General features: G+C 57.4%; 54 protein-coding genes and 1 riboswitch (2 of these 55 only partly in view). Of the genes, 32 read left to right on the plus strand and 22 right to left on the minus strand.

Going from position 1 to position 57,090, the window contains the following annotated elements; all coding sequences use genetic code 11:
• From AADJ11_RS03915 to AADJ11_RS03925, 3 genes are all read right to left on the minus strand, one after another.
• Positions 1–575, minus strand: the 5' end (the start) of a protein-coding gene (locus tag AADJ11_RS03915; RefSeq protein ID WP_341233238.1) for a YifB family Mg chelatase-like AAA ATPase. It extends 940 nt beyond the left edge of the window; 575 of the gene's 1,515 nt are visible here — the first part of the coding sequence; it begins with the start codon at positions 573–575; its stop codon lies beyond the left edge, outside the window.
• 118 nt (positions 576–693) lie between these two features.
• Positions 694–1,377 (minus strand): glutathione S-transferase, encoded by a 684-nt coding sequence (locus AADJ11_RS03920; RefSeq protein ID WP_341233239.1) that lies wholly within the window; start codon positions 1,375–1,377, stop codon positions 694–696.
• A gap of 59 nt (positions 1,378–1,436) precedes the next feature.
• A complete protein-coding gene (locus tag AADJ11_RS03925) occupies positions 1,437–2,018 on the minus strand; it encodes a histidine phosphatase family protein (protein WP_341233240.1) in 582 nt (193 codons plus the stop codon).
• Positions 2,019–2,225: 207 nt separating this feature from the next.
• Here AADJ11_RS03925 and AADJ11_RS03930 point away from each other — a divergent pair, with 207 nt between their 5' ends.
• From AADJ11_RS03930 to AADJ11_RS03960, 7 genes are all read left to right on the plus strand, one after another.
• Positions 2,226–3,059, plus strand: a complete 834-nt coding sequence (locus tag AADJ11_RS03930; protein ID WP_341233661.1) for an RNA polymerase factor sigma-32 — start codon at positions 2,226–2,228, stop codon at positions 3,057–3,059.
• A complete protein-coding gene (locus AADJ11_RS03935) occupies positions 3,056–3,856 on the plus strand; it encodes a ChaN family lipoprotein (RefSeq protein ID WP_341233241.1) in 801 nt (266 codons plus the stop codon). Before AADJ11_RS03930 ends, AADJ11_RS03935 begins: the two co-directional genes overlap by 4 nt.
• 71 nt (positions 3,857–3,927) lie before the next feature.
• The gene (gene coaBC, locus AADJ11_RS03940) at positions 3,928–5,121 is read left to right on the plus strand and encodes a bifunctional phosphopantothenoylcysteine decarboxylase/phosphopantothenate--cysteine ligase CoaBC (RefSeq protein WP_341233242.1); all 1,194 of its coding nucleotides are present in this window, start codon (positions 3,928–3,930) and stop codon (positions 5,119–5,121) included.
• A gap of 74 nt (positions 5,122–5,195) precedes the next feature.
• A complete protein-coding gene (gene dut, locus AADJ11_RS03945) occupies positions 5,196–5,645 on the plus strand; it encodes a dUTP diphosphatase (RefSeq protein ID WP_341233243.1) in 450 nt (149 codons plus the stop codon).
• Positions 5,646–6,689 carry a molybdopterin-synthase adenylyltransferase MoeB gene (moeB, locus tag AADJ11_RS03950; protein WP_341233244.1) on the plus strand — a complete coding sequence of 348 codons (1,044 nt, stop codon included), beginning with the start codon at positions 5,646–5,648 and terminating at the stop codon, positions 6,687–6,689.
• Between the two features lie 59 nt (positions 6,690–6,748).
• Positions 6,749–7,180, plus strand: coding sequence for a DsrE family protein (locus tag AADJ11_RS03955; RefSeq protein WP_341233245.1), 432 nt, complete (start codon positions 6,749–6,751; stop codon positions 7,178–7,180).
• 124 nt (positions 7,181–7,304) lie between these two features.
• Positions 7,305–9,320 (plus strand): M3 family metallopeptidase, encoded by a 2,016-nt coding sequence (locus AADJ11_RS03960; RefSeq protein WP_341233246.1) that lies wholly within the window; start codon positions 7,305–7,307, stop codon positions 9,318–9,320.
• Positions 9,321–9,433: 113 nt separating this feature from the next.
• Here AADJ11_RS03960 and AADJ11_RS03965 read toward each other — a convergent pair whose 3' ends face one another.
• From AADJ11_RS03965 to AADJ11_RS03990, 6 genes are all read right to left on the minus strand, one after another.
• Positions 9,434–10,366 carry a glyoxylate/hydroxypyruvate reductase A gene (locus AADJ11_RS03965; RefSeq protein WP_341233247.1) on the minus strand — a complete coding sequence of 311 codons (933 nt, stop codon included), beginning with the start codon at positions 10,364–10,366 and terminating at the stop codon, positions 9,434–9,436.
• A gap of 6 nt (positions 10,367–10,372) precedes the next feature.
• Complete coding sequence (gene rodA / locus AADJ11_RS03970) at positions 10,373–11,512, minus strand: rod shape-determining protein RodA (protein WP_341233248.1); 1,140 nt, start codon at positions 11,510–11,512, stop codon at positions 10,373–10,375.
• Positions 11,509–13,452, minus strand: coding sequence for a penicillin-binding protein 2 (gene mrdA / locus AADJ11_RS03975; RefSeq protein WP_341233249.1), 1,944 nt, complete (start codon positions 13,450–13,452; stop codon positions 11,509–11,511). The genes rodA and mrdA overlap by 4 nt, the downstream gene beginning before the upstream one ends.
• A 10-nt stretch (positions 13,453–13,462) precedes the next feature.
• Complete coding sequence (locus AADJ11_RS03980; protein WP_341233250.1) at positions 13,463–14,095, minus strand: rod shape-determining protein MreD; 633 nt, start codon at positions 14,093–14,095, stop codon at positions 13,463–13,465.
• Positions 14,095–14,997: a rod shape-determining protein MreC gene (gene mreC, locus AADJ11_RS03985; protein WP_341233251.1), complete on the minus strand. Its 903-nt coding sequence runs from the start codon at positions 14,995–14,997 to the stop codon at positions 14,095–14,097. The genes AADJ11_RS03980 and mreC overlap by 1 nt, the downstream gene beginning before the upstream one ends.
• A gap of 73 nt (positions 14,998–15,070) precedes the next feature.
• The gene (locus AADJ11_RS03990) at positions 15,071–16,117 is read right to left on the minus strand and encodes a rod shape-determining protein (protein WP_257884210.1); all 1,047 of its coding nucleotides are present in this window, start codon (positions 16,115–16,117) and stop codon (positions 15,071–15,073) included.
• Positions 16,118–16,298: 181 nt separating this feature from the next.
• Between AADJ11_RS03990 and AADJ11_RS03995 the strand changes: the two genes are divergently transcribed.
• Entirely contained in the window at positions 16,299–16,880 is a 582-nt protein-coding gene (locus tag AADJ11_RS03995) for a VOC family protein (protein ID WP_341233252.1), read from the plus strand.
• Positions 16,881–17,130: 250 nt separating this feature from the next.
• Positions 17,131–17,664, plus strand: a complete 534-nt coding sequence (locus tag AADJ11_RS04000; protein ID WP_341233253.1) for a glyoxalase superfamily protein — start codon at positions 17,131–17,133, stop codon at positions 17,662–17,664.
• Positions 17,665–17,782: 118 nt separating this feature from the next.
• Here AADJ11_RS04000 and AADJ11_RS04005 read toward each other — a convergent pair whose 3' ends face one another.
• On the minus strand, positions 17,783–19,351 hold the full coding sequence (locus tag AADJ11_RS04005; RefSeq protein WP_341233254.1) for a 2-isopropylmalate synthase: 1,569 nt from the start codon (positions 19,349–19,351) through the stop codon (positions 17,783–17,785).
• A gap of 276 nt (positions 19,352–19,627) precedes the next feature.
• Here AADJ11_RS04005 and AADJ11_RS04010 point away from each other — a divergent pair, with 276 nt between their 5' ends.
• Positions 19,628–20,293 (plus strand): SDR family NAD(P)-dependent oxidoreductase, encoded by a 666-nt coding sequence (locus AADJ11_RS04010; RefSeq protein WP_341233255.1) that lies wholly within the window; start codon positions 19,628–19,630, stop codon positions 20,291–20,293.
• A 143-nt stretch (positions 20,294–20,436) separates the two neighbouring features.
• On the opposite strand, the gene AADJ11_RS04015 is transcribed toward AADJ11_RS04010, so the two are convergent.
• On the minus strand, positions 20,437–21,828 hold the full coding sequence (locus AADJ11_RS04015; protein WP_341233256.1) for a 2-isopropylmalate synthase: 1,392 nt from the start codon (positions 21,826–21,828) through the stop codon (positions 20,437–20,439).
• Positions 21,829–22,003: 175 nt separating this feature from the next.
• On the opposite strand from AADJ11_RS04015, the gene AADJ11_RS04020 reads away from it, so the two are divergent.
• The 3 genes from AADJ11_RS04020 (at position 22,004) to AADJ11_RS04030 (ending at position 26,533) form a co-directional block, all read left to right on the plus strand.
• On the plus strand, positions 22,004–23,662 hold the full coding sequence (locus AADJ11_RS04020; RefSeq protein ID WP_341233257.1) for an NAD+ synthase: 1,659 nt from the start codon (positions 22,004–22,006) through the stop codon (positions 23,660–23,662).
• Between the two features lie 66 nt (positions 23,663–23,728).
• Complete coding sequence (gene gltX / locus AADJ11_RS04025) at positions 23,729–25,054, plus strand: glutamate--tRNA ligase (protein ID WP_341233258.1); 1,326 nt, start codon at positions 23,729–23,731, stop codon at positions 25,052–25,054.
• Between the two features lie 81 nt (positions 25,055–25,135).
• Positions 25,136–26,533 (plus strand): MATE family efflux transporter, encoded by a 1,398-nt coding sequence (locus AADJ11_RS04030; RefSeq protein ID WP_341233259.1) that lies wholly within the window; start codon positions 25,136–25,138, stop codon positions 26,531–26,533.
• On the opposite strand, the gene AADJ11_RS04035 is transcribed toward AADJ11_RS04030, so the two are convergent.
• Positions 26,513–27,067: a gamma-glutamylcyclotransferase family protein gene (locus AADJ11_RS04035; protein ID WP_341233662.1), complete on the minus strand. Its 555-nt coding sequence runs from the start codon at positions 27,065–27,067 to the stop codon at positions 26,513–26,515. The two genes, AADJ11_RS04030 and AADJ11_RS04035, sit on opposite strands and share 21 nt — an antisense overlap.
• 136 nt (positions 27,068–27,203) lie before the next feature.
• A riboswitch (glycine riboswitch) is annotated at positions 27,204–27,290 on the plus strand.
• A gap of 157 nt (positions 27,291–27,447) precedes the next feature.
• Here AADJ11_RS04035 and gcvT point away from each other — a divergent pair.
• From gcvT to gcvP, 3 genes are all read left to right on the plus strand, one after another.
• Positions 27,448–28,572, plus strand: a complete 1,125-nt coding sequence (gcvT, locus tag AADJ11_RS04040) for a glycine cleavage system aminomethyltransferase GcvT (protein WP_341233260.1) — start codon at positions 27,448–27,450, stop codon at positions 28,570–28,572.
• A gap of 18 nt (positions 28,573–28,590) precedes the next feature.
• Positions 28,591–28,950: a glycine cleavage system protein GcvH gene (gene gcvH / locus AADJ11_RS04045; RefSeq protein WP_341233261.1), complete on the plus strand. Its 360-nt coding sequence runs from the start codon at positions 28,591–28,593 to the stop codon at positions 28,948–28,950.
• A gap of 67 nt (positions 28,951–29,017) precedes the next feature.
• A complete protein-coding gene (gene gcvP / locus AADJ11_RS04050) occupies positions 29,018–31,861 on the plus strand; it encodes an aminomethyl-transferring glycine dehydrogenase (protein ID WP_341233262.1) in 2,844 nt (947 codons plus the stop codon).
• 62 nt (positions 31,862–31,923) lie between these two features.
• Here the strand turns inward: gcvP and AADJ11_RS04055 are convergent, their stop codons facing one another.
• Both AADJ11_RS04055 and AADJ11_RS04060 read right to left on the minus strand, forming a co-directional pair.
• A complete protein-coding gene (locus AADJ11_RS04055) occupies positions 31,924–34,452 on the minus strand; it encodes an FtsX-like permease family protein (RefSeq protein ID WP_341233263.1) in 2,529 nt (842 codons plus the stop codon).
• The gene (locus AADJ11_RS04060; RefSeq protein WP_341233264.1) at positions 34,449–35,117 is read right to left on the minus strand and encodes an ABC transporter ATP-binding protein; all 669 of its coding nucleotides are present in this window, start codon (positions 35,115–35,117) and stop codon (positions 34,449–34,451) included. Before AADJ11_RS04060 ends, AADJ11_RS04055 begins: the two co-directional genes overlap by 4 nt.
• A 48-nt stretch (positions 35,118–35,165) precedes the next feature.
• Between AADJ11_RS04060 and AADJ11_RS04065 the strand changes: the two genes are divergently transcribed.
• Positions 35,166–35,813 (plus strand): arylesterase, encoded by a 648-nt coding sequence (locus AADJ11_RS04065; protein WP_341233265.1) that lies wholly within the window; start codon positions 35,166–35,168, stop codon positions 35,811–35,813.
• 48 nt (positions 35,814–35,861) lie between these two features.
• Here AADJ11_RS04065 and AADJ11_RS04070 read toward each other — a convergent pair whose 3' ends face one another.
• Positions 35,862–36,068, minus strand: coding sequence for a cold-shock protein (locus AADJ11_RS04070; RefSeq protein ID WP_093917047.1), 207 nt, complete (start codon positions 36,066–36,068; stop codon positions 35,862–35,864).
• A gap of 71 nt (positions 36,069–36,139) precedes the next feature.
• Here AADJ11_RS04070 and AADJ11_RS04075 point away from each other — a divergent pair, with 71 nt between their 5' ends.
• Genes AADJ11_RS04075 through preA form a run of 3 tightly spaced genes read left to right on the plus strand, consistent with a single transcriptional unit; the run spans position 36,140 to position 38,997 of the window.
• Complete coding sequence (locus AADJ11_RS04075; protein WP_341233266.1) at positions 36,140–36,334, plus strand: hypothetical protein; 195 nt, start codon at positions 36,140–36,142, stop codon at positions 36,332–36,334.
• A 16-nt stretch (positions 36,335–36,350) separates the two neighbouring features.
• Positions 36,351–37,673, plus strand: a complete 1,323-nt coding sequence (locus AADJ11_RS04080) for an NAD(P)-dependent oxidoreductase (RefSeq protein ID WP_341233267.1) — start codon at positions 36,351–36,353, stop codon at positions 37,671–37,673.
• Positions 37,674–37,695: 22 nt separating this feature from the next.
• Positions 37,696–38,997 carry an NAD-dependent dihydropyrimidine dehydrogenase subunit PreA gene (gene preA / locus AADJ11_RS04085; RefSeq protein WP_341233268.1) on the plus strand — a complete coding sequence of 434 codons (1,302 nt, stop codon included), beginning with the start codon at positions 37,696–37,698 and terminating at the stop codon, positions 38,995–38,997.
• A 6-nt stretch (positions 38,998–39,003) separates the two neighbouring features.
• On the opposite strand, the gene AADJ11_RS04090 is transcribed toward preA, so the two are convergent.
• Complete coding sequence (locus AADJ11_RS04090) at positions 39,004–39,474, minus strand: hypothetical protein (RefSeq protein ID WP_341233269.1); 471 nt, start codon at positions 39,472–39,474, stop codon at positions 39,004–39,006.
• 112 nt (positions 39,475–39,586) lie between these two features.
• Entirely contained in the window at positions 39,587–40,171 is a 585-nt protein-coding gene (locus tag AADJ11_RS04095; protein WP_341233663.1) for a TetR family transcriptional regulator C-terminal domain-containing protein, read from the minus strand.
• A gap of 207 nt (positions 40,172–40,378) precedes the next feature.
• On the opposite strand from AADJ11_RS04095, the gene AADJ11_RS04100 reads away from it, so the two are divergent.
• The 7 genes from AADJ11_RS04100 (at position 40,379) to AADJ11_RS04130 (ending at position 47,241) form a co-directional block, all read left to right on the plus strand.
• The gene (locus AADJ11_RS04100; RefSeq protein WP_341233270.1) at positions 40,379–41,629 is read left to right on the plus strand and encodes a Zn-dependent hydrolase; all 1,251 of its coding nucleotides are present in this window, start codon (positions 40,379–40,381) and stop codon (positions 41,627–41,629) included.
• Between the two features lie 64 nt (positions 41,630–41,693).
• A complete protein-coding gene (locus AADJ11_RS04105; protein ID WP_341233271.1) occupies positions 41,694–42,017 on the plus strand; it encodes a hypothetical protein in 324 nt (107 codons plus the stop codon).
• Positions 42,018–42,094: 77 nt separating this feature from the next.
• On the plus strand, positions 42,095–43,555 hold the full coding sequence (gene hydA / locus AADJ11_RS04110; protein WP_341233272.1) for a dihydropyrimidinase: 1,461 nt from the start codon (positions 42,095–42,097) through the stop codon (positions 43,553–43,555).
• Positions 43,556–43,665: 110 nt separating this feature from the next.
• Positions 43,666–44,448 carry an ABC transporter ATP-binding protein gene (locus tag AADJ11_RS04115; protein ID WP_341233273.1) on the plus strand — a complete coding sequence of 261 codons (783 nt, stop codon included), beginning with the start codon at positions 43,666–43,668 and terminating at the stop codon, positions 44,446–44,448.
• Between the two features lie 69 nt (positions 44,449–44,517).
• Positions 44,518–45,384 (plus strand): ABC transporter permease, encoded by an 867-nt coding sequence (locus AADJ11_RS04120; RefSeq protein WP_341233274.1) that lies wholly within the window; start codon positions 44,518–44,520, stop codon positions 45,382–45,384.
• The gene (locus AADJ11_RS04125) at positions 45,381–46,220 is read left to right on the plus strand and encodes an ABC transporter permease (RefSeq protein ID WP_341233275.1); all 840 of its coding nucleotides are present in this window, start codon (positions 45,381–45,383) and stop codon (positions 46,218–46,220) included. Before AADJ11_RS04120 ends, AADJ11_RS04125 begins: the two co-directional genes overlap by 4 nt.
• A gap of 40 nt (positions 46,221–46,260) precedes the next feature.
• Positions 46,261–47,241, plus strand: a complete 981-nt coding sequence (locus AADJ11_RS04130; RefSeq protein ID WP_341233276.1) for an ABC transporter substrate-binding protein — start codon at positions 46,261–46,263, stop codon at positions 47,239–47,241.
• Positions 47,242–47,316: 75 nt separating this feature from the next.
• Here the strand turns inward: AADJ11_RS04130 and AADJ11_RS04135 are convergent, their stop codons facing one another.
• Together AADJ11_RS04135 and AADJ11_RS04140 are read right to left on the minus strand one after the other, a co-directional pair.
• Entirely contained in the window at positions 47,317–47,868 is a 552-nt protein-coding gene (locus tag AADJ11_RS04135) for a L,D-transpeptidase (protein ID WP_341233277.1), read from the minus strand.
• A gap of 137 nt (positions 47,869–48,005) precedes the next feature.
• Positions 48,006–48,212, minus strand: a complete 207-nt coding sequence (locus AADJ11_RS04140) for a cold-shock protein (RefSeq protein ID WP_005851393.1) — start codon at positions 48,210–48,212, stop codon at positions 48,006–48,008.
• Positions 48,213–48,598: 386 nt separating this feature from the next.
• On the opposite strand from AADJ11_RS04140, the gene AADJ11_RS04145 reads away from it, so the two are divergent.
• Positions 48,599–49,552, plus strand: a complete 954-nt coding sequence (locus AADJ11_RS04145; RefSeq protein WP_341233278.1) for a response regulator transcription factor — start codon at positions 48,599–48,601, stop codon at positions 49,550–49,552.
• 64 nt (positions 49,553–49,616) lie between these two features.
• Here AADJ11_RS04145 and ettA read toward each other — a convergent pair whose 3' ends face one another.
• Positions 49,617–51,272 (minus strand): energy-dependent translational throttle protein EttA, encoded by a 1,656-nt coding sequence (ettA, locus tag AADJ11_RS04150; protein WP_341233279.1) that lies wholly within the window; start codon positions 51,270–51,272, stop codon positions 49,617–49,619.
• Between the two features lie 459 nt (positions 51,273–51,731).
• Here ettA and AADJ11_RS04155 point away from each other — a divergent pair, with 459 nt between their 5' ends.
• From AADJ11_RS04155 to AADJ11_RS04165, 3 genes are all read left to right on the plus strand, one after another.
• Entirely contained in the window at positions 51,732–52,172 is a 441-nt protein-coding gene (locus AADJ11_RS04155) for a universal stress protein (RefSeq protein WP_341233280.1), read from the plus strand.
• 11 nt (positions 52,173–52,183) lie between these two features.
• Positions 52,184–53,749, plus strand: a complete 1,566-nt coding sequence (locus tag AADJ11_RS04160) for an alanine/glycine:cation symporter family protein (protein ID WP_341233281.1) — start codon at positions 52,184–52,186, stop codon at positions 53,747–53,749.
• 76 nt (positions 53,750–53,825) lie between these two features.
• Positions 53,826–54,428 (plus strand): nicotinate-nucleotide adenylyltransferase, encoded by a 603-nt coding sequence (locus tag AADJ11_RS04165; RefSeq protein ID WP_341233282.1) that lies wholly within the window; start codon positions 53,826–53,828, stop codon positions 54,426–54,428.
• Here AADJ11_RS04165 and AADJ11_RS04170 read toward each other — a convergent pair.
• Positions 54,420–55,244: a DMT family transporter gene (locus AADJ11_RS04170; protein ID WP_341233283.1), complete on the minus strand. Its 825-nt coding sequence runs from the start codon at positions 55,242–55,244 to the stop codon at positions 54,420–54,422. The genes AADJ11_RS04165 and AADJ11_RS04170 overlap by 9 nt on opposite strands.
• An 89-nt stretch (positions 55,245–55,333) precedes the next feature.
• On the opposite strand from AADJ11_RS04170, the gene dacB reads away from it, so the two are divergent.
• The gene (dacB, locus tag AADJ11_RS04175) at positions 55,334–56,830 is read left to right on the plus strand and encodes a D-alanyl-D-alanine carboxypeptidase/D-alanyl-D-alanine-endopeptidase (protein ID WP_341233284.1); all 1,497 of its coding nucleotides are present in this window, start codon (positions 55,334–55,336) and stop codon (positions 56,828–56,830) included.
• Positions 56,831–56,836: 6 nt separating this feature from the next.
• On the opposite strand, the gene AADJ11_RS04180 is transcribed toward dacB, so the two are convergent.
• Positions 56,837–57,090, minus strand: partial view of a tellurite resistance TerB family protein gene (locus AADJ11_RS04180; protein ID WP_341233285.1) — the 3' portion only. It continues 169 nt past the right edge of the window; 254 of the gene's 423 nt are visible here — the last part of the coding sequence; its start codon lies beyond the right edge, outside the window; the stop codon is at positions 56,837–56,839.

The raw sequence follows: 57,090 nt of genomic DNA on the forward strand, positions 1-57,090 counted from the left end.
ACGTCGCGCAGGTCTTTGGTTTGGTGCGGCGCGGAAACTTCGCCCGGATCGGCGGGGGGGATCGGCACCTGTCCGGTATAATGACGCACGACAGCGCCCAAGGAATCGGCTGCGATCACTTGGGTATTGCCGACCCAAGCCGCTTCTGCGCCAGAGGCTTCGGGACATAGAAGGCTGCGGTTGTGTTCGGCTGCCGTCATTGCAGCGGGCAATGCGCCGATCACCGGTATCAATGTTCCGTCCAACGACAGCTCGCCCAGTGCGACAACCGATTGGGTCACATCCTGAGGTAAAATGTCGATGGCCGACAGCAGCGCAAGGGCAATGGGCAGGTCAAAATGGCTGCCTTCTTTCGGCAGATCGGCAGGGCTTAGGTTAATGGTGATGCGTTTGCTGGGCAGCGCAATCGCCATCGACGAAAGTGCGGCACGCACCCGGTCGCGGGCCTCTGACACCGCTTTGTCGGGCAGACCCACAATCGAGAATGCGGGCAAACCGGCAGAGACGGCGCATTGCACTTCGACAATGCGCGCCTCGACGCCCTGAAACGCAACCGTATATGCACGCGAAACCATAGGGGCCCTTTCGGTGGCCAAGTTGGTTAATGCGTAGGTCTCGGGAGTTTAAGAAGCGTTAACTCCGGTGGATGCGTCGGAATTTGAGTTTATTTTGCAAAATGAAATAGGCGCTGGATCAAGCCACGGGCCAAGGAGACGTGTCGCAATCGATGTCGTATGGGACGGGGTCATAGCTTACCTTGAGGCTTTCTGCGCGCCATGTTTTGAAAGCAGGATCGTTCAGAGTGACAAGGCAGTAGTCCCGCGCTGACTGAGACACTGGCAAGTCATACCCGATGATGCGTGCGCAGACGGGGGCGTAAAACACATCGGCCAAGCTGTAGCTGCCGAACAGCCACGGGCCTTTGCCGTCGGATGCATCGCTGGCGTAATCCCACAGCTCTTGCAGGCGCACGAGGTCCTTTGTCAGTGCGTCTGAAACCGGCAGGCCCTTGTTCACGTGTCGAAGCTGCATGGGACATTCGCTGCGCAGGGTGGAGAACCCAGCCGTCATCGCCGCACATAGCCAGCGCGCGCGGGCACGTGCAGCTGGGTCTGCTGGCCAAAGCGCTTTCTCCGGATGCCGTTCGGCCAATGTCTCGGCCATGGCAAGGGTTTCACCAATCACTTCGCCTTGTGGGGTTTTGAGGGTCGGAACCAGCTTGGCGGGCGCCAGCTTTGCCATGCCTTGGGCCATGGTGCCGTCGTATAGGCTGACCATATGGCTGCGGAAGGGCAGGTCGAATTTTTCAAGCATCAGCCAGCCGCGCAGGGACCAGCTGGAGAAGGTTTTGTCGCCGATATATAGATCATATGTCATGGGTGGTTTCTATCCACGCCCGCGTGATCTGAGCAAATGCTATTATGTGACGCGTCCCATCACGGGGAATGATTGATGTGGGTTAGGGCCCACTGAGCTTGGCGCACTGTGATTTGCGTGGCGGATAGGTTGTCGATCTTATGGGAAAATGCCTCTGTCGCGGTGATGTTCAGGGCGCGCTGGACTTGCGTCAGGATGACCCCGAAATGGGCGACTGCGATAATGTGTTCATCTGGGTAAAGGGCATTCAAACGGTCCACCGCGGCGTTAACGCGCTGTGCTGCTGCGTTCCAGCTTTCGCCTTGCGGGGGGGCGACATCACCGGGTGTCGTCCAATAGGCCCGACTAAGTTCGGGGTGCTGTTCAGACACATCGCGGAAGTGCATCCCGTCCCACAGGCCGAAATCCATCTCTCGTAGTTTTTCGTCATGGGGCAGGCGCTGGCGCTGAGGGTGGGCCAGGACATCTGCCGTTGCTGCGGCGCGGATCAGGTCGGATGACACAAGGATCGCATCGCGTGGCAGATGCGCATTTAGGCGTGCGATCTGGGCGTGATCAGACAAATCAGCTGGAACATCGCGCCATCCGACAAAGGTTTTTTCATGCGTCGGCCCGTGTCGAACCCAATGCCACGTTGTCATTTTGCCGCCCCCAAAACGCCTGATAATGCGGCGGACACTAGCGCAGTTGACCCAGTCCTCAAGCGGTCGGGCGCAGAAATATTAAAAATATTTGAACCAAGCGGCCTGTTTTGGAGTTCATAAAATAAAGAGCCAAAATTCTTCTATCAGGGGGTGATTACTGTGGCACAATCTCAAGCGCGTGAATTTTCGTTGACCCGTACCGCAATGAAAGCAGAGCTTTTGGATGCGGAGACGGAATTAAGGCTGGCCTATGCCTGGCGGGACCAACGTGACGAGGAAGCCCTGCACCGGTTGATCACCGCCTATATGCGGCTGGCCGTGTCGATGGCGGGTAAGTTCAAACGCTATGGCGCGCCGATGAATGACCTTATTCAAGAGGCAAGTCTGGGGTTGATGAAAGCCGCCGATAAATTCGACCCCGATCGCGGCGTACGGTTTTCGACCTATGCGGTTTGGTGGATCAAGGCGAGCATTCAGGATCACGTTATGCGTAACTGGTCGATGGTGCGCACCGGATCGACTTCTTCGCAAAAATCGCTGTTTTTCAATATGCGCCGTGTTCAGGCCCGGATCGAGCGTGAGGCCCAAGTGGCTGGTGAAACGCTGGACGGGCACCAGTTGCGCCAGATGATCTCGACCGAAATTGGCGTACCGATGCATGATGTCGAGATGATGGAGGGCCGCCTGTCCGGTTCTGATTATTCGCTGAATGCCACGCAATCCGCCGAAGACGAAGGTCGCGAATGGATTGACGCGCTGGTTGACGATAGCGCGCAGGCGGCGGAAAAAGTCGAGGAAAGCCACGATATCACGACGCTTCGCAATTGGCTGTTGGGTGCGATGCACGCCTTGAATGAACGCGAGCAGTTTATTGTGCGCGAACGCAAGCTGCGCGAGCAGCCAAGAACGTTGGAAAGCTTGGGCGAAGAGCTTAGTTTGTCAAAAGAACGGGTACGCCAGCTCGAGGCAGCGGCCTTTGGCAAAATGCGCAAAACGCTTGAAACACAGTCAGCCGAAGTCCATCACTTCTTGATATGATTCGATACCTTACTGTTTTTCTGGCACTGCCATTTTTTGCTTCGGCTCAACCTTTAAACGATGATTTGCGCGCGCAATTACATGCGGCGCAAATTATTTTTTTGGGAGAGACGCACGACAATCCTGCCCATCATGAAATCCAAGCAGATATTGTGGCGCAACTCGCGCCCAAGGCTGTTGTGTACGAGATGATCACTGGGGCGCAGGCTGCAAAGGTGCACGGCGAGATTGTCGAAGATGAAACGGCGCTAGAGCAGGCGCTTGGCTGGAACGATAGTGGCTGGCCTGACTTCGCAATTTACTATCCGATATTCGCGGCAAGCGCTGAGGCCCAAATCTATGGCGCTGCGGTGCCGAGAGAGACAGCGCGCAAGGCGATGGGTGACGGCCTTGTCGCGGCATTTGGCGCGCAGGCCGCGGCGTTTGGGTTGGACGCGCCCTTGGAGCCCGACCAGCAAGCAGAGCGCGAAGCGATGCAGATGAAGGCCCATTGTGACGCGCTGCCGGCGGAATTGTTGCCCGCAATGGTGGATGTGCAACGCCTTCGGGATGCGCGGTTGGCGCAGGTCGCGATTGAAGCATTGGATGATACGGGCGGGCCGGTTGTCGTCATTACCGGCAATGGCCATGCGCGTGCTGATTGGGGCGCGCCTGTTACCCTCGCGCGGGTTCGGCCTGATGTCGCTGTGATCACGGTGGGGCAGGGCGAGGATGGTATCGCGCCCAAGGGGCGTTTCGATGCGGTTCTGCAGTCTCCTTCGGCAGAGCGTGAAGACCCTTGTTTGGCGTTTAACTAGCTCTGATGGGGCTGGCAGAACGGGGCCTTGCAGCCTATGGTCCACCCTAACTGTGTGAAAGAGGGCCGAACATGCTGGCTGGTAAACATATTCTGCTGATTATCGGTGGTGGCATCGCGGCGTTCAAATCGCTGGATCTGATCCGCCGCCTGCGCGAGCGTGGCGCGACGGTCACCCCTGTTCTTACCCGCGCTGGCGAAGAATTCGTGACGCCCATGTCTGTGTCGGCATTGGCGGGTCAGAAACTGTACCGCGATTTGTTCGACTTGGGCGATGAGGCTGAGATGGGTCATATCCAGCTTAGCCGTGTCGCCGATCTGGTTGTGGTTGCGCCCGCGACAGCCGATTTGATGGCCAAGATGGCCGGCGGCATGGCGAATGATCTTGCCTCGACCCTTTTGCTGGCCACGGACACGCCAGTGATGATCGCCCCTGCGATGAACGTGCGCATGTGGGAACACGCGGCCACGCAGCGCAACCTTGCCACGTTGCGCGGTGACGGGATCGCGGTTGTCGGGCCAAATGATGGCGATATGGCCTGTGGTGAATTTGGACCGGGGCGCATGTCGGAACCGTTGGAAATCGTGGCCGCGATTGAAGCGCAGCTGAACGATGGGCCCCTAAAAGGCCGGCGCATTCTGGTAACCTCAGGACCGACCCATGAACCGATTGATCCGGTGCGCTATATCGCAAACCGGTCCTCTGGCGCGCAAGGGTCGGCCATCGCCAGTGCGCTGGCTGCGTTGGGGGCGGATGTGGTGTTTATCACCGGCCCTGCCGATGTGCCGCCCCCAAGCGGGGTCGAGGTCGTACCCGTCGAAACCGCCCTGCAGATGCAAGAAGCCGTGGATGCGGCGTTGCCCGCCGACGCTGGTGTTTTTGCCGCCGCCGTAGCGGATTGGCGCGTCACCACGGCAAGCGACCGCAAGCTGAAAAAGTCAAAAGACGGTTTGCCGGTGCTTGAGTTCGCGGAAAACCCGGACATCCTGAAGACGGTCAGCCACATGGTATCTGGTCGCCCCAAGCTGGTTGTCGGCTTTGCCGCCGAAACCAATGATGTGATCGAGAACGCCACCGCCAAGCGTTTGCGCAAAGGCTGTGACTGGATCGTTGCGAATGACGTGTCACCGGGCACCGGGATCATGGGGGGCGGCGAAAACGCGGTAACCTTGATCAGTGACGCTGGCGCAGAAGATTGGCCGCGTATGGGCAAAGATCAAGTGGCAAAAAAGCTGGCCGCGCGCATTGCCGAGGCGTTGACGTAAAAGATTCTATGCCTTCGGCGAGGATTTAGAACCATTTGGAAATAGCTGCTGCGCAGATGTTTTGAGGGATAACGATGGCTGAGATTAAGTTTAAGCGGGTGGCGGGAAATGCGGATTTACCCTTGCCGGATTATGCCACGGCCGGCGCGGCAGGGATGGATTTGCGCGCGTTCTTGCCTGACGGCCCTATGGTTTTCGCAAAGGGTGAGATTAAGCTGATTTCGACCGGCTTTCATGTTGAGCTTCCCGCAGGGACAGAGATGCAGATCAGGCCAAGATCGGGGTTGGCGCTTAAGCACGGGTTTTTGATTCCCAACGCGCCGGGCACGGTGGACGAGGACTATCGTGGCGTCGTGATGGTCGGGCTGTATTATATTGGCGATGCGCCGTTCGAAATCCAGCATGGTGACAGGATTGCGCAGGCCGTGATTGCCGACGTGAAACGTTATGCCACTGTTGAGGTCGACACATTGTCCGATAGCACGCGCGGGGCTGGCGGGTTCGGGTCGACAGGGCTGAAATAGATGTTGCTGGTTGTTATCCTTGCTGCGGTCATCTGGGGTGCCGGTGCGGCGATGGGCAGCGCCCGCGAGACCCGGTTGAAGCTTTTAGGCGCGTTGTTTGGCGCAGTGATCGGGATAAACCTGCTGTTGCCAGAGACGAACCCCTTGCGGGTGGCAACAGGGGGGAGTGCAGCACCTTGGTTGTTGCTAACCGGGTTTGTTGTTTTGGCTTTTGCCTATGGGTGGGCCTTGAAATACCTGCGCAACCGGGCGGCCCCGGTTGGGGACACGACATCCCAACCCGCAGGCACATTTTCCGAGACGGAACTGAACCGGTACGCCCGCCACATTGTACTGAGAGAGGTGGGCGGCAGCGGCCAAAAGGCATTGAAGAATGCCAAGGTTTTGGTCGTTGGTGCTGGCGGTCTGGGCGCGCCTGTGCTGCAATATCTAGCGGCGGCGGGTGTGGGCACGATCGGCGTGATCGATGATGACATTGTCGAAAATGCAAACCTGCAACGCCAGGTCATTCACACAGATAAAAACATTGGCATGGCCAAGGTCTTTTCGGCGCAGATGGCGCTTGAGGCACAGAACCCCTTCGTCACAATCCGCCCATATCATCGTCGGTTGGACGAAGAGATCGCCGAGACCCTTGTCGCGGAATATGACATCGTTCTGGATGGGACCGATAATTTCGAGACGCGCTATTTGGTCAACCGCGCCTGTGTCGCTGCGGGCGTTCCGCTGATCTCGGGCGCGCTGAGCCAATGGGAGGGGCAGCTAAGTGTGTTTGATCCGGCCAAAGGCGCGCCATGTTATCAATGTGTGTTTCCGCAAGCCCCCGCCGCACATCTGGCCCCGTCTTGCGCGCAGGCCGGGGTGATTGGCCCGTTGCCCGGTGTTATCGGTTCGATGATGGCGGTCGAAGCGATCAAGGTCATTACGGGGGCGGGTGCGCCGCTGCGCGGCCAGATGGTGATCTATGATGCGCTCTATGGTGAAAACCGTGTGATCGGCGTCAGCAAGCGCGATGATTGTCCGGTTTGCGGCGACGTCTCATAAAAACCGCCGCGTTCAAAAAACGCGTTAGACTGGTCCCAATTTAGAAGGAGGAGAAACCCATGAAACGATTCGTACTTGCCGCCGCATTGGCATTGGCTCCGCTGGCGGCCTTCGCCGAAGGCGTAGCGCATAAAGTTGCCATTCACGTTGATGAAAACGACCCTCAGGTGATGAATATGGCGCTGAATAATGCCAGCAACCTTGCCCGTTATTATGAAAGCCAAGGCGACACTGTCACCATCGAAATGGTGACCTATGGCCCCGGTTTGAACATGTTGATCGCCGACAAAAGCCCGGTCGCCCAGCGTGTTTCCGCGATGTCGCTTGAACTGGATAACATCAGCTTTTCAGCTTGCGCCAATACGATGGCCGGTATGAAGAAAAAGTCCGGCCATGACGTGGTTTTGCTGTCCGAGGCTAATGTTGTGCCATCGGGTGTTGTCCGGTTGATCGAATTGCAGGAAGACGGGTTCGCCTATATCCGGCCCTGAAGGATGATGGGGGCGAGTGTCGCGGCGAAACCCTCGCCTTTAGCCGCTGATTTGACGCGGATATCACACAGGTGATTGCAACCGGTCGGCGTGAACCTTACCTGTAATGGCAAAGGAGAACACCATGACAAACCCCTTGCTTCAGGACTGGAACACGCCGTTCGAATTGGCCCCGTTCGACAAGATTTCCGATGATAATTTTCAGCCAGCGCTGGATCAGGCGCTGGCCGCACATCGCAAGGAGATTGATGCGATTGCCAACAGTGATGCCGCACCCACATTCGGCAATACGATCGAGGCGCTGGAACAGGCAGGTCGGCAGCTTGACCGCGTATTGGGCGTGTTTTTCACCGTGGCTGGCGCGGACAGCAACCCGGCCCGGGAAGAGTTGCAGCGCAAGTTCTCCCCCCTTTTGGCGGCGCATTTTTCTGAGATATCCAGCAACAAGGCATTGTTCGCGCGGGTGGCTGAGGTTTGGAAAAAACGGGACAGTTTTGATTTGACGCCAGAACAATCCCGCGTGCTGATGCTGACGCACCGCGGGTTTGTGCGGTCCGGTGCTGCATTGGAAGGTGCGCAAGACGCACGGATGAAAGAAATCAAGGGACGGCTAGCGGTTCTTGGCACGCAGTTTACGCAGAACCTTTTGGCGGATGAACGGTCATGGTTCATGAAACTTGAGGAAGCCGACCTTGAGGGGCTGCCCGAGTTTGTCATTGATGCCGCCCGCAACGCTGGTGTGGAGAAAGACGCAGGCGGGCCGGTTATTACCCTGTCGCGGTCGCTGATTGTTCCATTCCTGCAGTTTTCACCCCGCCGCGATCTGCGCGAAAAGGCGTTTCTGGCGTGGCAGGCGCGTGGGGCCAATGATGGCGAAACGGATAACCGTGCTATTGCAGCCGAAACACTGGCCTTGCGTGAAGAACGCGCCAACCTGCTTGGGTACAAGAATTTTGCAGCCTTCAAGCTGGAAACTGAAATGGCCAAGACGCCTGAGGCCGTGCGTCAACTGTTGATGGACGTGTGGGAGCCCGCCAAAGCGCAGGCCGAAGCCGACGGCGCGGTGTTGACGGACATCATGCACGCAGATGGCGTGAACGGCGATCTGGCCCCGTGGGACTGGCGGTATTATGCGGAAAAGCAGCGCATGGCCGAGCATGATCTCGACGAGGCCGCGTTGAAACCGTATTTCCAGCTGGACCGGATGATTGACGCGGCCTTTAGCTGCGCCACGCGTTTGTTCTCTCTCGAATTCGCACCCCTTGATGTGCCACTTTATCATCCTGATTGCCGCGCGTGGGAGGTGACACGAGACGGCAAGCACGTCGCCGTGTTCATCGGGGATTATTTTGCGCGTGGATCAAAGCGGTCGGGTGCATGGTGTTCTGCCATGCGGGCGCAGGCCAAGTTTCCGTTAGAGCAATCGCCGATTGTGATCAATGTCTGCAACTTCGCCAAAGGCTCGCCTGCGTTGTTGTCTTATGATGATGCGCGGACCTTGTTCCACGAGTTTGGCCATGCTTTGCATCAGATGTTATCGGATGTGACCTACGAATCGGTGAGCGGCACGTCGGTCGCCCGTGATTTTGTGGAACTGCCAAGCCAGCTTTACGAGCATTGGTTGGACGTTCCAGAAGTGCTGGGCGAATTTGCGACCCACGCCAAGACGGGCGAGCCGATGCCAAAAGAGATGTTGGATAAAGTTCTGGGGGCTGCCAACTTTGGCATGGGATTCGCTACGGTCGAATATGTGGCGTCGGCCTTGGTTGATCTGGAATTCCATGATGGTCCTGCGCCCAGCGATCCGATGACCAAGCAAGCGCAAGTCCTGGCCGACTTAGGCATGCCCGCTGCGATCACCATGCGCCACGCGACGCCGCAATTTGCCCATGTCTTTTCGGGGGATGGCTACTCCAGCGGCTACTACAGTTATATGTGGTCAGAGGTCATGGATGCGGATGCGTTTGAGGCTTTCGAAGAGGCAGGTGGCGCTTTTGACCCCGAAAAGGCAAAGGCGCTTGAGGCGCATATCCTTTCCACCGGAGGCAGTCAGGACGCGGCGGAATTGTATAAGGCGTTCAGAGGGCGCTTGCCCGGTGTAGAGGCATTGCTGAAAGGGCGTGGGCTTATCGCGGCTTGAAAAGAACTTTTTCGCCTTCGGCGAGAGTTTAAAGGCAAAATGAAATAACAGGCAAACCGCGCTGATTTCATTTTGCCAAATAAACTCAAATTCCGACCCCAAGGCGGGCGGGTTCAGTAGCCTAAGGTGCGATCGACCAGATGCAAAAAGGGCTTGCCGGTTTCGCCGCGTTGGATGTTCTGGACGATCATTTGTGATGCTGTCACGGCGCGTGTTTCCGCGGCGATGTGGGGGGTGACGGTGACATTGGGATGTGCCCAATAGGGGTGTTGTGCGGGCAGAGGTTCGGTTCGGAAAACGTCTAGGGTGGCATGCGCGATCTGGCCGCTATCAAGTGCGCTGATCAGGGCGTCATCGTCAATCAGCGGCCCGCGGCCGGGGTTGATGATATACGACCCCCTTGGCATTTTTGCCAGTGCCGCTTGGTCGATTGTGTTTTCGGTTGCGGGGGTGTCGGGCAGCAAGAGCACCAGTATTTCACTGCGGGTCAGAATATCCTGCAAGCCGTCTTGGCCGTCGAAACATTTTATCCCAGGTTCGTTTTTGGGGCTACGCGACCAGCCCGCCATATCAAAGCCGAGGCTGGCTAGCGTTTTGGCCGCCTCGGTGCCCAAAGCACCCATGCCAAGCATACCGACCTTACGCTCTTGTGCCAGCGGGGGCGTGCGCGGTGTCCAGTCGGTGCCAGTGTTCAGAATGTCGATATCCAGCCCAAGGTGATAGCGCATCACATGTCCGGTTACCCATTCCACCATCCCCTTGGTCAAGCCGGGGTCGACCATACGTGCCAGCGGGATGTTCAGGGTTTTGTTGCCTGTGATCTGTTCGACCCCGGCCCATAGGTTTAGCACGGCTTTGGCGCGTGTGTAGGGGGTGAAATCCTGCAAGTGGCTGTTGGGGGCATAGACGATATAATCAACCTCGGAAGGGGCAATATCGGTGCTGAGATTGGCGGTAATCCCCGCATCATGCAGGGCCTTGCGCAGGGGTTGTTCGTAGGTGGCCCAGCGTTCGGTGCGGGCGGCAAATAGAATATTGAGGGGCATAGAGACCTACCTTGGGCGGTGAACATGTGCAGATTGAACCAGCCCGAAAGCCAGCAAGAGAACCAGCATGGCCGATCCACCATAGCTGACAAGCGGTAAGGGCACGCCCACGACCGGGGCCATGCCCATGACCATCGACATATTGACCGCAAAGAACAAAAAGAAGTTCAGTGCGATGCCAAGCGTAAGCAGGGAGGAGAACCGATCCTTGTTGATCACGGCTGCGGTAATGCAGAACACAATAATCAACGCGTAAAGGCCGAGGAGCGAGACGCCGCCGATAAAACCGAATTCCTCGGCCAGGGTGGTAAAGATGAAATCGGTGTGTTTTTCCGGCAGGAAATTCAGGCGCGATTGCGTCCCTTGCATAAATCCGCGCCCTGTCCAGCCGCCGGACCCAAGCGCAATTTTGGATTGGGTGATATGATACCCTGCGCCCAGGGGATCGGTGCTGGGATCAATAAAGGTATCGATGCGCCGGAACTGATAGTCTTTTAGCAACTGCCAAGGGGTGCCGCGCGATTGGAAAACTGCGGTGATCAGACCGATGCCCGCGGAGAGGACCACGGCGAAATAGGCCCAGTGCACGCCAGCCAGAAACATCAGCCCCCCGCCCGCGCACATCAGCAACAGCGCAGTCCCAAGGTCGGGCTGTTTCAGCACCAACGCTGTGGGCACAAGGATCATGGTTATGGGCAGCAACACCCAGATGGGTCGCGACGTTTTCTTGGCGGGCAGCCAGTCGTAATAGGCCGCCAGCATCATCACCAAGGTGATCTTCATAAGTTCTGATGGTTGCAGGCGAAAAGAACCCAGCTCAATCCAGCGCTGCGCGCCCATGCCGACAGAACCGAAAAGTTCGACTGCAATCAGTAATACGACTGTCCCGAGATAGGCAACACCAGCAAGGTTGCGCCATAGCCAGATCGGCACCATCCCCACGGCAATCATCAACCCCAGCCCAAGGGCAAAGCGTTTCATTTGTGGTTCTGCCCAAGGCATAAAACTGCCGCCAGCGACCGAATACAGCATCAGGAAGCCGACACCGGATACAGCAATCAGCAAGACCGTCAGTGGCCAGTTCAGATGCAGGATTTTTTTGAACCCGGTGGGGACGTGTTTGACGTTATATTCAAGATAACTCATGCCTGATCTTTACCTTTGATCGTGGCTTGGGGTTGGACGTCGCGCAGTTCCTTTTGTTGTTCTGCAATGCGGTCCCTGTCGGCTGTTGGATAGGCCTCAAGGGGCGGCTCGCCACCATAAAGCGCCTGCAAAAGCACGTCGCGCGCAATTGGCGCAGCGGCTGTTGAACCGCCTCCGCCATGTTCCACCAGAACCGACACGGCATAGCGCGGCTTGTCAGACGGGGCAAAGGCGACGAACAGCGCGTGGTCGCGCCGTTCCCAAGGCAGGTCTTCGTTGCGGCTGACACCACGCGCGCGTTCTGCGGTGGTGATGCTGCGCACTTGGCTGGTGCCGGTTTTGCCTGCCATGCGCATCTCTTCTGCGATGATACGTGACCGGTATCCCGTGCCCCGTCGATCGTTGACGACGACATGCATTCCTTTGCGGATCTTGCGCAGGTTGTTTTCGTTCATCCCCAAAGGCTCGCCCGCGCCTGATGGCTGTTCGATCCCGTCGATGGATTTGATCAGGCGTGGCGTGACCATGCGGTTGGTGGCCAAACGTGCCGTCATCACCGCCAATTGCAGCGGCGAGCTGAGCGTGAAACCTTGGCCAATCGACGCATTTACCGTATCACCAATCACCCATTCCGCATCGCGTGTTTCGCGTTTCCAGGCTTTTGTCGGGGCCAGACCGGACGCGACCGACGACAGGGGTAAATCGTGGCGGATACCCAGACCAAATCGTTTTGCCATTGCCGATATTTTTTCGATCCCGACTTTTAGGGCAAGGTCGTAATAATACACATCGCAAGACTGCTTGAGCGAGTTTTCCAGATCCATCCAACCGTGGCCGGCGCGTTTCCAACAGTGGAACTTGCGCCCGCCAACCTCGACATGGCCGGGGCAATAGACGGTGTCATCGGGGCCAATGATGCCTTCTTCCAACGCGGCCATGGCCACGACCATTTTATAGGTTGATCCGGGAGGGTAGGTGCCTTGAACCGTCTTGTTGACCAAAGGGCGGAATTTTGACTCCAGCATCGGATCATAATCCGCCGATGAAATTCCCCCGATGAACAGGTTTGGATCATAGCTGGGCGAGGACGCGTTCGCGATCAAATCACCATTTTCACAATCGATAATGACCACCGCGGCGCTTTCTGTACCCAATCGCGCCTGAACATAGTTTTGCAGTTTGGAATCGATGGTCAGTTGAATGTCGGCACCCGATTGCCCCTCGCGGCGGGACAGCTCGCGCATCACGCGGCCTGTGGCGTTCACCTCGACCTGTTTGGTGCCAGCGACACCGCGCAGCAACCCTTCCTCGCGGGCCTCGACGTTGATGCGACCAATTTGGAAACGCGGGATGCGCAACACAGCATCCGGGGTTTCCTGCGCGTCGATATCTGCCTTACTTACGCGGCCAACGCGCCCTACAATATGGGCAAAGTCGGACCCACGCGGATAGACGCGCGTCAGGCCGACCTCGGGGCTGACGCCGGGCAGCGCGGGCGCATTCACGGAAACGCGGCTTAGTTCATCCCAAGTGACGTTATCGGCGACCGTGACAGGCAAGAACCGTTCGGCGGCTTTCACTTCGGCAATGGCGCGGTCCCGCGCTTCGGGATCAAGGCCGATCACTTTGGCCAGACGGTGCATGACCTCTTCGACGTCTCCTGCTTCCTCGCGGACCATGACGATGCGGTAGGACGGGATATTTTGGGCAAGCTGTACGCCGTTGCGGTCAAAAATTTCGCCGCGTGTGGGCGGGATCAGGCGGATGTTGATGCGGTTTTCTTCGGCCAGCAACAGGTATTGATCGGCCTGATCGACCTGCAGATAGTTCATGCGCGCGGCAAGACCGCCCATGAACAGCAGTTGCACGCCACCCAGCAGCGCTGCACGGCGGCTTAGCTTGGTTTGGCTTGCGTCTGTTTCAGCCCTGCTGCGTCTCATCCCCGTCTCCTCATGCGCGGCTGCCGGTACTGTCAAAGTCACCCGGTGTGGCCTTGCGGACCCCCATAAGCAGATGGGTGATCAAAACGACAACAGGATAGACCAAAATCGTCAGTCCTAATTCGATCAAGCTGAGCTTGAGATCAGGCCGGGGGACCAATACCAATACTAGCACAAGGCGGTTCAGCAGCAAAATAGCGACGAGCCATAATGTCACGGCAAACCATTCAGGCCCGAAGCTGCTGTCACGCAAGGATCGCCCGCGTACCTTCAGGTTTTCGCAAGCAACCAATGCCAGCAAGGCCCAAAGGCCCGGTGGGCGTTGAAGTAATAAATCAGTTAGCAAAAATACCGCGCATAGCAGAACCGCGGGCACATATTCAGGCCGCCGCACAGACCATGCAAAAGCAAACGCAATCAGCAGATCAGGCGCGACCATGTAGCGTGCATTGCCTTGGTTCAGCAGGTTGCGCAATCGCGCCTCTGCGGGGTCGATAGTGGCCAGTGGCGGCAGCAGGTCGACTTGAAACAGGGCCACGGGCTGTGTCTCAATCGGCAACAGGTGGAAAAACAGCAACGTCATCGCCAGCATCAGAAACACCGCGCGCATCATCCACAGGCGAAGGGGCGATTGCGTGTCCATTATTCGCCAAGCGCCTCGGGGGTGGTTGGTGCCGGGGCGGGTGTTTGGTCCAGTATGATCGACGCGCCCTCGGTCACCGTTTCGACGCTGTGACCGCGCAATACGCGCAGAAATTCCAGCCGTTCAAAATCAGCAGCCAGCCGCACACGCAGACGGCCACCGGGGTCTGCGGCGACCTGACCGATCAACAGGCCAGCAGGAAAGACCCCGCCATCGCCCGAGCTGATCACACGGTCACCGGGGCGGACAAGATCGGGGTTTTCCAGAAAATCAATCGGCGGCGCAGAGGAGTTATCGCCCGCAATAATCGCACGCTGGCCCGATGGCTGGATGGTCGCGGGGATGCGGCTGGACGTGTCGGTGACCAAAATAACCCGCGCCGTGTCTTTTCCGACGCCAGAAATCCTGCCCACAAGGCCGATGCCATCCACCGTGGCCCAGCCTTCGACAATGCCGTCTCTTGATCCGACATTCAGCAAGACGGATTGGCGAAACGGTGATCCGGAATCCGCAAGTACCACGCCGGTGATATAGGTCAGACGCGGATCAAGCCGCACCTTGTTCAGGTCCAGCAGCCGTGCATTTTCCTGTTCAAGCTGAAGCGCTGCTTCCTTCCATGTCTGCATCTTGCGCAACTCGGACCGCAGTTCCTGATTTTGCACGGTAAGCCGTTGATAGCTTTGATAGTCGCGCAGCAGGTTGATTGTTCCGGTTACAGGGGCCATGGCCCAATCCAGATTGGGCACGAGGCGATCTGTGATTTGCGCGCGAAACCGTTCGACGCGCGGGCTATCGATGCGCCACAGCAGGAACACACCCAACAGCAACAACATCAGCACAGCCAACATGATCCGCCGCAAAGGCCGGCCAAAATCGTTGGATGAGGATTTGTCTGTAGCCATGACGTGACGTGTTCCCTGCCTTTAGGGCAGGGCCGTCCTGCCGCTGATCGGGCTTTGGTAAAGTGTGCCTGATTTAGCTGTCGTAGTCGATGGCGTGGCGCAATTGTTTTTCGTATTCCAATGCCTTGCCGGTGCCCAATGCCACGCAGTTCAGCGGCTCATCGGCCACGGAAATGGCCAGACCTGTCTGCTCACGCAGCGCCAGATCCAGATCACCCAGCAACGCGCCACCACCTGTCAGCATCACACCGCGATCGACAATATCGGCGGCAAGGTCAGGCGGGGTGGTTTCAAGCGCGGTCATCACCGCTTCGCAGATTTGCTGCACGGGTTCGGCCAGGGCTTCGGCGATTTGGGCTTGGGTCACTTCGATTTCCTTGGGGACACCGTTTAACAGGTCGCGCCCGCGGATTTGCATTGATGTGCCGCGTCCGTCATCGGGCATCCGTGCGGTACCAATCGATGTCTTGATCCGCTCGGCCGTTGTTTCACCCACCAGCAGGTTTTGCTGACGGCGCAGATAGCTGATGATCGCCTCGTCCATACGGTCACCACCCACGCGCACGGAACGCGCGTAAACGATATCGCCCAGCGACAGAACCGCAACTTCGGTTGTACCACCGCCGATATCAACGACCATGTTGCCGGTTGGATCGGTGATCGGCATGCCCGCACCGATGGCAGCGGCGATGGGTTCTGCGATCAGACCCGCGCGGCGCGCACCAGCCGACAGAACCGACTGACGGATCGCACGTTTTTCAACGGGGGTCGCACCGTGGGGGACGCAGACAATGATTTTGGGCTTTGAAAAGGTCGAGCGTTTATGCACTTTGCGGATGAAATGTTTGATCATTTCCTCGGCGGTATCAAAGTCGGCAATGACACCTTCGCGCATGGGGCGGATCGCTTCGATGCTGCCCGGCGTCCGGCCCAGCATCAGCTTGGCGTCTTCGCCCACAGCCAGAACTTTTTTAACGCCGTCTTTGACGTGATACGCCACAACCGACGGTTCCGACAAAACGATGCCCTTGCCTTTGACATAGACCAAGGTGTTTGCCGTCCCAAGGTCGATGGCCATATCGGACGAGAACAAACCACGGAATTTATCAAATATCGACATGAGCAGCAGAACCTTGCAAAAAATCGTTTTGGGCCAACGCCTCTGAACTCTGATCAGAGACCGACCGTATGGTTGTATAGGATGATGTGCCCCCAGACGAAAGGGGGATTGACTCTCTTGGTGGCATGATGCCGCCACTACGCTATATTTTCCGCAAAGGGACAATATCGGGAAAGAAAAAATGCAAAAGATTCAAGTTTTAGGCGTTCACCATATCACGTTGATGGGCGCGGACCGCCAGACGAGCATCGACTTTTGGGAAGGGCTGTTGGGCATGCCCTTTATATTTGATCAACCCAATCTCGACGACCCGAACGAGGGACATCTGTATTTCGATCCCGGCGATGGCCGCTTGATCACCATTTTCACCAACGAGAGCCGCAAACCCGTTCACAGCCGGACCCCGACCGACGCGGGCTGTGTGCATCATCTCGCGTTCGAGGTGGATCGCGCCATGTTCGACCAAGTGCTTGAGCGTTTGAAAGAGCGCGGCATCGGGAATTCCGGCATCAAGGATCGCGGCTTTATGCATTCGATCTATTTCAAGGACCCGCTGGGATTTCTGATCGAACTGGCCTGCTATACCTTTATCCCGCCGCGCGGATCATCCCATGCCGAGGTTATGCTAGAAGCCCATAAATTGCGCGTCGCGCGGGGCGATCACCACATTGAGCGTCAACACCTGGCCGATGCGACAGTCATGATCGTCGAGCGGTCCCAAAGGTCTCTGTCGGACGACCGGTCGCCTAAAAATCCGTACTGATGAAAAACGGGGTGTCCGCAAGCCGCTCGGTAGATTTTGCGGTTCAGGGTGCCCCATCAATTTTGTGGAAATTCAAGCAACCGATCTTGACCACGATCTGAAATTGGCGATGTTGGGGATGGTTTTGTGTTACCTGCCGCGCGCATCCTTCGGGAACGGTGAAAGTCGCTTTAGTCTAAACTCCAATTTCCGACCAGCGTACGGTCGGTAACGCGCGCGCCGCTGTAGATACGCTGGTATGGAGAACACAATGTTCAGTTCAGATCAGGTCAAATCAATGGCCAGAAAACTGCGTGCAGCCCTTGCCGTGGAAAACACTGATATTTCACACGCAACAGCCCTCGAACTCGTCGCCAAAAGCCTTGGCTTTCCCGATTGGAACACGGCGACTGCGACACTATCGGTGACTGCTCCAAAAGAGATTGAATTCACAGGATGCAGTCCAATCTTGCGGATATTTGACGAGGCCAAGGCCCGAGAATTCTATTGTGAGTTTCTGGGGTTTGAGGTCGCGTTCGAGCATCGGCATACTGCTGACCTGCCTCTTTACATGGCGGTAGAGCGTGAAGGCCTGCAACTTCATCTGTCAGAGCATCACGGGGATGCCAGCCCAGGATCGAATGCGTTTATCCCCACAACGAACCTGCGCGCATTGCACCGTGAATTGTCAGATAAAAACTATGTCTTCAATCGTCCGAAGCTGGAAAAGCTGCCATGGGGGCTACAGATGCAAGTCCATGACCCGTTCGGCAATCGCCTGCGGTTTTGCGAGCAGGGTTCTTAAATCGAGGCGGGTTCAGGCGATCCGTCTGGGCCTCGTTCACCCCCGCGCCATAGATCATGGGGGAAAGGCTAAAGGTAGCCCAAGAAAAAAGGCAGGGTCGAAACCCTGCCTTGTCCCATCAACCAGCGTCTTTGTAGCTGATCTCGCGTTTGTCGGTGCCGCCTTTTTCGCGGCGCACCAACAGACGGTTGAGCGCGTGAATATAGGCTTGGGCCGAACTGACGACCGTATCCGTGTTGGCGGCCTGCCCGGTCACAATGCGACCGTCTTCCTCAAGCCGGACAGACACGGTTGCCTGCGCGTCGGTCCCTTCGGTGACGGCATGCACTTGGTACAGTTGCAGGCGGGCGGAATGGTCCACCAGCGCCTTGATACATTTGAACGACGCATCGACGGGGCCGTCGCCGGTCTGTTCGGTGCTTTGTTCTTCGCCATCCACGATCAACGTCATTTTGGCCACGTTCGGGCCATCGGTGCCGCAAACCACATGCATCGACTTCAGCTTGATCCGGTCGCTTTCAGGGTCCGTTGCCGTGCGCATCAAGGCAATCAGGTCATCGTCGTAGATTTCCTTTTTACGATCGGCGAGTTCCTTGAACCGGACAAACACGTCTTTCAACTGGTTGTCGCCCAATTCATAGCCAAGGTTTTCGAGCTTGGACCGCAACGCGGCGCGACCCGAATGCTTGCCCATGACGATATTGGTTTCGGTCAGGCCCACATCTTCGGGGCGCATGATCTCAAACGTCTCGGCGTTTTTCAGCATACCGTCTTGGTGGATGCCGCTTTCGTGGGCAAAAGCATTCTTGCCAACGATGGCCTTGTTGAACTGGACGGCAAAGCCGGACACGGTCGCAACGCGGCGCGAGATGTTCATCAGCTTGGTGCTGTCCACCTGGGTTTGGAACGGCATAATGTCATTGCGCACCTTCATGGCCATCACGACCTCTTCCAGTGCGGTGTTGCCCGCGCGTTCGCCCAAACCGTTGATCGTACACTCGATCTGACGTGCGCCTGCCTCGACCGCGGCAAGGCTGTTGGCGGTCGCCATGCCAAGGTCGTTGTGGCAATGGGTTGCAAAGATGATCTCGTCCGCGCCGGGCACATTTTCGAGCAGCTTGCGGATCAAATCGGCGCTTTCACGCGGGGCGGTATAGCCGACGGTGTCGGGGATATTGATCGTGGTCGCCCCGGCCTTGATCGCGATTTCGACGGTGCGGTACAGATAATCAAGCTCGGTCCGGGTGGCGTCCATTGGCGACCATTGCACGTTGTCACACAGGTTGCGTGCATGGGTGACCGTTTCGTGAATCCGGTCGGCCATTTCATCCATGGTAAGGTTCGGAATGGCGCGGTGCAGCGGCGAGGTGCCGATAAAGGTGTGAATGCGCGGTTGGGCTGCGTGTTTCACGGCCTCCCAGCAGCGGTCAATATCGCCGAACTGCGCGCGTGCCAGCCCGCAGATCACGGAATTTTTCGACAGACGGGCAATCTCGCTGACGGCGGCAAAGTCACCTTCCGAGGCGATGGGAAAACCGGCCTCGATGATATCGACGCCCATTTCGTCCAGCAGACCGGCGATCTCGATTTTTTCGGCGTGGGTCATTGTGGCACCGGGCGATTGTTCGCCATCGCGCAACGTCGTGTCAAAGATCAAGACGCGGTCTTGTTTTGTCGTATCGGTCATGTGTTGGGTTCTTTCATTCTGCTTTTCAATCCTTGGCGCGCTGCACATCCCTCTGAGCGGGCGCGCCGGATGGCACGCTCAGAGGCGGATTAGCAGGAGTAGGTTTGCACACAGCGACAGCGCAGGAACGCGCAGCAGGGTCGGTGTATGATCAGCATAAGTCATGGGGCACGTTATACTGGTGCAAACACAAATGGGAAGCATTTTTTGGGATTGTGCAAGCCGGGTGCGAGGGGCCGCTGTTGATTAGAGACGCACCCCCGCTACATCATGTTGATGAAACGGATTTTGATAGTAGGTGCGTCCGGCGGGGTCGGATCAGCGCTGGCCGCAGCGTATGCGTCACGCGGTGATCATGTGACCGGGTTATCGCGGTCGCAAGACGGTTTGGACCTGACCGATGAAGCGAGTGTGCAGAAGCATATCGGCGGCTTGGACGGCCCATTTGATGTTGTCTTGGTCGCTTCCGGCGCGCTTGAGATCGACGGGGCAGTGCCTGAGAAATCGATCAAGTCCATCAGCCAAAAGGCAATGATGGATCAGTTTGCCCTGAATGCTGTCGGCCCTGCGTTGGTGTTGCGACATGCGCATGATTTGTTGCCCCGCGACGGGCGCGGCGTGTTTGCGGTATTGTCCGCGCGGGTCGGGTCAATCGGCGATAACAAGATTGGCGGTTGGGTCAGCTATCGCAGTGCCAAAGCCGCCCTGAACCAAATCATCCGAACCGGCGCAATAGAGTTGGCGCGCAGTCACAAGCACAGCATTTGCGTGGCGCTGCACCCCGGCACAGTCAAAACGCCGTTCACCGAAAAATACCTTGCCCGCCATCCGGCGGTGGAGGCGTCGGAAGCTGCAGAAAATATACTGGGTGTTCTGGATGGGTTGGGAACGAAGGACACCGGGCGCTTCTTTGACTGGGCCGGTAAGCCGGTTCCTTGGTGACACAGAGAGCGGCCCGCCTGTGTCTGCGGTTTGAATGCGCTCCGCGCGGGGATATTTAAGAGCCAGAGAAGGCGGACAAGGTTTTTAACCCAGATAGTCGCTGCGCTTTTCAGCATAGGGGAACGCTTCGAATATAACGGCAATCATTCTGAAAGCGCGCCGTTAACCCAAGTGCCCGAGGCTTCCTCGCCTGTGGCATAGCGCATGGTGCCGGTCCCTTGGCGTTTACCGTCCTCAAACGTACCTTCATAGACATCGCCATTTGCATAGGTTGCCACGCCTTGGCCTGACATCATGCCGTCTGACCATTCGCCGTCGTAGGTGAAGCCATCGGTCATGGTAATCTTGCCCGTGCCATCGCGTTTGCCGTTGGCAAATGAACCCTCGTAGACTGTACCGTCGGGATAGGTCGCTTTGCCGGTACCGTGGCGTTGGCCGTCTTTCCAGTCGCCCTCGTAACGGTAGCCATCGGCATAGGTCATGGTGCCTGTGCCGTCATTGCGCGCATTCTTGAAATCGCCCTCGTAGACAATGCCGTTGGGATAAGTCGCTGTGCCGCGCCCTTCGATCACGCCTGCGGCCCATGACCCGTCATAGCTGGAGCCGTCCGGATAGGTGATCTTGCCCTGCCCATCGGCCAGGTCATCACGGAAATCACCGGCATATACGGACCCGTCGGGATAGGTGACCTGACCTGTCCCTTCGATCTGGCCAGCCACCCATGCGCCGGCATAGACATAGCCGTCGGTGCCGGTGAACGTGCCTTGCCCGTCGCGGCGGTCATCCTTGAACTGCCCCTCGTAGGTGTCGCCGTTGGCATAGGTTACCTTGCCCATACCCTGACGTTGCCCAGCTACCAGATCACCCTCGTAAATGTCACCATTTGGCTGGGTCAATGTGCCGGTACCGTCGATTTGCCCGTCTTTCCAAGGCCCCACATAGACCAGCCCGTCGGGCATGGTCAGCGTGCCGGTTCCATTGCGTTCACCGTCTTTGATTTCGCCATCATATATCGCGCCATCAGGATAGGTGATCTTGCCGATGCCCTGCTTGGCCCCGTCCGCCCAGTCGCCTTGATACTCGTAGCCGCCGGGGGATTGCATCACGCCCTTGCCGTGATGTTTCGCATTGCGAAACGCGCCCTCGTACCGCACGCCATTGGCATAGATCGCGATGCCCTGACCCATGATCGCGCCGCCTTGCCATTCGCCCTCATAGGTGCCGCCATCTGCAAAGGTGATTTTGCCGACGCCGTCGGGTTTGCCTTTGGCAAAGCTGCCCTCGTAGATCGATCCATTGGGAAAACGCGCCGTGCCGGCCCCTTTGATCTCGCCATCGACCCATTCACCGGAATATTCATAGCCATTGGGGAGCGTATACGTCCCTGTGCCATGCTGGACGCCGCCGCGAAATGTCCCCTCGTAGACGCCACCATCGTCATATTGCTTGCTTAGCACTGACCCGTCTTGAGCAGAGACTGAAAACGGCAGCAAGCTGAGACACAAAGCGAGGGACATAAAGGGCAATCGGGACATGGCACAGCTTTCGGCTAAAGGAGCACCAGATCATCAACGGTGCTTTTGTTAGCGTTGAGACTAAGCAATGGCCATCAAGGGGGCAATCGTCTTTTGCAGACAGCGGCGGTGCTTGGCCTTTCCCTTGGCGCGTGATCTGCTACATCCTTCGCGTAGATTATCGAAGGACTGCCACATGACATCGCGTTTTCGCATCACGCTGGGACAATTAAACCCAACCGTTGGGGATTTGGCGGGCAATGCTGCACTTGCCCGGGATGCATGGGAACAGGGCAAGGCGGCGGGTGCCGATATGGTGGCGCTGCCCGAAATGTTCATTACCGGCTATAACGCCCAAGATTTGGTGATGAAGCGCGCCTTTCAACTGGATGTCATGACCCATATCGAGGCGCTGGCGGCAGATTGTGCCGACGGCCCCGCATTGGCCATCGGTGCGCCCTGGGTCGAGGGGGCAGAGCTGTATAACGCCTATCTGATCCTAAAAGGTGGCAAGATCGCCAGCCGGGTTCTAAAGCACGAACTGCCGAATGAGACTGTGTTCGACGAAGTCCGCATTTTCGACAGCGGCCCACTGGGCGGCCCTTATTCTGTGGGGAATACCCGTATTGGCAGCCCGATCTGCGAGGACGCATGGCACCCCGATGTGGCCGAAACCTTGGCCGAAACCGGGGCTGAGTTTCTGCTGGTGCCCAACGGTTCGCCCTATTATCGCGGTAAGTTCGAGACGCGGTTGAACAATATGGTCGCCCGCGTGATCGAAACTGAACTGCCGCTCATCTATCTGAACATGGTTGGCGGTCAGGATGATCAGGTGTTTGACGGTGCCAGCTTTGGCCTGAACCCCAGCGGCAAGCTGGCATTCCAGATGCCGACCTTTGACGCTGAAATCGCGCATATCGACCTTGAGCGGAACGCCGACGGGTGGCGCATTGCGGATGGCCCAAAGGTCCAATTGCCATCGGAGTATGAGCAAGACTATCGCGTCATGGTGTTGGGCCTGCGCGACTATATGCGCAAGACAGGCTTCAAGAAGGTTCTGCTGGGCCTATCGGGCGGGATCGATTCGGCAATTGTGGCCGCAATTGCGGTTGACGCGCTGGGCGCGGATAATGTGCGCTGCGTGATGCTGCCGTCTGAATACACATCCCAAGCGTCACTGGACGATGCCGAGGCCGTCGCAAACGCACTTGGTTGCCGCTATGACTATGTGCCGATCACGCAAGGCCGCGCGGCGATCACCGATACGCTGGCCCCGCTGTTCGAGGGCACCAAACCCGACCTGACCGAAGAAAACATCCAGTCGCGTTTGCGCGGGCTGCTGTTGATGGCGATGAGCAACAAGTTTGGCGAGATGCTGCTCACCACCGGCAATAAATCCGAGGTGGCGGTCGGCTATGCCACGATCTATGGCGATATGGCGGGCGGCTATAACCCGATCAAAGATATGTACAAAACCCGCGTTTTTGAAACCTGCCGCTGGCGCAATGACAACCACCGCGACTGGATGATGGGCCCCAAGGGCGAGGTGATCACGCCGCGTATCATCGACAAACCGCCAACAGCCGAGTTGCGCGAAGATCAAAAAGACAGCGACAGCCTGCCCGATTATCCCGATCTGGATTCAATGCTGGAAATTCTGGTCGATCAGAACGGATCAGTGGCCGATTGTGTCGCCGCAGGATTTGACCGTGATGTGGCAAAGAAGGTCGAGCAGCTGATATACATCAGCGAATATAAACGGTTTCAGTCCGCCCCCGGCCCGCGTTTGACCAAGGGTGCGTTCTGGCTGGACCGCCGTTACCCCATTGTGAACCGGTGGCGTGACCCCAGCTGAACGCTGCCGCATAATCTGGACAATCAGGCCGCGCTGTGACAAGCCAGCGGCCAACAGGAGAACCCAATGACCATCACACGTTTTGCCCCATCGCCCACAGGTTATATTCACGTCGGCAACCTGCGCACGGCGTTGATGAATTACATGATCGCGCGCAAGAACGGCGGCACGTTCATCCTTCGGGTTGATGACACTGACCAGGTGCGCAGCAAAGAAGAATATGTTGAAGGGCTGAAAGAAGACCTGACATGGCTGGGCCTTGAGTGGGACCGGGTCGAGCGTCAGTCTGAACGCTTGGATAAATACCACGCCGCGGCCGATAAGCTGCGCGAAATGGGCCGTTTTTACGAGGCATGGGAAACGCCCACCGAACTGGACCTCAAGCGTAAGAAACAACTGAATATGGGCAAGCCGCCGGTCTATGATCGCGCCGCGTTGAACCTGACCGAAGCTGAAAAGAACAAGCTGCGCGAAGAGCGTGGCCCCGGTGTCTGGCGGTTCAAGCTGGACCAAGAACGGATCGAATGGAAAGATGGCATTCTGGGCGATATCTCGATTGATGCCGCGTCTGTGTCGGACCCGGTTTTGATCCGCGCTGATGGCCAGATTTTGTACACGCTGGCGTCGGTTGTTGATGATACCGAAATGGGTGTGACCAATGTGGTGCGTGGGTCGGACCACGTGACCAACACTGCCACACAAATCCAGATCATTCAGGCGCTTGGCGGGACCGTCCCCGCATTCGCGCACCATTCGCTGTTGACCGGCCCGCAAGGCGAGGCGCTTTCCAAACGCCTTGGCGTGCTGGCGCTGCGGGATCTGCGTGAACGCGGCGTACAGCCCTTTGCGCTACTAAGCACCTTGGCGCGTTTGGGGTCTTCCGATCCGGTGGAATTGCGCACGAGCATGGAAGAGCTGATCGAAGGGTTCGACATCGGGCATTTCAGTTCTGCCCCGACCAAGTTCGACGTCGAGGATCTGTTCCCGATGACTGCCCGCTATTTGCAGACATTGCCGCTTGAGGCAGTGGCCGAGGACATCGCGGCGATCGGTGTGCCCGACGACAAAGCGGCGCTGTTCTGGAAGGTCACACGTGAAAACATCACCACGTTGCACGACCTCAAGGGCTGGTGGGACATGTTCAGCCAAGGGGCCGAGCCCGTGATCGCGGACGAGGACAAAGAGTTCATTGCCGAGGCCATGGCGATGCTACCCGAGGGTGAGTTCAATGAGACCACCTGGAGCACATGGACCGCCGCCGTCAAAGAGAAGACGGGCCGCAAAGGTAAAACGCTGTTCATGCCACTGCGTCTGGCCCTGACGGGACAAGCGCGCGGCCCAGAGATGGCCGCGATGTTGCCACTGATGCAAGTTGTGAAGGCGCGCGGATGAGTTTGGCCGGGCATCTGGACGAAAGTTCGGGAGCCTTCGGCGAGAGTTTATTTGGCAAAATGAATATAGGGCGCGCCTGTCATGGCTGACGGGCGCGCCAAATTTTTGTCGGGCAACCTGTTTGGCCATGTAGCGTCGATGTCGCTGTTGGCGTCGGTCGGGTTGGTCGCGGTGTTTCTGGTCGATTTTGTCGACATGATTTTCATCTCAATGCTGGGCAAGGCTGAACTGGCGGCGGCTGTTGGCTATGCTGGGGCGATCTTGTTTTTCACCACATCGTTCGGGATTGGTTTGGGGATTGCTGCGGGGGCTTTGGTCGCGCGGGCCTTGGGGCAGGGCGACATGCAGTTGGCGCGCGAGAGGACCACCCATGCGCTGTGTTATGGCGCGATTTTCGGGGTGGTGTTTGCGATCTTGGTGTTTCTGGCGTTGGACCCGTTGGTGCATCTGGTTGGTGCAAAGGGAGAGACGGCGGATCTAGCCGTACATTTTCTGCAGATTGTTGTGCCTTCGGTGCCGTTCTTGATGTTGGGTATGATGGGCAGCGCGATTTTGCGTGCCCATGGCGATGCCCGCCGCGCGATGATGGCGACGATCGCGGGCGGGATTGTGAACGCAATTCTTGATCCGATCCTGATCTTTGGGTTCAACCTTGATCTGACCGGTGCGGCGCTGGCATCTTTTGTGGCGCGGGTGGTGATTGCCTATACCGCGTTGATGCCGATTGTACGCCACTATGGTGGGATCGCGCGCCCCAGACTGGCGGGCATGTGGCGAGATTTATTCCCGGTGTTGGCGATAGCGGTGCCTGCGATTTTAACACAGGTCGCAACGCCGGTTGGCCAAGCCTATGTCACGCGCGCTATGGCGGCGTATGGCGAAGACGCGGTTGCGGGAATGGCGATTGTCAGCCGTATGATGCCGGTGGCCTTTGCGGTGATATTCGCGCTGTCGGGGGCGGTGGGGCCCATTATCGGCCAGAACTTTGGCGCGGGCGACATGGGGCGGGTCAAGCGGACCTATAATGCAGGTATCTTGTTTGCAGGCATTGTGATTGTCACGATCTCAGCGGGATTGTTTTTAACCCGCGGGCCGTTGGCGGCGCTGTTCGATGCCGACGGGATTACCATGACGTTGATATTCTTGTTTTGTGGCCCGCTGTCACTGGCGTTTTTCTTTAACGGGGTGTTGTTCGTGTCGAACGCCGCGTTCAACAACATGGGCCATCCCTATTATTCGACGGTCACAAATTGGGGGCGCAACACGGTGGGCATGGTGCCGTTGGTGTGGCTTGGCAGTGTCTTATTCGGTGCGCCCGGTGTGCTGATCGGGCAGGCGGCGGCGGGTGTGCTGTTTGGCGGATTGGCCTGGGTGCTGGCGCTGCGGTTGATTGCAAGCGGTGGCCGACCCAAAGAACAGCGCGCCGATGTTTTCGGTCGCGAAGGGCGTTTGATGGCGCTACTTCACCTGCGCCGATAGGCGATCCAGATTGTCGTCAACCAGCGCGATTTCCTGCCGCGTCAGGGCTTGGTGACGTGGGTAGCGCGGTGATTTACGGTCGTTCAGCACAGGGGCATCCCAGCCCCGCGTGGTATCAAAAAACCGTGTGACGCCATCGGTGCCATATTCGCGCAGGAACCCCTGAACCACTACATCAAGATAACTGAGCAGGATGGCGTTATCGCCGGTTTGCTTTTGGTTTTTCGGCGCAATCGAATAATGCGCCATGTCGGGGGAGGGCAAAATATCATGCAGCACTGCGCCGCCTGAGCTGATGCGATCATAGCCGGTTTCGCGGGCATCAAGGGCGTTCCAATCCGCGCCGGGAACCGCTGCAATCAGCCCGTCGATGGTGGTTGTGGGGTCTGGTTCAACGCTTAGGAAAACCATGTCGCGCTGCGCAGTGCGTACCCAAACCCGCCGCCATCCCTGAAGTTGCGCAGGGCGTCCGTCGGGATAGCTGTGGGTGTTGCGGTTTACGAGGCTGCCATAGCCGAAGAAATATGGTGTCATGGCAGTGTTTTGGCCGATGATTGCAAAGATGTCCACTGCCCTGCGTGCCGCGCCAAAACTGCGGGCATTGTGAAAAACATTTGCATGGGAAGGCGCGACTTTGCTTGACGCTGCGCGGTGATCCGGCATAGCAATAGCCATCGTAACGGGAGAACTGGGAGAACCCAGTGCCGAAGGAGCAACCGCCCCGGAAACTCTCAGGCAAGTGGACCGTTACGTGACCGAAACACTCTGGAGAGTGGTGCCACATGCACCCGCCGAAGGGATAACGATCTCAGGCGAAAGGACAGAGGGGGCATTTTGTGGGTTGCATAGTGCGGCCTGCTGAGTGCCAGTTTGGTCAAAGGCCTTCTGGATTTGACAAGAAAAGGCCTGTGACCATGAGCGATTTGCATCAAACGCCACTATACGATCTGCATCTGGAACTGGGCGGCAAGATGGTGCCCTTTGCTGGGTATTCCATGCCCGTGCAATACCCGATGGGCGTGATGAAAGAGCACCTGCACACCCGCAGTCATGCCGGATTGTTCGACGTTAGCCACATGGGGCAGGTGATGCTGTCCGGCGCATCATGGGAGGCAGTGGCGACCGCATTCGAGCGGCTTGTGCCGATGGATGTGCTGGGGCTTGCCGACGGGCGGCAGCGCTATGGGTTGTTTACCAATGACGCCGGCGGGATCGAGGATGATCTGATGTTTGCCCGGCGCGGTGATGACCTGTTTGTTGTGGTGAATGCGGCCTGCAAAGCAACGGACATTGCCCGAATGAAATCGGCGCTTGAGCCTGAGGTCACCGTGACGCCGATAACCGACCGCGCCTTGATCGCGCTGCAAGGGCCAACGGCTGCGGCGGCGGTGGCGTCGCTGGATGCTGCGGCGGCGGATATGCGGTTTATGGATTTTGGCACATTGAACTTGGACGGGATCGAGGTTTGGGCGTCACGCTCCGGTTATACTGGCGAAGACGGGTTCGAGATGTCCGTTCCAGATGCGGATGCCGAAGCGCTTGCGCGTCGGTTGCTGGCACTGGACGGGGTCGAGGCCATCGGTTTGGGCGCGCGGGATTCACTGCGGCTTGAGGCGGGGCTGTGTCTGTATGGAAATGACATCGACGCGCAGACGAACCCGGTTGAGGCAAGCCTGAACTGGGCGATACAGAAACTGCGCCGCCCGGGTGGCGACCGCGCAGGCGGCTATCCCGGCGCTGACGTGGTGCAAGCGGCGTTCGAGGACGGCGTGGCGCGCAAGCGTGTCGGGCTGGCCCCCGAGGGGCGCGCACCGATGCGGGAAGGCACGCAGCTTTATGATGACGAAACCGGCGGGCGGCTGGTTGGCAGCGTCACGTCAGGTAGTTTTGGACCGACGGTGGGTGGACCTGTTGCCATGGGCTATGTCGGTAGTGAATATGCCAGCGTGGATACCGCGCTGTGGGGCGAGGTGCGCGGTAAGCGCTTGCCTGTGCGTGTGGCCAAGCTGCCCTTTGTGGCGGCGAATTTTAAGCGATAATCAACAAGGGACGAACAGATGATATTTACCGAAGAACATGAATGGCTGCGCGTTGAAGGCGACGAAATCACCGTGGGCATCACGATCCACGCGGCAGAGCAGCTGGGCGATGTGGTGTTTGTGGAACTGCCCTCCGAAGGGGTGACCGTCAGCAAGGATGACGAGGTCGTTGTGATCGAATCCGTCAAAGCGGCATCCGACATTCTGGCCCCGATCGATGGCGAGATCATCGAAGTGAACGGTGCCCTGACCGATAATCCGGGCATGGTGAATGATGATCCGCAAGGCGAGGCATGGTTTTTCAAGATGAAAGCGTCTGATCCAAGCCAGATGGACGAATTCATGGATGAAGCCGCCTATCAAAAATTCATCGGCTAAGCCGATCTACCCCCGTCGGAGCCTCCGGCGGGGATTTTAGACCATTTGGAATGAGGGGCGTTGCGCCATGGTTTTCAAGCCAACCGAATATTTGCCGTATGATTTTGCCAACCGCAGACATATCGGGCCGTCTCCGGCGGAAATGTCGGATATGCTCAAGACCGTGGGGGCGCAAAGCCTTGCCGCGCTGATTGACGATACAATGCCTGCGAAGATCAGGCAGAAAGAGCCGCTGGATTTCGGCAAGCCCATGTCAGAGCGCGAAGTGCTGGAGCACATGCGCGTGGTGGCGGGCAAGAACAAGGTGCTCACCTCGTTGATCGGGCAGGGCTATCACGGGACGGTCACGCCCCCCGCGATCCAGCGCAATATTTTTGAAAACCCCGCCTGGTACACGGCCTATACGCCCTATCAGCCCGAGATTAGCCAAGGCCGGCTTGAGGCGCTGTTGAATTTCCAAACCATGATCAGCGATTTGACCGGGCTTGAGATTGCCAATGCATCATTGCTGGACGAGGCCACGGCCTGTGCCGAGGCGATGACCATGGCGTTGCGGGTTGCGAAGTCGAAGGCCAAGGCGTTTTTCGTGGATCGCGATTGCCATCCGCAGAACATCGCCGTGCTTCAGACGCGCGCGGCCCCGTTGGATATCGAAGTGATCATCGGAGACCCCGATAAGATGGACGCGAGCGCCGTGTTCGGCGCGCTGTTCCAGTATCCCGGCACCTATGGGCATGTGCGGGACTTCACGTCGCATATTGCAGCGTTGCATGACGCGGGGGCCTTGGGCGTTGTCACTGCTGATCCGATGGCGTTGACCTTGTTGAAGGAACCCGGCGCGATGGGGGCCGATATTGCCGTGGGGTCCACCCAGCGGTTTGGTGTGCCCGAAGGATACGGTGGCCCACATGCGGCCTATATGGCGTGCAAAGACGCATACAAGCGCGCGATGCCGGGGCGGATTGTGGGCGTATCGATTGATGCTCATGGCAACCGCGCCTATCGCTTGTCGCTGCAAACCCGCGAGCAACATATCCGCCGCGAAAAAGCGACATCGAACGTATGTACCGCGCAGGCGTTGCTGGCTGTGATGGCGTCGATGTATGCGGTGTTCCACGGGCCCGAGGGGCTGAAAGCGATTGCGCAGCGCATCCATCGCAAGACTGTGCGGCTGGCGAACGGGCTGGAAGAAGCCGGGTTCAAGGTCGATCCGCAGGCATTTTTCGACACCATCACCGTGGACGTTGGCCCCTTGCAAGCGGCGGTGATGAAATCGGCCGTGGATGAAGGCATCAACCTGCGCCGCGTTGGCGAAACCCGCGTGGGTATCACGCTGGATGAACGCAGCGTGTCTGCCACGATCGAAGCGGTTTGGCGTGCCTTTGGCATCCTGCGCACGGATGAGAAATTTGAAGCACAGTACCGCTTTCCCGATCAGATGATCCGCGAGAGCCAATATCTGACCCATCCGATTTTCCACATGAACCGCGCCGAGACCGAGATGATGCGCTATATGCGCCGCCTTGCTGACCGCGATCTGGCGTTGGATCGCGCGATGATCCCGCTGGGGTCCTGCACGATGAAGCTGAACTCCGCCGCGGAAATGATGCCCGTCAGCTGGCGCGAGTTTTCGATGATTCACCCGTTTGTGCCCCAAGATCAGGCGCTTGGGTACAAACATATGATCGACGATCTGTCGGCCAAGCTGTGCGATATCACCGGCTATGACGCGATTTCGATGCAGCCCAATTCGGGCGCGCAGGGGGAATATGCGGGGCTGCTGGCCATCGCATCCTATCATCGCGCCAATGGCGAAGGGCACCGCAACATTTGCCTGATCCCGATGTCGGCGCATGGGACCAACCCCGCCAGCGCCAATATGGTGGGCTGGAAGGTTGTCGTGATCAAAACCGCCGCCAATGGTGATATCGATCTGGACGATTTCCGCGAGAAGGCTGAAAAGCACAGCGAAAATCTGGCGGGATGCATGATTACGTACCCCTCGACCCACGGCGTGTTCGAGGAGACAGTGACCGAAGTGACCCGCATCACCCATGACCACGGCGGGCAGGTCTATATCGATGGGGCCAATATGAACGCGATGGTGGGGCTTGCCCGACCCGGCGATGTGGGCGGTGACGTCAGCCACCTGAACCTGCACAAGACGTTCTGCATTCCGCATGGCGGGGGTGGTCCCGGTATGGGCCCGATTGGCGTTAAATCGCACCTGATCCCGCATGTGCCAGGCCATCCGAATGGCGGCGAGGGTGCCGTTTCAGCGGCCCCTTACGGGTCGCCATCTTTGCTGCCGATCTCGTGGTCCTACTGCCTGATGATGGGTGGCGACGGGCTGACGCAGGCGACGCGGGTTGCGATTCTGAACGCCAACTACATCGCGAAGCGGCTCGAAGGGGCCTATGACGTGCTGTACAAAGGGCCGACAGGGCGGGTCGCGCATGAATGCATTTTTGACGTGCGCCCGTTCGAGGAAAGCGCAGGCGTCACGGTTGACGATGTTGCCAAGCGCCTGATCGATGCGGGTTTCCACGCCCCCACGATGAGCTTCCCGGTCGCGGGCACATTGATGGTGGAGCCGACGGAATCCGAGACCAAAGCCGAGCTGGACCGGTTCTGCGACGCGATGCTGGCGATCCGCGACGAAATCCGTGCGATTGAGAACGGCGATATGCCGCGCGAGAATAACGCGCTGAAAAACGCGCCGCATACGGTCGAGGATTTGGTGGGCGACTGGGACCGGCCTTACACGCGCGAGCAAGGGTGTTTCCCCCCCGGTGCGTTCCGCGTCGACAAGTACTGGCCGCCGGTCAACCGCGTGGACAATGTGCATGGCGACCGCAACTTGATCTGCACCTGCCCGCCGATGGAAGACTACGCAGAAGCGGCAGAATAACTACGCCCCTGCGCATGGCGAAACCCCATGCGCAGGGGCTGCCTTATTGGGCGAAGCAGGCGCTACTCTCGGGCGCGTAGCACCTGTGCGGGGCGGGCATTCAACGCTTTGACGGCAAAGCCAAGCGAGGCGAGGACGGACGCCAATGCGCCGCCGACGATGATCAGTATAGCCGAGGGCCAGGCGACGCTGAACTGTGTTTCCATCACAAAACGGCTGACGGCCCAACCACCCAATATACCGGCAAGCAGGGCGACGGCCCCGGCGAACAGACCTAATAGAGCAGCACGTAGGAGAAAGCTGGTTGCGATGGCGCGGCGGGATGCGCCCAGTGTTTTCAGCAATGCAGCCTCATAGCGGCGTGCATCAGCGCCAGCCGCAGCCGCACCAATCAAGACCAGAAACCCAGTCAAAAGGGTCGCCGCCGCGCCATAGGACGTGGCCGCCGCCAACCCGGCTAACACAGCAGCCACTCGGTCAATGGCATCGCGCACGCGAATGGCGGTGATATTGGGATACGACGTTGCGATATCGCGCAGGATCGCGGCTTCGGCCTCTGGCTCGGCATAGACGGTCGAGATGAACGTATGCGGTGCGCCCTCAAGTGCCGATGGGTTCATGGTTAGGATGAACCCGATGCCTGCGGTGGAAAAATCCACCTCTTGAAAGCTGGCAATCGTACCGGTGACATCGCGCCCCAGCACGTTGATGGTCAGGGTATCGCCAAGGCTAAGGCCGATTTCTTCGGCCTCTTCGGCGGCAAAGCTAATCAGCGGTGGGCCGGTGTAATCCGGTGCCCACCATTCGCCGGCAGTGATAATCGCGTCGTCTCCGGGTTCGGCGGCATAGGTCACACCGCGATCACCGCGCACAACCCAGTGGTCGCCTGCCACATCTTTGGCGGGGCGGCCGTTGATTTGTGTCACCACACCGCGCAGCATCGGCGCGCTGTCGATGCGGCTGACAGCGGGATCATCGGTCAGCCGTTTGGTGTAGCCGTCAATCTGGTCTTTCTGGATGTCGACAAAGAAGTAGGACGGCGCGATGTCCGGCAGATTACCCGAAATAGCTTGCCGCAAATTGCCATCAATCTGTCCGACCGCCGCCAGAACCGACAACCCAAGGCCAAGCGACAACACCACGGCGCTGGCCCCTTCGCCATTGCCGCCAATGGCGGTCAGCGCCCAGCGTATCTTTGGATAACCACGCGCGAATTGGGCCGCCCGCTGCGCAAGAAAACGCACAATAACGGCGGCTAAGGTCAGGATGAGCAGGGCACCGGCGATCCCACCCAGCGTCCATAGGGTTAGCATCCAACTGCCGTTGAACCATCCTGCCAACCCAACCAAAAGGGCGACAGTCAGCGCGATGACCACGATATATCGCGGCGCAGGGAAGCGCGCGGCCCCGTCCCAAGCATCGCGGAAAAGCGTGGCGGCGCGTATGTTTTCGCTGCGGGCAAGCGGCCAAAGGGTAAAGGCAAAGGCGGTCAGCAGACCGTATATTCCAGCCTCAATCAGCGGCGCTGGATAGATTGAAAAGGCCGCCGGGATCGGCAATCGGGCGGAAATAAGCGGCGCGAAAACCAGCGGCGCGATGGCCCCAAGGACCACGCCAATGGCGACACCCAGCAAGGACAACAGTCCGATCTGGATAAAATATGTCTGGAAGATCGTGGCGCGGTCAGCACCAAGGGCGCGCAGGGTCGCGATAACCTCGGTCTTGCCGTTCAGATAGGACCGCACGGCGGCCGATACGCCGACACCACCCACCGCAAGACCGGACAAGCCAACCAGCACCAGAAACGCAGTCAGCCGTTCGACAAAGCGTGAGACACCGGGGGCACCATTGCGCGCGTCCGTCCAGCGCATGCCACTGTTCTCGAACCGCGATTGCGCGGCCGTCTTCAACTGGTCGAGATTGGTTTCCGGCGGCAAGAGCATCCGGTATTTTGAGTTAAACAACGTACCAGCCGACAGTAGCCCCGCACCCTCGAGACTGTCTGTGCGCAGCAAGGTGCGTGGCCCGAGGGCAAAGCCGCTGGCGGCGCTGTCGGGTTCACGCATGATAAGGGCGGTCAGGCGAAATTCTTTGGTGCCCAATTTAAACACATCACCAGGGGACAGGCCCAACCGATCTGACAACGCGCGTTCCATCACCGCACCAGACAGGCCATCGGTTTCGGCAAGCGCCTGATCCAGTGGCATTTCGGGGTCCAGCACCATTTTGCCAACAAGGGGGTAAAGGTCATCCACCCCTTTGATTTGCGTTAGCGCGCGATCTGCAGCGGCACCATCCCCGACAACAGCCATGGATCGAAACTCAACAATCTCGGAAACCTCGGTTGCTTGCGCATCAATCCAGGCGCGCTCCTCTTCGGTGGCAAAACGATAGGTGAAATCAAGTTCGGCCTTGCCGCCCAACAGAGCCGCACCCTCGCGCTGTAATCCGCCCTCGATCGCGGATCGTACAGATCCCACAGCAGCGATTGCGGCAACACCTAATGCAAGGCAGGCCAGAAACAGGCGAAACCCCCGCAGCCCCCCACGCATTTCGCGGCGGGCAAAGCGGGTCGCAAGTGAAAGGCTCATACAATGCGCCCGTCGGTCAGGGTCACGATCCGGTCACAGCGCGCGGCCAGATCGTCTGAGTGGGTGACCAGCACCAGCGTCGCCCCGTGCTTTTCCCGCAGATCAAACAGCAGGTCCATGATTGCGGCCCCATTTGTGCTGTCCAGATTGCCGGTGGGTTCATCCGCCAGCAAAATCGCAGGGCGCGGGGCAGAGGCGCGGGCAAGGGCCACCCGTTGCTGTTCACCGCCCGACATCTGCGCGGGATAGTGGTTCAAGCGATGTCCAAGGCCCACCGCGATCAATTCAGCCTCGGCCCGCTCGAATGCATCTGCGACGCCGTTCAGCTCGAGCGGGGTGGCGACATTTTCCAGCGCGGTCATGGTGGGGATCAGGTGGAACGACTGAAACACGATCCCCATGCGCCCGCGCCGGAATTTGGCTAAACCGTCTTCGCTCATCGCAGTCAGGTCCTGGCCCAAGGCGCGGACGGTGCCGCCGGTCGCTTTCTCAAGCCCGCCCATGACCATCAGCAGCGATGACTTGCCAGAACCGGACGGGCCGGTCAGCGCAACCGTTTCACCTTGTGCAACATCCAAAGTGATCCCATGTAAGATATCGACCTCCCCGGCGTTGCCATTCAATTGTAAAGACGCATCTTGTAGTTGGAACACGGGGTCGGTCATTAGGCTGCCTTTTTGTTGGTCGTCCCTGTTGGATATGGAGTTTTCGCAATGATGCACAAGGTTATGGCTGGCATTGTTATGGTTTTTGCAGGTCCTGCGGTCGCGGAGCCGGTGATAATCGCCGCCTTGGGTGACAGTTTAACGCAGGGCTATGGCCTGCCCGTCGAGGATGGGTTGGTGCCGCAATTGCAGACTTGGCTGGATGAAAACGGTGCAGAGGTGACGCTGGTGAACGCGGGGGTGTCGGGTGACACGACCGCAGGCGGGCTAAGCCGCGTCGGTTGGACCCTGACGCCTGATGTGGACGGAATGATCGTGGCGCTTGGTGGCAATGATCTGCTGCGCGGGCTGGACCCCGCGGTGAGCCGCGCTAATATCGACGGTATTCTGGAGGCTGCCAAAGGGGCCGATGTCGAAGTACTACTGGTCGGAATGACTGCACCGGGGAATTACGGGCCTGAATATAAGTCCGTATTCGATGCCTTGTACCCCGAGTTGGCCGATCAATACGGGACAGAGTTTTTGAACAGTTTCTTTGCGGGATTGGCGGTCGACGGGGAAATGCCAGAGTTGTCGCAGGCCCAAGCGTTCTTTCAGCCAGATGGCGTACACCCCAACAAAGAAGGCGTTGCGAAAATCGTCACTGCGATGGGGCCAAAGGTGTTGGAGCTGATCGAAGATATCAAAGCAAACTAAAACGGGCACCGAAGTGCCCGCAATTATCTTGATATGAACGCGCCAGATTTAGGCGAGGGCGATGTTGCCCGCGCTTTCACGGCCATCACGGCCATCTTCGATGTCGAATGTCACTTTTTGATTGTCCGCCAGACCTGTCAGGCCTGCGCGTTCTACCGCCGAGATGTGAACAAAGATGTCCTTTCCGCCGCCATCAGGCGCGATAAATCCATAACCCTTGGTTGTGTTGAACCATTTTACGGTGCCAGTTGCCATGCCCCGTTTCTCCTGTCTTTGGGCTGCCCGCATTATGCGGCAGCGTGGCTCGGTCATAACTTGATCGAACCGTGGCCAAAGCCAAAGAGGTCGAAAGTTTTTCGCGTCGCACGAGAATATTGCCAGCGCCCTTTCTAAAATCAAGAGTTTTTGTCGCAGAACGCCCTATCGGCGGGCAGTTGCGCAAGAAATTTCACAACTTTGAAATAATTTTACCAGTTGATAAAAAAATCAATCCGTTGCACCGTTCAAACAACAGCAGGTGACAGCAGAGGTGTACCAATGTCGCAGAAAATGTTTGAGCCGGGTATCACGGCAGGGCGGCTAGAGCCGTCGGCCTATGCCGATCAGTTTTCCGATCTTCATCCGCCTCTTGACCAACACGAGGCATTGGTCGCGGCAGATCGGTGTTACTTTTGCCATGATGCGCCATGCATCACCGCCTGCCCGACCGATATCGATATCCCCCTATTCATCCGGCAGATTGCCACGGGCACGCCCGATGCTGCCGCCAAAACGATCCTAAGCCAGAACATCATGGGCGGCATGTGTGCCCGCGTATGCCCGACAGAGCAGCTGTGCGAGGAAGCCTGCGTGCGCGAAATCGCCGAAGGTAAGCCTGTGAAAATCGGCGAGCTGCAACGCTTTGCGACGGATCATTTGCAACAACAAGGCAAGCACCCGTTTGAACGCGCCGCCCCCACGGGCAAGCGTGTTGCGGTTGTGGGTGCCGGGCCAGCGGGCCTGTCATGCGCGCACCGTTTGGCGATGCTGGGGCATGATGTCGTTGTGCATGACGCGCGGCCCAAGCCGGGCGGGCTGAACGAATACGGCATCGCGAGCTATAAGACGCCAAACGGTTTCGCACAGGCCGAAGTGGACTGGTTGATGCAGATTGGCGGGATCACGATGCAGCCCGAATCCGCCTTGGGGGCAGAGATTTCCCTAGAGGGTCTTAAGGCTGACTATGATGCTGTGTTCCTTGGCATGGGGCTGGGTGGTGTAAACGCCTTGGGTGCCGTGGGCGAGGATAAGGCCGGGGTCATGGACGCCGTCGATTTCATCGCCGATCTGCGCCAAGCAGACGATATGGCACAGGTGCCGATTGGTCGTGACGTGGTGGTTATCGGGGGTGGTATGACCGCGATTGACGCTGCAGTTCAGGCCAAACTGTTGGGCGCATTGAACGTGACGCTGGTGTATCGCCGTGGCCGTGACCGGATGAACGCAAGTGTCTTTGAGCAGGACCTCGCCGCGTCAAAGGGTGTGCGGATCGTGAACCACGCTGTGCCAGTTGCCGTGCATGGGAATGGTGCCGTGCGCGAAATTGAATTCGAATATGTCGACGCCGACATGCAAGGAACGGGGCAGATGCTGCGCCTTGCTGCCGATCAGGTGTTCAAGGCCATCGGTCAAACGCTTGAAGGCGACGCATTGCCGGCCCTTGAGGGGCGCAAGATCAAGGTCGATGCCGCGGGGCGCACCAGTGTTGATGGTGTTTGGGCCGGCGGCGATTGCGCCAGCGGCGGCGACGATCTGACCGTGACTGCCGTTGCCGAAGGGCGCGATGCGGCGATGGATATTCACACGACATTGGTGGGTTGAACCACCCGAGGGGAGAACGCAAATGGCGGATCTAAGAAGCGAATTCGTAGGGATCAAAAGCCCAAACCCATTCTGGCTGGCCTCTGCGCCGCCAACCGATAAAGAATACAACGTGCGCCGAGCTTTTGAAGCGGGCTGGGGCGGTGTGGTCTGGAAAACGCTGGGTATTGATCCGGCGGTGGTGAACGTCAACGGCCCACGATACGGCGCAATCTATGGGGCTGACCGCCGGTTGTTGGGATTGAACAACATCGAATTGATCACCGACCGCCCCTTAGAGCTGAACCTGCAGGAAATCAAATCGGTCAAACGCGACTATCCGGATCGTGCCATGGTGGTTTCGCTTATGGTCCCTTGCGAGGAAGAGCCGTGGAAATACATCCTGCCCTTGGTCGAAGAAACCGGCGCTGACGGGGTTGAGCTGAACTTTGGCTGTCCGCATGGGATGTCCGAACGCGGTATGGGCGCGGCCGTGGGCCAAGTGCCCGAATACATCGAAATGGTCACCCGTTGGGTCAAGGCGAGCACGCGTATGCCGGTGATCGTCAAGTTGACGCCAAACATCGCCGATATTCGCAAACCCGCCGAGGCCGCACAGCGCGGCGGTGCCGATGCCGTCAGCCTGATTAACACCATCAATTCGATCACTTCGGTGGATTTGGATTTGTTCGCGCCAGAACCCACAATTGATGGCAAGGGCGCGCATGGCGGTTATTGCGGGCCAGCGGTTAAACCGATTGCGTTGAACATGGTGGCCGAAATTGCCCGCGACCCGGGCTTGGCCAGCATGCCGATCAGCGGGATCGGCGGTGTCACCACATGGCGCGATGCGGCAGAGTTTATCGCCCTTGGCGCTGGTAATGTGCAGGTATGTACGGCGGCCATGACATACGGGTTCAAGATCGTCCAAGAGATGATCAGCGGCCTGTCTGAATATATGGATGAAAAGGGCATGACGTCGATCGATCAATTGGTCCGCAAAGCAGTGCCAAACGTGACCGACTGGAATCAGCTAAACCTGAACTATATTGCCAAGGCCAAGATCAATCAGGACCTGTGCATTTCTTGTGGTCGATGCTTTGCCGCGTGCGAAGACACGTCGCATCAGGCGATCGCAATGGACGAGGGTCGCGTGTTTTCCGTCATCGACGACGAATGTGTCGCCTGCAATTTGTGCGTCAATGTTTGCCCGGTCGAGGATTGCATCACGATGGAGGCCATGACCCCCGGTCTTACCGACCCGCGTACGGGGAAAGTTGTTGAACCTCACTATGCCAACTGGACAACGCATCCCAACAACCCAGCTGCAACCGCAGCTGAGTAATTGGCCTTAGGGTGCCCGGCTGTTCTTGAACTTCAGCAGAATATCTGCGGTCGGGATAGGCAGCGGGCCCTCGGCTTTGGGCAGCGTCGCTTGCGATGTCTCGGACCCGCCATCGGGTTCGGACGCGTTGTATTTGATTTCTGACAAGACGACGTTGCCGGTTTCCTTGGTCGCGTTGCGCAAGGTTTCATCGGCCAGCTTTTGGCCGGCGGCTTCGGCTTTTGCATCAACCACAGATTTGGCCGAGGCATTGGACGGTCCCGTGTCGATGATCTTTATCCACGCCCGTGCATCATCCTGCGATCCCCGGCCCGCGCTGGCCCCGTTGTCTGCGGATGTGCCGCTATCCCCGCTAGAGGACGAGGTTGATACCGGTGCAATATCAGGGGGCGGATTTGCCGCGCTGATGGATGTCTGAGCCGGGGCCGCATGATGTTGAGGCGGTAGCAAAGTGCTGACAGTTGAGATAGATGCCATTTTCCGTACTCCTATATAACAAGGTTAAAGTTGCCCGCCACCACGCAGTAACTAATTATCAGCCTGTCTTAATCAGACATCAAAATCACCTGTTATTTGGTAAGTCGGTTAATCAATCCTTGACGCAAAGCATCCTGCCAAACATCTCGCGTAAATGCTGTGATGCAGTGTCATGAGCATCGGGATCCTCGCCAACAAGCACCGATACTTGGGCTTCGAAATCGGCGTAATGTTGTGTCGTTGCCCAGATTGAAAAGATCAAATGCTGCGGATTAATATCCGCAATTTTACCGGCTTTGGCCCAGCCTGCAATCACGGCGCATTTCTGATCAAACAACGGTTTCAATTCACTGTGCAGACGCGGGCCGATACGGGGCGCACCTTGCAGGATTTCACCAGCAAACAAGCGGCTTTCGCGCGGTAGGTCACGGGCCATATCTAGTTTGCGCTGCACATAATCCAAAATCTCGGATTTCGGGTCACCATCGGCGTCAAGTTCGACCAAGGGGTCCAGCCATGTCTCCATCAGCTGGCTTAGCAGGGTCAGGTGAATCTGTTCCTTGCCTTGGAAATAATAGAGGATATTCGGCTTGCTCAATCCCGCTTCGGCGGCGATCTGATCAAGGGTGGCCCCCCGATATCCATGCTGTGAGAATACGTTTAGTGCGGCATCCAGGATGACGCGGCGGTTGCGCATTTGAATGCGGCTTGGTTTTTTCGGGACGCCATCGGGCAAAGCGTATCTCTTTCTGCATCGGTGCCTGAAAAATCAGCATGCACCGTGGCATACATAGATTCAATTGAAAGCATTTCTTGACAGATACAAGGCTAACCGCAATCGTGGATTTACCAAATGGTAAAAATTTTTGTGATGCGCAAGCTAGTCTGAATGAGGAGCCTTCCTATGGCCGCACCTGGTGAAAACCTGAAGATCAATCCTGATCGTTTGTGGGACAGCCTGATGGAGATGGCCCAAATCGGCCCCGGCGTCGCGGGCGGGAATAATCGTCAAACGCTGACCGATGAGGATGCCGAAGGCCGCGCCCTGTTCCAAAAATGGTGCGAGGCTGCGGGCTGTACCATGGGCCTTGATCAGATGGGAAATATGTTTGCGCAGCGTGATGGCACCGATCCTGATGCCTTGCCGGTCTATGTCGGGTCGCATCTGGATACGCAGCCCACGGGCGGCAAATACGACGGAGTTCTAGGGGTACTGGGTGGTCTGGAAATCCTGCGCACCATGAATGATTTGGGCATCAAGACAAAGCATCCCGTTGTCGTTGCGAACTGGACCAACGAAGAAGGCACGCGCTATGCCCCCGCGATGCTGTCGTCAGGCGTTTTTGCCGGTATTCATACCCAAGATTGGGCATATGACAGGATCGACGCCAACGGGCTGACCTTTGGAGACGAGCTGAACCGGATCGGATGGCGGGGCGATGAGGAAGTCGGTGCACGCAAGATGCATGCCTTTTTCGAGCTGCATATTGAGCAGGGTCCTATTTTGGAGGCTGAAGGAAAAGACATCGGCGTCGTGACCCATGGGCAGGGTCTGTCTTGGACGCAGGTGACGGTAACGGGCAAAGACGCACATACCGGATCGACCCCCATGCCCTTGCGAAAGAATGCTGGGTTGGGCATGGCGCGGATTTTGGAGGCTGTTGACCAGATCGCATGGGCGCACGCCCCCCATGCCGTCGGTGCGGCGGGGCATATTGATGTGTATCCGAACTCGCGCAACGTTATCCCCGGCAAGGTCGTGTTCACCGTTGATTTCAGATCGCCCGACCTGCTGGTGATCGAAGAAATGGAGGCGCAGCTGCGGACGCAAGGCCAGAAGATTGCTGATGACATGGGGCTGGAGGTTGCGTTTGAAAAGGTTGGCGGATTTGACCCCGTCGCATTTGACGAAGGTTGCGTAACGGCCGTGCGGTCTGCCGCCGAGCGTCTGGGGTACAGCCACATGGATCTCATCTCGGGTGCAGGTCATGACGCCTGTTGGATCAATCGAGTGGCCCCGACGGCGATGGTCATGTGCCCCTGTGTCGACGGCCTAAGTCATAATGAGGCAGAAGAGATTACCAAGGATTGGGCAAAAGCGGGGGCAGATGTGTTGCTGCACGCGGTGCTAGAGACTGCGGAGATTATCGGGTGATGCGGGATCGTTTTCTTTCAAAGAAAACGGGCCGGAATTTTCAAAAATTCCGTGGCGGCGTGTGATGCTTGAGCAGGATCTTTCCATAGGAGAACGGATTTCTGCGCTGATTGACGCGGAAATTGATGAAGCCATGGAAAGTCAGGACATGGTTCTTCGCCGTACGGCTGAAGCGTTTCGGCAGGCGCTGCGGCCACCGAAGCAGATCAGGGTGAATTTTAGCGGTGGGATTACGCAGCGCTGTTGGTCGGTGTCGAAGGGCGATGGGACGTACCGCGTCGTTTACATGCCGCGGGCGGGGTATTTTTCGCTATGTGTTGAGAGCGACTTTGGCCCGCTGGATATCGGCGTTCATGGGCCAGCATTGGGATGCTTCGGATCGGTTTGAGCGGTGAGTGGGGGCCAGCCCCCACGCCCCCGGGATTTTGATCCATTTGGAATGAGAGATGAGATGGGAGAGTTGAGATGAGCAAAGTAATCAAAGGTGGACTGGTATGTACCGCTGACAGGACGTGGAAAGCGGACGTTCTGATTGAAGGCGAGACGATCGCGCGGATTGGCGAGAACCTTGTCGGGGATGAGTATATCGACGCCGAGGGGGCCTATGTCATTCCGGGCGGTATTGATCCGCATACCCATCTTGAAATGCCCTTTATGGGCACGACCGCTGCTGAGACTTTCGAGAGCGGCACATGGGCTGCTGCCGTTGGCGGCACAACCATGATCGTTGATTTCTGTCTTCCGGGCGAGGACGGGTCGATCAAGAATGCGATTAACGAATGGCATCGCAAATCCGCGCCGCAGATTTGTTCGGACGTCGGATATCATATGGCGATCACCGGTTGGAACGAGAATGTATTCAACGAGATGAAAGATGCCGTGGATATGGGCGTCAATTCATTCAAGCATTTCATGGCCTACAAGGGCGCATTGATGATTGAGGATGACGAGATGTTCGCGTCCTTCAAGCGCTGTGCGGAGTTGGGTGCGCTTCCTATGGTGCATGCTGAAAACGGTGACTTGGTTGCCGAGCTGCAGCAAAAATATTTCGATCAAGGGATCACTGGCCCCGAGGGTCATGCCTATTCCCGCCCGCCGGAACTGGAGGGTGAGGCGGCAAACCGGGCGATTACCATCGCTGATACGGCGGGTGTGCCGCTGTATATCGTGCATGTGTCTTGTGAGCAGACCCATGAGGCGATCCGGCGCGCGCGGCAAAAGGGCATGCGGGTTTACGGCGAGCCGTTGATCCAGTTTTTGACTTTGGACGAATCCGAGTATTTCAACAAGGATTGGGACCATGCCGCGCGGCGGGTGATGTCGCCCCCGTTCCGGTCAAAGGATCATCAGGACAGTTTGTGGGCTGGGTTGCAATCAGGGTCCTTGCAGGTAGTGGCAACGGACCACGCGGCATTTTCCACGGCGCAAAAGCGCGCGGGAAAAGATGATTTCCGGATCATTCCAAACGGGTCTAATGGCCTAGAAGAGCGCCTTGCTGTATTATGGACCGAAGGTGTTGAGACGGGTCGGTTGACGCCGAATGAGTTTGTTGCTGCGACATCGACCAATGTTGCGAAAATCCTGAACATCTATCCGCGCAAAGGTGCGATTGTTGAGGGGGCTGATGCGGATATCGTGGTGTGGGACCCGAAGATCAGCAAAACGATTTCCCCGACGAACCACCATTCGGTGCTGGATTACAATGTGTTCGAGGGCTTCAACGTCACTGCGCAAAGCCGTTACACGCTGAGCCGGGGTGAGGTGATTTGGGCCTGGGGGCAAAATTCGCAGCCCAATCCGGGCCGGGGCCGGTTTGTGCCGCGCCCAGCGTTCCCTTCGGGCAATGTTGCGCTTAGTAAGTGGAAAGAGCTGACGGCCCCCAAGATGATCCAGCGTGATCCGTTGAATATTCCTGCGGGCATCTAACGCAAAATTGCCCCTAAGCGGCGCGGCGGCTATGCTGCCGTGCCCACGAAAAGAAGAAAGAGGCCAGCTGCAATGCGAGCACACCATACGACAGAAAACGGGCGGGTAATATGACGTTAGCCCCTGTTATTTCTGCCAAAAATCTCTCCCTGACATTTGAGACCAATGATGGCCCTGTGCACGCGCTTAAGGACGTGTCGTTGGACATTCAGAAGGGCGACTTTGTGAGTTTCATCGGGCCGTCTGGTTGCGGGAAAACCACGTTTTTGCGGTGCATGGCGGATCTGGAGCAGCCTACGGGTGGGTCAATTACGGTGAACGGCGTCAGCGCCGAAGATGCGCGGATGGCGCGGGCCTATGGCTATGTGTTTCAGGCGGCGGGGCTTTATCCTTGGCGCACGATCGGCGGGAATATCCGGTTGCCGCTTGAGATTATGGGCTATTCCAAAGCGGATCAGGCGGCGCGGGTGGCGCGGGTGCTGGAGCTTGTGGAGTTGGCAGGGTTTGAGAAGAAATTCCCGTGGCAGCTGTCGGGCGGTATGCAGCAACGGGCAAGCATTGCGCGGGCCTTGGCCTTTGATGCGGACATTTTGTTGATGGATGAGCCGTTTGGCGCGCTGGACGAGATCGTGCGCGATCACCTGAACGAGCAGTTGTTACGGCTTTGGGCGCGGACGGAAAAGACGATTGCATTCGTAACCCATTCCATCCCCGAGGCGGTGTATCTGAGCACGAAGATTGTCGTGATGAGCCCGAGACCGGGACGGATCACGGATGTGATTGAAAGCACGTTGCCGAAAGAACGGCCTTTGGAAATCCGCGAGACGCCGGAGTTTTTGGAGATCGCGCACCGTGTCCGTGAAGGGTTAAGGGCGGGGCATGGCGATGACTGAACCTGCGTTTGTGGCAAGCCGGCCCTTCGGGGAGGATATTTGTGAGCCAGAGAAGCGGGGGGCTGTCTTGTGAGGCAGAGCTTTGCCCCGGTTTTGACTGTTGTTGGATTGCTTTTGGTGGTCTGGTATGCGGCGGCCATTTGGCTGAATGCGGACTGGACCTATGACAAGGCGAAGCGGTCGGGGGAGATTGTGACAACCACATCCCTGATCAAGGATACATGGGCGCAGGATAAGCCGAAACTGCCTGCACCGCATCAGGTTGCCGCCGAGATCTGGCGTACAACGGTTGAGAAAAAGATCACGTCGAAGCGGTCTCTTATCTATCATTCGTGGATTACGTTGAGTGCAACATTGCTTGGGTTCGGTTTGGGGACTGTTTTGGGCACATTGCTGGCCGTGGGGATCATTTATAACCGGACGATGGATATGTCGGTCATGCCTTGGGTGATTGCCAGCCAGACCATTCCCATTCTGGCGATTGCACCGATGATTATTGTGGTGCTGAACGCTGTTGGAATTTCTGGCCTGCTGCCAAAGGCGATGATCGGCATGTACCTGTCCTTTTTCCCGATTGTTGTTGGCATGGTCAAAGGGTTGCGCAGCCCGGACCAGATGCAGTTGGACCAGATGAGGACATGGCATGCGAGCGCGTCACAAACCTTTTGGCGGCTGCGGCTGCCCGCGTCTATGCCGTATCTGTTCACCTCGCTGAAGGTCGCCATGGCGGCGTCTTTGGTCGGGGCGATTATCGGGGAGCTGCCCACCGGCGCTGTTGCGGGGCTGGGCGCGCGTCTTTTGGCCGGTAGTTACTATGGTCAGACGATCCAGATCTGGAGCGCATTGCTTATGGCCGCCGCGCTGGCTGCTGTTTTGGTGGGTATCATTGGAATCGTTCAGCGGGTCACCCTGAAACGCATGGGGATGGCGCGATGAGTTGGGTTATTTTTGCAATAGCCGCTTGGGCGCTTGGTTGGTGGATAAACATACGTCTTGCACGGGGGCGGCCTGTGCGCTGGCGGTCCTTGGCTGCGCCGATCGTTTTCGGGGTCACATTGATCGCGATCTGGGAAGGTGTGGTACGCGGGCTTGAGATTTCGCCAGTGTTGCTGCCGCCGCCCACTGCAATTGCGGCGCGTTTTGGTGCATCGCTTGATATTCTTTGGGTCGATTTCGTGCAAACCGTGCTGAAAGGCGCATTGTCGGGATATGTTATCGGCTGTGGTGCTGCGTTCCTGATCGCGGTGGCGGTGGACCGGTTTCCGTTTTTGCAGCGCGGGTTGCTGCCGGTTGGCAATTTCGTGGCGGCCTTGCCGATCATCGGGATGGCACCCATTCTAGTGATGTGGTTCGGGTTTGACTGGCAATCCAAAGCGGCGGTGGTCGTGGTTATGGTGTTCTTTCCAATGCTGGTGAACACCGTGCAGGGACTGCAGGCGACCGATACGATGCAGCGCGATCTGATGCGGACATATGGGGCAAGCTATTGGGTGACGCTTTTCAAGCTGCGCTTGCCTGCGGCCATGCCTTTCGTGTTCAATGGCCTCAAGATCGGGACCACGCTGGCGTTGATCGGCGCGATTGTTGCTGAATTTTTTGGCTCTCCGATCCGGGGAATGGGGTTTCGTATCTCGACCTCGGTGGGGCAGCTTGCACTTGATCTGGTCTGGGCCGAGATTGTCGTGGCGGCAATTGCCGGATCGGCGTTCTATGGCGCTATGGCGTTGATCGAGCGGCGGATCACATTCTGGCACCCCAGCCAACGAAATTAACCGAAACGAAACGACCAACACAACAAGGGAGACTATAATAATGAAAAATATCACCAAGATGACAGCCGGGCTCGCATTGGGTCTTTGGGGCAGCATGGCCTATGCCGCCGATGATCTGACACTGCAATTGAAGTGGGTCACGCAAGCGCAATTTGGCGGCTATTACGTTGCTTTGGACAAGGGCTTTTACGAAGAGGAAGGCCTGAACGTCACGATCAAGCCGGGTGGTCCGGACATCGCGCCCGTGCAGGTTTTGCTGGGTGGTGGCGCTGATGTGATGGTGGATTGGTTGCCGTCCGCATTGGCAGCCCGGGAAAAAGGCGCGCCGATTGTGAACATCGCGCAGCCCTTCGCAAAATCCGGCCTCATGCTGACCTGTCTGAAAGAACACGGTATCACCAAGCCTGAGGATTTCCCCGGGCACACATTGGGCACATGGTTCTTTGGCAATGAAATCCCGCTGCTAAGCTGGATGGGCAAGCTGGGCTATGCGACCGATGGATCGGATGGCGGTGTGACCATTCAAAAGATCAACTTTAACGTGGACCCATTGCTGCAAAAGCAGGTCGAATGCGCCACCACCATGACCTACAATGAATATTGGCAGGTTATTGATGCGGGGCTGACGCCGGATGATCTGGTTGTCTTTAAATACGAAGACGAAGGTATCTCGACGCTGGAAGACGGTCTTTATACCACCGAAGAAAACCTGGCCGACCCCGACATGCAGGACAAGCTGGTACGCTTTGTGCGCGCGTCGATGAAGGGCTGGAAATACGCCGAAGAGCATTCTGATGAGGCGGCTGAAATCGTGCTTGAAAACGACCAAACCGGCGCACAAACCGAAAAGCACCAAAAGCGTATGATGGGCGAGATTGCCAAGCTGACTGCTGGCAGCAACGGTGCGTTGGACGAGGCGGCGTTCAAGCGTAGCGCGGACATCACAATGGAAGGTGGCATGATCACCAAGGCACCTGAAGGGGCCTGGACCCACGACATCACCGACAAAGCACTGAACTAAGATTTAGAGCGTTATTAACGAGAAAGGGCCGGTGGAAACACCGGCCCTTTTGTCATTCAATGGAATGTCATTTGATTAAAGAACAGTAACCGTCGTCCCAATCGGCACACGTTCGTAGAGATCTTTTACATGTTCGTTGATCATGCGGATGCAGCCGTTTGATACCGAACGCCCAATGGTGTTGGGCTGCGTTGTACCGTGGATGCGGAAATAGGTGTCTCTGCCATTTTGGAACAGGTACAGCGCGCGCGCGCCCAATGGGTTTTGCGGGCCGCCCGGTTGGGCGTCGGTGTTGCCGATAAAGCGCGCATATGTGTTGGGTTCACGTTCGATCATCTCGTCCGTGGGACGCCAAGTGGGCCATTCTTTCTTGACTGAAATCGTAGCAGTGCCAGTGAATTCCAGACCCGCCTTGCCGACGCCAACGCCATAGCGCATCGCCTCGCCGGGGGCGGTGACCAGATACAGGTAATGGCTGCGCGGGAGGATCAACAACTGGCCAGCTTCATACTGGTTTTTGATTTCGACCAGTTGTGGCGCTGGATCATAGGCAGCGTTTTGGGCAAAAAGCATTTTCGGAAAGGCAAGTGCGGCCAAGGAGCCTGCGATAAATGAGCGGCGACGCATGTGATGTTCCTGACTGGTTTTCTTGATCATACATGATGCGGGTTAAGCGTTTCTTGGCAACCCTGTGGACATAAAAAAACCGGCTGTCCCATGGGGTCAGCCGGTCAATTCTTTGTGTAGACCGAAGCCTAGCTGACTTATGCCAGTGCGATGTTCGACGCAGATTCGCGACCGTCACGGCCGGCTTCGATGTCGAAAGTCACTTTCTGGTTGTCGGCCAGACCGGTCAGGCCTGCGCGCTCAACGGCAGAAATGTGTACGAATACATCTTTGCTGCCGCCATCGGGTGCGATAAAGCCGAAGCCTTTTGTTGTGTTGAACCATTTTACGGTGCCAGTGGCCATATCCGTAGTCTCCTCTAGTGTACCATCCGCATCGTGCGATGGCTTGGCGTGGTCGGTCTGGATCGAAGTCTGAACGCCGTATAAGGAGACAGTGGGTCGAAAAAGAATAACGTTTGCCTTGCCCGTATGCCAGAGGCAGGGGATTCGCGCAAGGGGGTCGCATTAGGCGTGTGTTGCACAGCGAAATGGCGCCGACGGTTGCACATTATTGACATGTTCTGATGCACGCCGCCCAAAGTCGGCCTTGTTTTAAAGGTCCTAGCCTCACCCAGCTGCCTTATTTGTTTTCGATACCGGACCATAAAATTGCCGGAAAAGCGTGGAATGTTGCGCGTTAGAGCGGGTGCTCGGGCAGTGTCGCCCGTAGATCGTAGGTAAGGCAGGTTATGAGAATTTTAGCAGTAGATGATGATCCAACAGTTCTGGATATGTTGTCCGACTATCTAACGCCCAAACACGGGTTTGATCTGGTCTGTGCCGAGGATGCGGAAAAGGCGCTTGTTCTACTTAATGAACCCGGTCCGGATTTTGACTGCTTCTTGTTGGATATCATGCTGCCGGGCATCGACGGGATCAGGCTGTGTGCCGAGCTGCGGAATCTGAAAAAGCATCAAAAGACCCCGATCTTGATGATCACATCCAGCACCAGCCATGACCTGATGGAACGTGCGTTCGAGGCTGGGGCGACCGATTTTGTTTATAAGCCGTTGAACGGCGTCGACTTGAGCGCGCGTATCAATACGGCAGGATTGCTGAGCGAAAGCCTGCGCGGCGAACAAGACGCGCGCCGTTCCCTGGCCGAGCTTACCGAGCAGATCAAAGCCAGCCGCGAGGAAGGTTTCGATCTGGGGGTGCCGGACGTGGTCGACCTGAACGGGTTCGAACACCGTCTGAAGGGGCTGCCCGAAGGGTGCTATGCGATGAACCTGCTGGCAATCAAGCTGCCGCAAATGCGCAATATCTTTGAAACGCTTTCCCCGACCGAATTCTGCGACCAGATGGCCCATGTTACCCAGGCATCAATCAACGCCCTGCAAAGCCACCGCTATATTCTGGGCTATGTGGGCAACGGCGTTCTGGTTGCGGCGATATTGGCGCGTCACCGGGTCAACCCTGCGGCCATTCAACACCTTATCAAAGCGGATTTGGCGAAAAAGCCCATGCAGTCTGGCGCTGGCAACGACATGGGGGTGGATTTGTCTGTCCACTCGATCTCGAACCAACGTTTATGGACGGGGCGGTCTGCCTGCGACAAGGTGCGCGAATATATCGGCGAGCATGCGCTTAAGGCCAAAGATACCATGAAGGATATCGACCGACTGGTTTCTTCGGAAATGTAGGATCAAACGCAAAACGGGGGCATCAAAAGATGCCCCCGTTTTCTGTGTCTCAAAAGGCCTTGCCTTAGCGCGAGAATTTTTTGTGTTTCAGGCGCTTTGGTTCCATCGCGTCAGCGCCCAGGCGGCGCTCTTTGTCTTCTTCGTAGTCGGAAAAGCCACCCTCGAACCATTCGACATGGGCATTGCCCTCGAAGGCAAGGATATGCGTGCAAATCCGGTCAAGGAAGAAGCGGTCGTGCGAAATGACCACGGCGCAACCGGCGAAATCGACAAGCGCATCTTCGAGCGCACGCAGGGTTTCAACGTCCAAGTCGTTGGTCGGTTCATCGAGCAGCAAAACGTTACCGCCTTCTTTGAGCAGACGCGCCATGTGCACGCGGTTGCGTTCACCACCTGAGAGCAGGCCGACTTTCTTTTGCTGATCGCCGCCCTTAAAGTTGAACGCACCGCAATACGCGCGGGAGTTCACTTCGGCGTCACCCAGTTTGATGATTTCGGCCCCGCCCGAGATGGCCTGCCAGACGTTGTCGTCAGGGTTCAGGTCATCGCGCGACTGATCCACATAGGACAGATCGACAGTGTCACCGAGGGTGATTGATCCAGCGTCCGGTTTTTCGTTGCCGGTGATCATCTTGAAAAGGGTCGATTTACCCGCACCGTTGGGGCCGATGACGCCAACGATACCGCCGGGTGGCAACGAGAATTCAAGATTTTCGATCAACAGCTTGTCGCCCATGGCTTTGGACAGGCCTTCGACTTCTAGCACTTTGTTGCCCAGACGCGGACCGTTGGGAATAACGATCTGCGCGCGGGTCAAGCGTTCGCGCTCTGAACTATCTGCCATTTCGTTATAGGATTTGATCCGGGCCTTGGATTTTGCCTGACGGGCCTTGGCCCCCTGACGCATCCATTCCAATTCGCGCGACAGCGTCTTTTGCTTGGATTTGTCTTCACGGGCTTCTTGCTCAAGCCGCTTGGCCTTTTGGTCGATCCAGCTGGAATAGTTCCCCTCGTAGGGGATGCCATTGCCGCGGTCGAGCTCGAGGATCCAGCTTGTGATGTTATCCAAGAAATAGCGGTCGTGGGTAACGATCAGGATCGTACCTTTGTAATCGATGAGGTGTTGCTGCAACCAAGCGATGGTTTCCGCGTCCAAGTGGTTCGTCGGTTCATCGAGCAGCAGCATTTCAGGGGCCTCAAGCAACAGTTTGCACAATGCAACGCGGCGCGCCTCACCACCGGACAGGGTTGTCACATCGGCGTCGTCGGCGGGGCAGCGCAGCGCTTCCATCGACACGTCGATCTGGCTGTCGAGGTCCCACAGGTTTTCGGCATCGATCTGATCTTGCAGCGCGGCCATTTCGTCGGCTGTTTCGTCAGAGTAGTTCATCGCCAGTTCGTTATAGCGATCCAGGATGTCTTTTTTCTTTTTCACGCCCAGCATGACGTTTTCACGCACGGTTAGGGCTGGGTCGAGATAGGGTTCCTGCTCAAGGTAGCCAACTTTGGCCCCCTCGGCGACCCATGCCTCGCCCGAGAAATCCTTGTCCTGGCCGGCCATGATTTTCATCAGCGTGGATTTACCGGAACCGTTGACACCGACCACACCGATTTTCACGCCGGGAAGGAAGTTCAGGTTAATGTTGTCGAAACATTTCTTGCCGCCCGGATAGGTCTTTGAGACACCGGACATGTGGTAGACATATTGATAGGCGGCCATTGGGAATCCTCGGATAAGCTGCTTTTGGGTTGGGGTGTGCAATATCGCCCAAGGCGGGCAAGATCAAACACTCAATATATGAGCACCGAATGCGGATTTGAAGACGCTGGTCACTGGCCTGTCTGAGCGGGGGACAATGACGGGGTCGCGCCGTGGATAATGCCAAGTCGGAGCGAGACACCTATTCGCCGGGCCGCTGCCGCACAGCCCACTGAATACACAACCAAAAGCATATAAAATGCAAAGATTCACGACTTTGAGTCGGCGATAGGGTGGGACAAAACGACGCATATTATCGTTAATCTCAGGTTAATTCGGTCAAATCGACTTCAAATTGCCTAAAAATGAGGCGAATTATTTCCACGTTGTCAGTTATCGTCTTTCTATCTAGGGGCGATTTTTGCCCTTGGGGTTAACGCGGCCCGAAAGAGGCTGTGCCGTAGCAAGAGGGACAAAATAATGACAACATCCACTATCGTCGTTGGACTTGACGGGGGTGAGGCAGGCAATCGAGCCCTGGCTTTTGCGACCACCCAAGCCAAATTAATTGGGGACTGCACCCTGAAAATTGTCTATGTGATTGAATGGTCTCCATTCAGCTTTCAAACATCGGAAGAAAACGCGGAGCGCCACAAGCGCCGTGAAGAAGAGCTTTCGATGGCGCGCGAGCGGATCATGGACCCGGCTGTTAAAGCTGCAACTGAAATGGGCCTAGCGGTCGATGGGATCGTCAAACATGGCGATGTTGCGGATATTCTGGATGACATCGCCAAAAAGAACAAAGCGCTGCAAATCGTGGTGGGCCGTGTCGGTCTACGCGGCTTGAAAGAGCGGATGTTCGGTGGCGTGACGGGCCGTTTGGCCGTCGCATCCAGCGTTCCAGTCACAATCATTCCATAAGGGAGCAGATCATGAATAAGTTTCTTACAACCGGGCTTGGGGCGGCTGCGGCCTCCGTTTTGCCTGCGATCGCTTCCGCGCAGGACGCGGTGGGCATGGATCAGCGCATTAACGATATTTTCGCAGGCTCAACGGGGTGGTTCGTCAACCTGATCTTTGCCCCCTTGCCGTTCGAAATCGCCGGCGCGTCCTTTCCTTGGATCGTTCTTTGGCTCGTCGTTGGTGCGACCGTTTTCACATTCTACTTTGGTTTCATCCAGCTTAAGGCCTTTGGCCACGCGATATCACTGGTCAGAGGTGATTATTCCGACCCCGATGACGCGGGCGAGGTCAGCCACTTCCAAGCGTTAACAACAGCCCTATCGGGCACTGTCGGCCTTGGTAACATCGCCGGTGTTGCCGTCGCGGTTGGCATTGGTGGGCCGGGTGCCACATTCTGGATGATCCTTGCGGGTCTTTTGGGCATGGCCTCAAAGTTCACCGAATGTACGCTTGGTGTGAAGTATCGGAACGAATACGCAGATGGCACCGTTTCCGGTGGTCCAATGTACTATATGACCAAGGGCTTCAAAGAACGCGGCCTGCCATTTGGCGGATTTCTGGCCATCGTCTTTTCGATCTTTACCATCGGTGGTGCATTGGGCGGCGGGAATATGTTCCAAGCCAACCAAGCGCATGCGCAGATTTCTGGTATCCTCGGCGATTACCCCGGCTGGATCACAGGCCTTATCTTTGCCGCTGTGGTGTTCGCAGTTATCGTGGGCGGGATCAAATCCATCGCGCGGGTGACGGAAAAGGTCGTGCCGTTCATGGGCATCCTTTATGTCGCAGCAGCTTTGGTCATCTTGATTGTCGAGTATGACAAAATCGGCTGGGCGTTTGGTCAAATCTTTGACGGTGCCTTTACTGGTCTTGGTGTTGCGGGTGGCTTTGTTGGCGCTCTGATCCAAGGGTTCAAACGTGCTGCGTTCTCGAACGAAGCGGGCGTTGGGTCGGCGGCGATTGCACACTCTGCCGTGCGGACCAAAGAACCAGTGACCGAAGGTGTGGTTTCCTTGCTTGAGCCGTTCATCGATACAGTTGTGATCTGTACGATGACAGCACTTGTGATCACCATCTCTGGTGTTCTGCTTGTGGATCCGACAACCGGCAACTTCGTTCTGAACGAAGCGGGCACGTCGATCCAAACCATTGACGGCTCCAGCGGTGTTCAACTGACATCGGCGGCATTTGCAACCGGCTTTAGCTGGTTCCCATATGTTCTGGCTGTTGCGGTGGTGCTGTTCGCATTCTCGACCATGATCAGCTGGTCTTACTATGGCCTCAAGGCTTGGACCTATCTGGTAGGCGAAGGAAAGACGAAAGAGATCGTGTTCAAAGTCATCTTCTGCTTTTTCATCATTGTGGGTGCCGCGGCCAATCTGGGCGCTGTCATCGACTTCTCTGATGCGATGATCTTTGCCATGGCGGTTGTGAACATCACGGCGCTGTACTTCCTCATGCCAATCGTCAAGCGCGAGATGAACAGCTATTTCGCACGCTTGAAATCGGGTGAGTTGAAGAAGTTCGTCGACTGATCCGTCGATTAGCTAATTGACAAAGAGGGCAAGACCCTCTCCTTTCGGCCCCTGATGCATTTCGGGGGCCGTTTTCGTGGGCTATCCATTTCCATATGTGGCACCGGGTCAGGTGATCGGGCTTTTGGGGGGATCGTTCGATCCTGCCCACGAGGGCCATGCGCATATCACACGCGAGGCGTTGAAACGCTTTGGCTTGGATCGCGTCTGGTGGTTGGTCAGCCCCGGTAACCCGCTCAAGGCGCAGGGGCCTGCGCCGCTTGCGCAACGTATGGAACGCGCGCGACAGGTCATGCAGCACCCCCGCGTTGATGTCACCGATGTAGAGGCCCAGTTGGGCACGCGCTTTACCGCACAGACAATTGCCGCCTTGCGGGCGCGCCACCCCGGCGTGCGGTTCGTGTGGTTGATGGGGGCGGATAATCTGGCGCAATTGCATCTTTGGCAGGACTGGCAGCAGATTGTTGAAACGGTCCCGATTGGCGTTATGGCCCGCCCCGGTCAGCGCATTTCTGCACGGATGAGCCGGGCCGCAGCACTTTATGCCAAGTATCGTATTCCCGGCCGGCAAAGTCAGCTTTTGGGGTATGCCGATGCGCCGGCGTGGTGTTTTGTGAATGTCCCAATGACGGACGTCAGCTCGACCGCGATACGCGCCGCTGGCAAGTGGTCATCTTAGACGGGTCGACGCGATGCCCGCGCTTAGGATGATTGCCAGCCCGATCCATGTCATCGCATCAGGTAGGGCCCCGAACAACACCCAGCCCAACGCAACAGCCGACAGCAGTTGGAAATAGATCATCGGGGCGATTTTGGTCGCCGGGGCAATGCGGTATGCATAAAGCATCAGCAGATTTCCCAACATCGAACAGGCCGCGCTGGTTACTGTAAGTGCTGCGATGGGCGCAGAGAATTCGGGCAGATGCATCAACCCGAATGGCAGTAGCAACCCGGTGCTAATGACCAATTGCGTGACCGAAAGCTGCAGGGGCGTCGCCAGATCGGACAGCCAACGCGACATGGTCAGGAAGATGCCATAAAAGGTGCCCGCCGCGAGCGCCCAAAGCAGTCCGGCGCTGACGGCAACGCCGGGGCGCACCACCAACAGGACACCGGCAAAGCCTATCGCGATCAATGCGCTGCGCAGCAAGGTGATGGGTTCGCGCAGAAAGACCGCCGCCAACACGTAGCTGAGCAAAGGACCGATAAAAAAGGCGGCAAAGACATTCGCCACGTCCTCGGTCTGTAGGGCCGTTTGGATGCAGGTGATGCCGCCGCAGATCATCGCGGCGCGGACCCAGATGCGCCAATTGCCAAACAATGCGCGCGTTTGATCAGGGATAAACGGGATCAGAATGATCAAACCAATCGCAAACCGCGACCACGCGACGAAGACTGGGGCAACCCCCATTTGCGAGGTTAATATCTTGCCCGCACTATCCCCGGCGGGGATCAGTGACATGGCCATAAACATGATAAGGATCGCCCGCTGCATAAGGCATTCACTAGCATGGGGCATGACCCATTAAAATGTGAATTGCAGATGCTTGTATCACCACGCATCGTCGGCTTTAACCTTTCACTATGACACAGCAATTTTCACGGCGGTTTTTCCTCGGCTCAGTGGCGGCAGGTGTCGTTGCGCCTAGTGCCTTTGCTGCGCCGCCGAACACATCTTTGCGCCCTGTACTGCGCGGTGGCGACCTGTTTCGCCGCGCCATTCCGACGGCATCAGAGCTGATAGAGGCCTCAAATCTGAAAGGGCAGGTGGCGTTTGTTGTCGCGGACGCCAAAACTGGAGCGGTGCTGGAACAAAAGGCACCAACGATGGGGCTGATGCCTGCCAGTGTGACCAAGGCGATTACCGCGCTTTATGCGCTAGATACCTTGGGCGCAGATCACCTGTTCGAGACACAGATCGTCGCGACCGGCGGGATCATCGAAGGCGAGGTTCAGGGCGATTTGATCTTGGTTGGCGGCGGTGATCCGACCTTGGATACAGATGCCCTTGCCGCGATGGCCGGGCGGCTTAAGGACGCGGGTATTCACAGCGTCAAAGGTGGGTTTCGGGTCTACGAGGGGAATTTCCCACGTGTAAGTCGGATCGACCCGGAACAGCCTGACCACGTGGGTTATAATCCCGGTGTGAGTGGGCTGGCGCTGAACTTTAACCGTGTTCATTTCGAATGGAAGCGTGGCAATAGCGGCTATGCGGTAACGATGGATGGCCGTTCCGCCCGATACCGCCCCGAGGTCGCGATGGCGGTGATGCAAGTCCAAGACCGCTCGGACCCAGTGTATACGTACCGTGACGACAGCAAACGTGATACTTGGACGGTGGCAAAGCGCGCGTTGGGGCAAAGCGGTGCGCGCTGGTTGCCGGTGCGCAAGCCCGGCCTTTATGCCGGAGATATCTTTGCCACGATGGCGGGTGCCAACGGGATACGGCTGCGGAACCTTCAGGTGATCGATGCGCTGCCGGCTGGGGCCGAGTTGATCGTGACTCAGCAAAGCGCGCCCTTGCACGACATCCTGCGCGATATGTTGAAATACTCCACCAACCTGACGGCGGAAATGACCGGTTTGGCAGCGACAATTGCCCGAGGGAAAGCGCCTAGAACCCTCAAAGAGTCTGCTGCCGAAATGAACCAATGGGCCAAGACCAAACTGGGCATGCGAAACCCCGCGTTGGTTGATCATTCAGGTCTGGGATCGGAAAGCAGGATTTCAGCAAGCGACATGCTGACTGCTTTGGTGAAGGTGAACAATTCCGGTACTTTGAAACCCATACTCAAGACAATTGTATTGCGGGATGAAAAGGGCAGACCCAGACGCGATCATCCGATCAAGGTTGATGCCAAAACCGGAACGTTGAACTTTGTCTCGACCCTTGCGGGGTATATGCAGGCCCCAAGCGGACGCGAGATGGCATTTGTGGTGTTTTCAGCCGATGAGCCACGACGGGCCAAGTTAAGCCGGGCACAACGCGAACGCCCGGATGGCGGCCGTGCATGGAATGCGCGCGCCAAACGTTTGCAGCAAAAGCTGATCGAACGTTGGGCGGCATATTACGTCAGTTAGCGCACGTTATGTAACGTGGCGTGCCCGTGCGCCCCGTTCAATCGCAGCGGCGTGAAGGCGGTCAAGCTCCAGCTCATAGCGGATTTCTTCCAGCAGGCGCAGTTCGGCCTCTTCCAGTTTGCCGTCTGCTGCGGCCACATCGCAAGCAAGTGCATAGGCCGTTTCGTTCAACCGGTCTGGCAGCGCCCCTTTTATCAGGCCGAACAGGGCGTCCAGCCCGTCTTCTTGCTCAAACAGGTCAAAGACCATCTGACTTACGG

The sequence above is a fragment of the uncultured Sulfitobacter sp. genome (assembly GCF_964021855.1).
Taxonomy (GTDB): domain Bacteria; phylum Pseudomonadota; class Alphaproteobacteria; order Rhodobacterales; family Rhodobacteraceae; genus Sulfitobacter.

Coding starts and splice junctions, on each gene's coding strand:
- AADJ11_RS03995 (WP_341233252.1), top strand. CDS start 16,299: ATGCAAAAGATTCAAGTTTTAGGCGTTCACCATATCACGTTGATGGGC.
- preA (WP_341233268.1), top strand. CDS start 37,696: ATGGCGGATCTAAGAAGCGAATTCGTAGGGATCAAAAGCCCAAACCCA.
- gcvT (WP_341233260.1), top strand. CDS start 27,448: ATGAGCGATTTGCATCAAACGCCACTATACGATCTGCATCTGGAACTG.
- gcvH (WP_341233261.1), top strand. CDS start 28,591: ATGATATTTACCGAAGAACATGAATGGCTGCGCGTTGAAGGCGACGAA.
- AADJ11_RS04030 (WP_341233259.1), top strand. CDS start 25,136: ATGGCTGACGGGCGCGCCAAATTTTTGTCGGGCAACCTGTTTGGCCAT.
- AADJ11_RS04130 (WP_341233276.1), top strand. CDS start 46,261: ATGAAAAATATCACCAAGATGACAGCCGGGCTCGCATTGGGTCTTTGG.
- mrdA (WP_341233249.1), bottom strand. CDS start 13,452: ATGAGACGCAGCAGGGCTGAAACAGACGCAAGCCAAACCAAGCTAAGC.
- AADJ11_RS04010 (WP_341233255.1), top strand. CDS start 19,628: ATGAAACGGATTTTGATAGTAGGTGCGTCCGGCGGGGTCGGATCAGCG.
- AADJ11_RS04125 (WP_341233275.1), top strand. CDS start 45,381: ATGAGTTGGGTTATTTTTGCAATAGCCGCTTGGGCGCTTGGTTGGTGG.
- AADJ11_RS03955 (WP_341233245.1), top strand. CDS start 6,749: ATGAAACGATTCGTACTTGCCGCCGCATTGGCATTGGCTCCGCTGGCG.
- AADJ11_RS04000 (WP_341233253.1), top strand. CDS start 17,131: ATGTTCAGTTCAGATCAGGTCAAATCAATGGCCAGAAAACTGCGTGCA.
- AADJ11_RS04060 (WP_341233264.1), bottom strand. CDS start 35,117: ATGACCGACCCCGTGTTCCAACTACAAGATGCGTCTTTACAATTGAAT.
- AADJ11_RS04140 (WP_005851393.1), bottom strand. CDS start 48,212: ATGGCCACTGGCACCGTAAAATGGTTCAACACAACAAAAGGCTTCGGC.
- mreC (WP_341233251.1), bottom strand. CDS start 14,997: ATGGCTACAGACAAATCCTCATCCAACGATTTTGGCCGGCCTTTGCGG.
- AADJ11_RS03990 (WP_257884210.1), bottom strand. CDS start 16,117: ATGTCGATATTTGATAAATTCCGTGGTTTGTTCTCGTCCGATATGGCC.
- AADJ11_RS04115 (WP_341233273.1), top strand. CDS start 43,666: ATGACGTTAGCCCCTGTTATTTCTGCCAAAAATCTCTCCCTGACATTT.
- AADJ11_RS03925 (WP_341233240.1), bottom strand. CDS start 2,018: ATGACAACGTGGCATTGGGTTCGACACGGGCCGACGCATGAAAAAACC.
- AADJ11_RS03960 (WP_341233246.1), top strand. CDS start 7,305: ATGACAAACCCCTTGCTTCAGGACTGGAACACGCCGTTCGAATTGGCC.
- dacB (WP_341233284.1), top strand. CDS start 55,334: ATGACACAGCAATTTTCACGGCGGTTTTTCCTCGGCTCAGTGGCGGCA.
- AADJ11_RS03930 (WP_341233661.1), top strand. CDS start 2,226: ATGAAAGCAGAGCTTTTGGATGCGGAGACGGAATTAAGGCTGGCCTAT.
- AADJ11_RS04160 (WP_341233281.1), top strand. CDS start 52,184: ATGAATAAGTTTCTTACAACCGGGCTTGGGGCGGCTGCGGCCTCCGTT.
- ettA (WP_341233279.1), bottom strand. CDS start 51,272: ATGGCCGCCTATCAATATGTCTACCACATGTCCGGTGTCTCAAAGACC.
- AADJ11_RS04055 (WP_341233263.1), bottom strand. CDS start 34,452: ATGAGCCTTTCACTTGCGACCCGCTTTGCCCGCCGCGAAATGCGTGGG.
- hydA (WP_341233272.1), top strand. CDS start 42,095: ATGAGCAAAGTAATCAAAGGTGGACTGGTATGTACCGCTGACAGGACG.
- AADJ11_RS04170 (WP_341233283.1), bottom strand. CDS start 55,244: ATGCAGCGGGCGATCCTTATCATGTTTATGGCCATGTCACTGATCCCC.
- AADJ11_RS04100 (WP_341233270.1), top strand. CDS start 40,379: ATGGCCGCACCTGGTGAAAACCTGAAGATCAATCCTGATCGTTTGTGG.
- AADJ11_RS04135 (WP_341233277.1), bottom strand. CDS start 47,868: ATGCGTCGCCGCTCATTTATCGCAGGCTCCTTGGCCGCACTTGCCTTT.
- moeB (WP_341233244.1), top strand. CDS start 5,646: ATGTTGCTGGTTGTTATCCTTGCTGCGGTCATCTGGGGTGCCGGTGCG.
- AADJ11_RS04035 (WP_341233662.1), bottom strand. CDS start 27,067: ATGACACCATATTTCTTCGGCTATGGCAGCCTCGTAAACCGCAACACC.
- AADJ11_RS04105 (WP_341233271.1), top strand. CDS start 41,694: ATGCTTGAGCAGGATCTTTCCATAGGAGAACGGATTTCTGCGCTGATT.
- AADJ11_RS04095 (WP_341233663.1), bottom strand. CDS start 40,171: ATGCGCAACCGCCGCGTCATCCTGGATGCCGCACTAAACGTATTCTCA.
- AADJ11_RS03935 (WP_341233241.1), top strand. CDS start 3,056: ATGATTCGATACCTTACTGTTTTTCTGGCACTGCCATTTTTTGCTTCG.
- AADJ11_RS04070 (WP_093917047.1), bottom strand. CDS start 36,068: ATGGCAACTGGCACCGTAAAATGGTTCAACACAACCAAGGGTTATGGA.
- AADJ11_RS04015 (WP_341233256.1), bottom strand. CDS start 21,828: ATGTCCCGATTGCCCTTTATGTCCCTCGCTTTGTGTCTCAGCTTGCTG.
- gcvP (WP_341233262.1), top strand. CDS start 29,018: ATGGTTTTCAAGCCAACCGAATATTTGCCGTATGATTTTGCCAACCGC.
- AADJ11_RS04005 (WP_341233254.1), bottom strand. CDS start 19,351: ATGACCGATACGACAAAACAAGACCGCGTCTTGATCTTTGACACGACG.
- AADJ11_RS04090 (WP_341233269.1), bottom strand. CDS start 39,474: ATGGCATCTATCTCAACTGTCAGCACTTTGCTACCGCCTCAACATCAT.
- AADJ11_RS04145 (WP_341233278.1), top strand. CDS start 48,599: ATGAGAATTTTAGCAGTAGATGATGATCCAACAGTTCTGGATATGTTG.
- AADJ11_RS04155 (WP_341233280.1), top strand. CDS start 51,732: ATGACAACATCCACTATCGTCGTTGGACTTGACGGGGGTGAGGCAGGC.
- coaBC (WP_341233242.1), top strand. CDS start 3,928: ATGCTGGCTGGTAAACATATTCTGCTGATTATCGGTGGTGGCATCGCG.
- gltX (WP_341233258.1), top strand. CDS start 23,729: ATGACCATCACACGTTTTGCCCCATCGCCCACAGGTTATATTCACGTC.
- AADJ11_RS04065 (WP_341233265.1), top strand. CDS start 35,166: ATGATGCACAAGGTTATGGCTGGCATTGTTATGGTTTTTGCAGGTCCT.
- AADJ11_RS03920 (WP_341233239.1), bottom strand. CDS start 1,377: ATGACATATGATCTATATATCGGCGACAAAACCTTCTCCAGCTGGTCC.
- AADJ11_RS03965 (WP_341233247.1), bottom strand. CDS start 10,366: ATGCCCCTCAATATTCTATTTGCCGCCCGCACCGAACGCTGGGCCACC.
- dut (WP_341233243.1), top strand. CDS start 5,196: ATGGCTGAGATTAAGTTTAAGCGGGTGGCGGGAAATGCGGATTTACCC.
- AADJ11_RS04080 (WP_341233267.1), top strand. CDS start 36,351: ATGTCGCAGAAAATGTTTGAGCCGGGTATCACGGCAGGGCGGCTAGAG.
- AADJ11_RS04020 (WP_341233257.1), top strand. CDS start 22,004: ATGACATCGCGTTTTCGCATCACGCTGGGACAATTAAACCCAACCGTT.
- rodA (WP_341233248.1), bottom strand. CDS start 11,512: ATGAGTTATCTTGAATATAACGTCAAACACGTCCCCACCGGGTTCAAA.
- AADJ11_RS03980 (WP_341233250.1), bottom strand. CDS start 14,095: ATGGACACGCAATCGCCCCTTCGCCTGTGGATGATGCGCGCGGTGTTT.